Below are 57,671 nucleotides of genomic sequence, written 5' to 3' on the forward strand. Positions count from 1 at the left end.
TTTGTTTTTTCTAATAGATGCCATTGCAAAACAAACTTCAGGAAGATCTTGCACTCCAAAAGCATCTTTTAATCTCAGATTCTGCTCTTTTTCGCTTTGATCTGCAGACGAATCAGATAAGTCCAATTTTACTAGTACCACGTTGTCTCTAGACCAAACAGCAAAATCAGGAGTTTTAAATATCTCATTTTGCAGATTGTCAGACACACCTGCAGCGGTAAAGAAAATTAACATTGGTTTTTTTTGTTCATTACTTATAGCAATAGCATCGGTCATGTTGGTCCTCCAAGCTAGGCTTTGAGCCTGCGTAAAAAATGAACCTAAAAAAAACAGTAGGATAAGTAGTTTTTTAGTCATACTAAATTTGGTTTTGGTTAGATTAGCATGACGAAATTAACATAATATTTTAATTATCCAATTTTTTAAGTTACAAAAAATACATTATGTGTTTTTTTATTTATAAAAAAATATCAAAAAAATAAAATACAAAAAATAGCGAGTGATTTTTCTTACCAAACAAAAAAAACTCCTTACAAATTGTAAGGAGTTTTCCGTTATTCTAATAATGTATTTTTTATATTTTTTTCGGATGCACGATACTTTCTGCAACATTAAGCCATGCCATTGGGCCTCCAGCTACATATCCAGTTTTTCCAAGTCCTTTAAAATTTATCCTTCCATCTTTTGATTCTGCACTTGTAAAAAAAACTGTCGGAAATCCTTGAATTCCAAAAGCCTGCTGTAGTTCGTTATTTTGACTTTTTATTTCGGGTGTCTGAGCTACTGCTCTCGGATAATCCAATTCTACCAAAATTACATTTTCCTGTGCCCATTTTTTAAATTCAGGTGTTTTTAAAACTTCATTTTGTAGACGAATACACCAGCCACACCAATCACTTCCTGTAAAAAACATCAACATAGGTTTTTGAACTTTATTACTCACTGTAATTGCTTCTCTAACGTCTGTATACCATTTTAGATCTTGTGCCTGCATGGCAGAAATGCTAAAAAACAAAACGATAAGTAGTATTTTTTTCATGATAACTATTTTTTACAAATTTAAGTAAAAACCAAATACGCTGAAGTTATTTTACTTCCTGCATTAATTTTTTTAGAAAAGGCGAAATTAAAAGCAGAATCACACCAGCAACTAAAGAATAAATCGCCAACTGATAATAACCTTCTGTATAAGACTGCAATTTAGAAAGCAAGGTAGCTCCTTTATTAGATTTAGATATTTCGGCACCTAATTTACCGGCAAACAATTGCCCAAAAGCCGATGCTAAAAACCATAAGCCCATCATCATCCCGAACAATCTTTTCGGAGATAATTTTGTAATGATTGACATTCCAATCGGTCCTAAACATAGCTCTCCAATTGTGGTAACGAGATAAGCAATAGTAAAAACGTTTAATGATGCGATTCCTTTTGAATCGGCAAAAAAACGAGTCAAATAAAAAATGTAAAATGAAGCTGCTAAAAACAAAAATCCAATTCCGAATTTTATTAGTGTATTAGGCTCTATTTTTCGTTTTCCCATCCAAATCCACAACAAGCCAATTAACGGGCTTAAAACCACCACGAAAAAGGTATTCGAACTGTTATTGATGATATTAGGATCTATACTAAAAAACAATAACTTATCATCTAGATTATCTTTTGCAAAAAGAGACAACGAGCCACCACTCTGTTCGTAAATTGTATTGAACAGAAGATAGAAAAACACAAACAGAAAAGCCGCAAACAGTTTTTTCTGCAGTTTTAAATCTCCCAGTTTAATCAGCTCATAAACAAAGTACGCTATAGCAGTAACGCCAATTGTGTACATAAAATAATCGGTATAATCCGTATTTTTTACCATTATAAAAATAAACGGAATACTCAAAAGAGAGAGCGTATAAACTGCAATTTCACGAAGTTTTCTTTTCCCCGCTTCCATTGCTAGTAATGGCGAATCTCCAATTGGCCCTAATTGTTTTTTTGTAAAAATAAAGGTAATCAATCCCAAAAACATTACAATCGCAGCTGCTAAAAAGCACAATTGCCATGAGTAATATTTGCCTAAATAAACGCAAAGCGCACCTCCAAAAAGTCCTCCCACGTTGATTCCGGCATAAAACATTCCGTAACCAGCATCACGTCTGCCGTCATCTTCTTTGTAAAGTTCGCCCACCATAGAAGAAACATTCGGTTTAAAAAACCCTGTTCCGATTATAGAAAAAGCAATTCCGTAATAAAACAAATCTTGCGGAGCAACAGCAATCAAAAGATTACCCAGAATCATCACGATTGCACCAAAAAAAAGTGACTTCTTAAATCCCAGAATTTTATCGGCAAAAATTCCGCCAATAAAAGTAAATGCATACACAAAAGCCTGAATAGCTCCGTATTGCAGATTGGCATGATCTTCTTTCAAAAAAAGTTGATCTACCATAAAAATTGTGAGCACTCCACGCATTCCATAAAAACAGAAACGCTCCCACATTTCAACAAAAAACAAGTACCACAATTGTTTTGGATACTTACCTTCAAAATTTTGAATTTCTTCTAAAGTAACAATATGCTTCATTTTAAACTTTTCTTTTAAAGCAAGAACAAAAAAACATCAACTCTGTATAGCATAACAGAGCTGATGTTTTTTATATTTTTTTTTATTTCAATAATTTACCTAACACCGTGCATTAATTTCTTTAACAATGGTGTTAAAGCGAACAATAAAACTGCTGCAACGCCAGTTAGAACAACAAATACCATGAAAAATTCATATAAATTATGGATTTCAAATCCAGCGAAAATTGGATTTTGAGCACTAATTTGATGCTGATCTAATAAAGCTAATTGCTCTGCTGTTGGAGTTATTGTTTTATCTAAAACTGCTTGAAGATCGATGCCTAATTCTTTGGCTTTTGCAAATTTATCACCAGTTGCTGGCAAGATAGATCCTAAAGTACCTCCTAATGCATATCCAGATGCATTAGACAAAAAGAACACCCCATACAACAATGATGCAAAACGTTTTGGAGATAATTTACCTACCAGTGACAAACCAATTGGAGACAAACATAATTCGGCACAAGTGTTCAGAAAATACAATAAAATAAGCCATTTTACTAATAAAAGTCCAGAAGTTCCAATATAAGAAACCTGAGTCGCAATCATAAAGAAACTGATAGAAATCACAACTAGACCAACAGCAAGTTTTACTGGAGAAATCGGTTCTTTTCCTTTAGCTCGTAAAGTATCCCATAAAATACTAAAAGGGATAGCCAAAACGACAACGAATAATCCATTAAAAATTTGAACCATAGACGGTGGCATTGCCCATCCGAAGAAATGCCTATCTGTTTGGTTATCGGCAATGAAAGTCAAAGATGAACCTGCCTGCTCAAATGCTGCCCAGAAGAAAATAATAAAAAACGACACGATGTAGATTACAATAATTCTATCTCTTTCAATTTTAGTCAAAGAAGTATCAGAAATAATCAATCCTGCTAATGCCAAACCACTTGAATAGATTAATGTGTAAATCAAATTTTGTCCTACCACGTAGTGAAAAAAGAAACCTAAAGCAACAAAAGCAATTCCTGCCATTACTAAAGCTTTATTAGAGAAGTTTGCTTGTTGCGCTTCTCCTTCTTCAAAATCAGAAGCGTCATTTTTAGAAGGAAGTCCTCCTAATGCTTTTCCTTCTGGAGAAACTACATATTTATTTTTTAAGACATAAAAAAGAATTGTCCCTAACAACATTGCGACAGAAGCTGCCATGAACCCCCATCTGAAAGCATGAATGTCTCTAATTCCGCCAGCATCTTTAACATCTCCTAATAAAGGACAAATAGACTGACCTAAAAATGCTCCGATGTTAATTCCCATGTAGAAAATAGTAAACGCACTATCTAGTTTTGTTTTTTCTTGTTTTGGATACAAACTTCCCACCATACTCGAAATGTTTGGTTTAAAAAATCCGTTACCAAAAACAATTACGCCTAAAGCAGAATACATGATGATTTTGGCTAGATCAAGGTTAGACTCAAAAACACTTCCACTGGTAAACAAAAGCATTTGTCCAGTAGCCATCAATAATCCTCCTAATAAGATACAATTTCTGTTTCCTAAATAACGATCGGCTACAAAACCACCAAGCATTGGAGTTAAATAACAAAGTCCGAGGAAACCTCCATAAATTAGCGAAGCTTCTTCTTCCTTCATCAATAATGAATTCACAAGAAATAAAGTCAATAATGCCCGCATTCCATAAAAATTGAACCGCTCCCACATCTCCGTTCCAAACAATACCCAAAGCCCTTTTGGATGCGCCGTTTTTACTTTAGTTTCTACCATAGTTTCGTTGTTTAATTAAGATTAAATGTTTTTAGATTTATAAATTTTCTTTAATAAAATTAGTCATTTTATTATAAAGCTGAATTCGTGTTTTACCGCCATAAATTCCGTGGTTTTTATCAGGATAAATTTGAGAATCAAATTGTTTGTTAGCCTGAATCAAAGCTTCCATCATTTGCATCGAATTCTGAACGTGAACATTATCATCACCAGAACCATGAATCAATAAAAATTTTCCTTTTAATTTTTCAACGTGATTGATTGGAGAATTTTGATCGTATCCGCTTGCATTTTCCTGTGGCGTCTGCATGTATCTTTCGGTATAAACACTGTCGTAAAAACGCCAATTGGTCACAGGAGCAACCGCAATCGCCATTTTGAAAACATCATTTCCTTGAAAAATACAATTAGATGACATAAAACCACCGTAACTCCATCCAAAAATTCCAATTCTTGAAGCATCAACGTATGGATAAGTTCCAATAACTTTTGCAGTATCAATTTGGTCTTCTACCTCATATTTTCCTAATTCTTTTTGGGTAACTTTTTTGAAGTCTGCTCCTTTATACCCAGTTCCTCTTCCATCTACACAAGCAACAATATAACCTTGTTGTGTTAATGATAAAAACCAATAATCGTCATTATTATTCCAATCATTGTTTACTTGCTGTGAACCTGGTCCTGAATACTGATACATAAATACAGGATATTTTTTTGAAGGATCAAAATCTTTTGGTTTTAATATCCAAGCATTTAATTCGTTTCCTTTTGCTGTTTTTAAAACAAAAAACTCTTTAGCAGGAAGATTGTACGCTTTTAATTTTTCGGCAAGAGCCTGGTTGTTTTCAATAACCTGGATTTCTTTTCCGTTTTTAGCCTCATTCAGCGTGTAAGTTGTAGGCTGTAAATTACTAGAATAAGTTGTGATGAAATATTCGAAGTTCGGGCTGAAGGTTGCCGCGCTTGTACCTACTTTTGAAGAAAGACGAAGTTTGTTTTTTCCGTCTAAACCAATTTTGTAAAGATCTCTGTTTATAGAACCATTTTCTGTAGACTGATAGAAAATCGTTTTTGTTTTTTCGTCGAAACCGTAGTATGAAACAACTTCCCAGTTTCCTTTTGTAACCTGATTTTTAAGTTTTCCGTTTTTATCATATACATAAATATGATTAAAACCGTCTTTTTCGCTTGTCCAAATAAAACTGTTGTCTTTTAAGAAAGTAAGATTGTCCGTAATATCAACATAAGCTTTATCTTTTTCATTTAAAACCACTTTTGCAACAGCTGATGTTCCGTCTACAAATAGCAAGTCAAGATTATCCTGATGACGATTTAACACCTGAGCCGATAAAACATTATTATCATTTGTCCACTGCATTCTTGCAATGTAGAAATCATTGTAATTCCCTAAGTTAACTTTTTTAGTCGCGTTTCCTGCAACATCAAAAATATGTAATGAAACTTCTGAATTTTTTTCTCCAGCTTTAGGATATTTAAAAGTCTCAATTGTTGGATATAAATCCTGATGAAACATCGACATCGAAAATTCCGGAACCTGACTTTCGTCAAAGCGGATATATGCTAATTTTTTACTGTCTTTACTCCAATCAAAAGCGCGCACAAATGCAAATTCTTCTTCGTAAACCCAATCAGTAATACCATTTATTACAGCATTTTTCTTTCCGTCAGCTGTAACTGGTGTAGACTTTTTAGATGCTACATCATATATATATAAGTTATTTTCTCTAGCGTAAGCAATTTTTGTTCCGTCAGGAGAAAAAGTTGGCTCCTGAATTTGAAAATCAACCAGTTTTGTCAATGATTTTGAAGCGATCTCATACAAAAAGTAATCTGCAGTAAAAGAGTGGCGGAATATTTTGTTTGAATTACAAGCAATTAGTATCTTTTTTTCTGAAGCATCAAATGTGTAGCTGTCAATGCCGTCTGCAAGCTCCTTATAATCTTTCGTGTCAATTAAATTATTGATTTTTTTTAATGTCGCAAAATCATAAAGCCCAATCTGCATACTCCTCGCTGCTTGATCTACATTTAATACGGTGTACTGATTCGTATTTTTTAAAGATTGCAGCTCATCCATTCCTTTTGCACGAAATGCACCGCCGTAAATACTTTCAACAGTTATTTTCTGTTGTCCGAAAGCGATTGTAATCAAAAATAAAAGAACTAGAGTAATTTTACTTGTATTCATCCGAAATTATTTTAAATATAAAAAGAGTCCAATTTTAGTAAAAAAAACAAACATAATACACATTTTAAGTGTTAAATGTTAAAAAAAATAACGATTGCGTATTTTGAAGTTTCAAATTGATTTTAAACAAAACTCTTAAAATGGTATATTTGCCGCAACATTATTATTTAATATATTGAGAATGAACAATGCCGTTGCCGGATTTTCGAAATTATCCAAAAAAGAAAAAATAAACTGGATTGCTGAAACCTATTTTTCAAATCCTGAAGAAGCCCTTACGATTATAAGAAATTACTGGAATTCAGACGAAAAGCTTCAACAGCTTCACGATGAGTTCATCGAAAATACAATTACTAATTTGTATATTCCGCTGGGTATTTCTCCTAATTTTTTAATCAACGGAAAATACAAAACCATTCCGATGGCTATTGAAGAAAGTTCTGTGGTTGCGGCTGCTTCAAAAGCGGCAAAATATTGGTCAACTCGAGGCGGATTTAAAACTACGGTCATCGATACTGAAAAAATCGGACAGGTGCATTTTACTTTCAACGGTGATGCCGAAAAACTTCATGTCTTTTTTGATCAGATCAAACCAAAATTCTTTTCAGAAACGCAATCCATAACTAAAAATATGGAACAACGCGGCGGCGGAATTCTCGACATAAAACTAAAAGACAAAAGAAGTCTTCTTGAAAATTACTATCAGCTTCATGCTACTTTTGAAACTAAAGACAGCATGGGCGCTAACTTTATAAATTCTTGTCTCGAACAATTTGCAACAACTTTAAAAGATGAATTTCAAAAGTCGGATTTGTTTTCTGACGATAATGCACTGCAAGTCATTATGAGTATTTTATCTAATTATGTTCCAAACTGTTTGGTGAGAGCAGAAGTTTCCTGTCCTGTAGAAGAATTGGCAGAAAAGCACATCTCAGAACCTCAGTTATTTGCCGAGCGTTTTGTTCAGGCTGTACAAATTGCAGAAGCAGAACCTTTTAGGGCAGTAACACACAATAAAGGAATCATGAACGGAGTTGATGCCGTAATCCTCGCAACAGGCAATGACTTTAGAGCTGTTGAGGCTGGAGTGCATGCTTATGCATCAAAAAACGGACAATACGCAAGTTTATCCCACGCTAAAATTGAGAACGGAATTTTTACTTTCTGGCTCGAAATTCCACTTGCTTTAGGAACTGTAGGCGGACTTACTTCCTTACACCCATTGGTAAAACTGAGTCTTGAAATTCTTGAAAAACCATCAGCAAGCGAATTAATGGAAATTGTGGCCGCAGCAGGACTTGCGCAGAATTTTGCAGCACTTCGCTCATTAACTACTACCGGAATTCAGGAAGGACATATGAAAATGCATCTCAACAACATCATTAATCAGTTTGAAGCTACAGAAGAGGAACGCCATCTGATAAAAGCACACTTTAAGAAAACAACCGTTTCGCACAGCGCCGTAGTTGAATTTATAGAAAACTTAAGAAAATAAATCAATAAATTCTAATGCATAAAATTCCAAAGCCCAATGTTAGCTTTGGAATTTAAAACATTGGAATTTGTATAATAATACAGAGACAAGCATGTCAGCAACTTTTTACAGTAACGGAAAACTTTTTATCGCTGGAGAATACCTTGTTTTGGACGGAGCTGATGCTTTTGCATTACCCACAAAATTTGGCCAGGATCTGGTAATTGAAAATGGGAAGAACAAGGAAATTCAATGGACCAGCTTTGATTACGATAATCATATATGGTATGAAGACACCATTTTGTTCAGCGACATTATAAACAAAACAGAATCTAAAACCGAAACTGTAAAAACCACTCTTATAAGTATATTGCATGAAGCGTATCGTTTAAATTCTGATTTTTTAGATAAATCGGAAGGTTACAAAGCAAACACTCACCTTACTTTTCCGCGCAAATGGGGATTAGGAACTTCATCGACCTTAATCAACAATATTGCACAATGGACTGATGTTAATGCTTTTAAACTGTTAAACAATAGCTTTGGAGGAAGTGGTTACGATATTGCTTGCGCCCAAAACGACACTCCAATTATCTATAAGATTAAAGATAATATTGCAAAGCCTGTCGATTTTAAACCCGATTTTACAAACCATATTTATTTTGTTTATCTGAATAAAAAACAGAACAGCAAATCGGCTATTTACTCTTACAACAATCACAAAAACCACAATCTAGGCGAAAGCATTGCTGTTAACAATAAAATTACAGCTGCAATATTGAATGCAAAAACATTGAAAGAATTTGCCTCGGCAGTACAGAAACATGAAATTCACCTGAGCAATATTCTTGAAATGCAGACTATAAAAGAAGCAGTATTTCCTGATTTTACGGGCGTTATTAAAAGTCTTGGAGCCTGGGGAGGCGACTTTGTGATGGTTGTTTCAAAAGAAAATCCGAAAGAATATTTTGTTTCTAGAGGTTACGAAACTATCCTTACGTATGAGGAAATGATTTTATAAAAATCAGTTTAAATTTGTTTTTTTGTTTTCGATATCGGCGGTTTCCAATCTTCGAACAGCTTGACTTTCTTGTTCGTTTGATTCTATAAGCGTGTTATGAAGACGTTCTGCCATTTTTTCTATACTGTTGGTAATCGAATCATAAACGAGCTCCATTCGTCTGTGCTTTTCTTCTTTTACAGCTTTCAAAACATCTTCAACAAAAACTTTATCGTATTTTTCAGCAACAGAATCACGAGTATTGGTTAATCTGATAACATAATCGTTGCTTAAAATTGTTACCTTAAAATGTTGTTCTTCATTACTAAGATAATACTTACCTCCTAATTCATCAACATTGATGTCGGTGCTGCTAACCTTTAAAAGTTCCGTGATTATACCAAAAATATGATTCTCAATTTTGGTATAAACCTTGGGCTTTTTTCTAAAAAACTTAAACTTAGAAAACATCAACTGTCTGGTTATTAAAAGATTTTGTTTTGGATTGTTCTTTTGAAATTTAATCAACAGAGAAAATTACTACGACTAACTTTGTTAAAATAAAAATCGGACAAATTAACTGTAATAATTTGAATATCACAAATTTTTTAAATTAAATTTCTATTATCGCCATATATCAACCTTGTAACTGTTAAAAAAAAACACTAACTACAATACGAGAATTTTAAAAGCAAAAAGCCCGAAACACTCGCGTATTTCGGGCTCTCTTTATAAAATAACTTCTAAAAATTAGTAGTTGAATTGTAATCTATTGTCTTCAATTTTAGCATTGTTTTTCAAAGCAGGTAAAACTCTGCTTGCATCTGAAGAACTTTGAGATTTTATTTTCTCTACGTAAGCTGCATGGTTAGCAATTGCAGGAGCTTTTACTGTGCTGATGTTTTTTACTACATAAACACCAGTATTTCCTTCAATTGGAGCAGAAAGCTTGTTCGCTGTCAAAGCAAATGCATTACCTATAACTTTTGGCTCTTGTCCTACACCTCCAGGAAGTACAGGATTATCCATCGTTACATTTGTAGCCTGTTGTACCGCAACACCTGCACTTTTAGCAACCGCTTCAATTGTTGAACCTGTCATTTTAGCTTTTAAAATTTCAGCTTTCTTCTGATTCTTCAAGATTGGCTCAACATATGGTCTTGCCATAGTTACAGAAACTAATCCAGATTTGTTTTCTCCTTTGTATTGAGCAATAACGTGACCGATATTTGCCAATTCAAAACGCTTAACATCTCCCTTGCTTGTTTCTTTATCAAATGCCCATCTTACAATGTTACGCTGTTTTCCAAGAGGTCCAAATGCTTCATCCATAGCCTTAACAGAAACTTCTGGAGAAACTTTTAATCCTAATTCTTTTGCAGCTGCATTAAAATCTTTTTCTCCAGCGTTCATTTCAAATTTAGTAGCCAAAGTAAACACTTTATCAGAAGTAGCCTCAGAAGGCTCAATTTTTTGCGCAATAGTAGCTAAACGAATTCCGTCTTGCTTATCTGTAATTTTAATGATATGAAAACCGAATTGAGTTTCAACTAAACCTACTTTTCCAATTCCGTTACTGAATACAAAATCATTGAATGGTTTTACCATTGTATTTGGACCAAAATAGCCTAAATCTCCTCCTTGTTGTGCAGAAGAATCATCAGAGCTTGTAAAAGCCAACATCATAAAACTATCTGGATTTGCTTGAACCTGAGCTAAGATTTCTTCAGCTTTAGCTTTTGCTTCTTCTTTAGTTCTTTTTTCTTTTGGGTTTGGAGTCTGAGAACCTTCGAAACCGATTAAGATATGACTTGCTTTTGCATTTACTCCAGCTTTAAATCCTAAAGATTTAGAGATAGCGTAATATCTTCCTAACACATAAGGACCGTAAATTGCACCTGCAGGAAGACTGAACAATTTATCAGCATCAACAGCAGGAAGCGCGTTTTTAGGAACATACGTAGAATCGTAAGGGATATCAGAATTAGAGTTTACAAATTCAGCAACGTTTACTGCATTTTTGAATCCTGGCAATGTGTCTGTTTTCCCTGTTTTTTCGTTGTATTCAGGTCTTGCTGACAATAAAGCTGTTAATTTTGCCTTAATATCTGCCTCATCTTGTTTTGATGGTTTGTCCTCAACTAAAACGTATTGAATTTCACGAGTTGCGTCTGCTTTAAACTTTTTCTCGTTTTTCTTCATATAATCAATAATCTCTGAATCAGAAATTTTTACTTCACTGTCTTTAATAGAAGAATAAAGTGCCCCTGCATAAGCAAAGTTTACTTTGTTAGCTTCCATTTCATACTTTAATTTTCCTTCGCTTGCAGTTGTATAAAGTCCTGCTCTAATTAAAGTATTATAGATTTGAAATTTAGCATTCAATTCAGCATCTTTTTCTTTTTGCGCAATAAACTGAGCTGCCTCTGGATTTGCTTTAAAATAATCCTTGAATTTCACAATATCAAAAATTCCTGCAGCATTTAAAAACATTGGATTTTTACCAATATTTGGATCTGCTTTTAAAACTTCGATAAGGTGTTTTTCACCTACTCTCAATCCTAATTTGTCAAACTGTGCTGATAATAATGCAATTGAAACCTCTTCATCCCATACTCTGTTTGCAGCTTCAGTGGAAGTAATACCTTGCCCACTTTTTTCAACATTACTAACTTTAATTCTAAAGTCTTCAAATGAAATATCTTTTCCATCGATGCTTCCTACATCTTTTGAACTTTGACCAAATGTTCCTCTTGTGAATAGATCTTGTATTATAAATGCAAATAATGCAAGTGCAATAACTCCTATCAATAAAGCGGAACGCTGTCTAATTTTTGCTAAAACTGCCATTTTTATTATCGTTAATTTTATATTCAGTTTGCGAAAATACAATTATCTAGTTAATAACAATACAACTAGCGTTTTATTTTACACAATTTTTTTCATTAATTAAAAAATTCACTCTTTTATTGTCAATTTAACCAATTCAATTTTCTTATTAGTGGCTTCTTTTATGACAAAATGAAAGTTATCAATTACAATTTTCTCTCCTTTTTGAGGGATTTCTTTTGTAAAGTTGACTATAAATCCGCCTAAAGTCCCATATGAATCTTCTTCGGGAATCATCAATTTATAGGTTTCATTCAGATACTCTACATCTAATCTTGCTGAAAACAAGTATTTGCCGTCTCCCAGTTCCTGTTCTATCAATTCTTCGTCAAGATCATGTTCGTCTTCAATTTCACCAAATAGTTCTTCTACAATATCTTCTACTGTCACAATTCCTGAAGTACCTCCATATTCATCCAAAACAACGGCCGCATTTTTATGTTTTTTGAGTAGTAATGTCAAAACATCTTTTATAAGAATGGTTTCAGGAACAAATTCGACTGTCATCAAAACCGATTTTATGGTCGGCGGTTTTTTAAACAAATCAAACGAATGCACATAACCTACAATATCATCTAAATTGTTCTGATAGACCATTATTTTGGAATAACCGGTCTCTATAAACATCGCTTTTAAATCATTGACACTGTCAAACAAATCGACTGCCACTATTTCCGTTCTTGGCGACATTATATCTCTTGCCTTAACTCCTGAAAACTCGAGAGCATTCTGAAAAATCTGAATTTCTGAATCAACTTCTTCGTCATCTTCAACAGTACTCATTTGTTCTGTGATGAAATTTCCGAGTTCGCTTCTGCTGAATAAATGCACCTGATCGCCTTCCGTCTTAAAGAATCGGCTTAAGACAAAATCGGCAATCCAGATAAAAAAACTCGAGATATAATAAAAAAACCTGTAGAATAAGTACGCCGGAAGCGCGAAAATTTTAATGAGCGAATTGGCATAAATCTGGAAAAAAACTTTTGGAAAAAACTCCGAAGTCAGCAAAACAATAAAAGCCGCAATTATCGTCTGCACCAAAACGTTGAGCCAATCTGAAAACGAAAAACCGAAATAGGAAATCCAGCCGAGAATAATATCGCCCATAAAAAATCCGTAAATCACCAATGCTACATTGTTTCCAATAAGCATTGCGGCAATAAATTTTGAAGGATTTTTGGTAAGTCTGGTTAAAATACGGGATAAAAAATTATCCTGTTTTTTTTCAATTTCAAGGTAAATTTTATTGGCAGAAATAAAAGCTATTTCCATTCCCGAAAAAAAGGCTGCTAGTATTAAACATAGGATTATAATACTAATTTCCATTTTTTACTTTTTTTTATTGCGGTCTTCAAATTTCTTAACAAACCTTCTTCTAAAAAAGAACATAAAAATAGCCATTCCGGCAATAATAAAACTTAGAGCCGCAGTATCGTCTTGCTTGTTTAATTTTGTAAAACCATCGTAAGCAAAATAAAGCCCAAAAACGATGTAAACGTATTGTGTATATTTTAAATAACCCATAATATTTATTCTTCTGATGATTCAATGTCACCGCTTACACGCTGTGAATTGATTACTTTAAAATCTTTGCTGAAATCTATTCCCTGCCCAAACGAAACACCTTTTGCATCGGTCAGCTTAAATTTCCTTTCGGTGTAAAACCATTCATTTTTCTGATCAAAATACAATTGTTCTGTTTCCAGCACTTGTCCTGATTCTGATGTGATTTTTACTTTCCCGATTAAATCTATAATTCCGGTATTTTTATACGAAACAGCGTAATTACCTTTTATAAAGGTACGTTTTTGCTTTTTATCATACAAAGTAACATCTATTCCTTTTGGAAATTCTGTAAATGGAAATTCGAGATTGGAATAATCAAGCATTTTTGGACTTACCAAAACACCCGTAACGCGTCCTGAGTCTGTATATTTGATATTAACCGTATCGGCATCACTGGCAGGAACAAATTCAGAGAAATTAATTTTCTGAACTTCTTTAAAATTACTCTCACATCCAAAAAACAGTGTCACAGCAAAAACTGTGACAACTATAAGACTATATCTCTTTGGTAAATTCATCTGCCAAAAATAGTAAATTGTAATGAGCTTAAAAAAGTAAAAAAAATGTTTTAATTGAATTTACTTTTCACAAACCATCTGTCGTTAAACGAGAAGCTTACGCTAAAATTCACGTAGTTTTCCTGAACCAAATCTGAAGATACTGTACCTCTTTTACCAAATTCGACTCCAAGATTGACATTTGAAAAAGACCCTGTAATAGGAAAACCTGCTCCTAATGTCATTCCGACATCTTTAATAGATTCATTATTTACGATTAAACCAATTTTCTCATATTTCAATCCTGCCCTGTAGGTAATCCTGCTGAAATAATTTGTAAATGAAGCGTAATTAGGAATGAAATATCCTCCTATTGCATATTTAGAATATTTCTCATACTGTACATTTGGGCTTTGGTTGTAATAGTTTGTGTATTGTCCTTCTCCCTGAAAAACTGCGCTTGTACCTATTAACCATTTTCTCGACTCGCCAATTCCGGCACTTATACTTAATTTGCTAGGAAGCTTCAATTCCTGAGAATTTGGCGCATAAGTATAGGGATCTGGATCACCGCTGACCGTAATTGTTCTAGTGTTGTCAGAGTTTAAGGTACTTGAAAAAGCATAACTTAAACTGGTAAACAAATTAACTTTTTTATAAAGCTTCCTTTGATACATTGTTCCAATACTAAAGCTCGCTCCAGAAAGTTCCGAAGTATTCTCTTCTGTGGTAATATTTTGAACACCAGTAACAGCTTCGATACTTGTAGTAGTGATTTTTCCAAAATTATACTGTACATCAGCACCTACATTCCAGTTCTGCATAATTTTGTAGCTCAAACCTAGGTATACTTTATTAACACCGCCTTTTCCGTCAAGCTGTGCACTTGTAGCGCCTTCTGTCCCTGTATTATCGTTAAGAATTTTATATCCAACAGAAGATACGGGTATCAATCCAAAAGAAGCCCCTAGTTTTCCCATCGGGATTCCTATTGCCAAATAATCAAAAGTTGTTCTTTGCGCTTTTTCAGACTGAGAACTGGTTTTTAAATTTGAAGTAGCAAAAGTTCCTCCTACTGTAAAAGTGGTATATACAAGGTTAGAATAACTCGCCGGATTCTCGATATTAAGGTGAATACTGTCTTGTTCTACTGCAACTCCTGCCATAGACCTGTATTCCAAAGTTCCTTTGAATCTTGCTTCACCAATTCCGTAAAAAGAATAAGGCGAGGCAGTACCTTGCTGCGCGAATGAAACGAACGACATAAGCAGACAAGCGCTTATTATAACTTTTTTAATCATTGTCGATTTTATATTGATAAGTTTGGCTCAAACTCTCCAGCAGGAAATTTGAATTGGCAAATATGGTATTTTTTAATCGTTTAGCCAAAAATTCTGCATCACCTCCCGTTAAAATTATGATAAAATTTGAAAACTGTCTGCGATATTCATCGATAAATCCGTCAATCTCATAGACGAAACCGTTGACTACTCCCGAATGCATCGCTTGCGTGGTCGAATTTCCTATATAGGAAACAGGCGCTTCTAATGTCAATAACGGCAGTCTGGCTGTAAAATTATGCATTGATTCATATCGCAAACGGAGGCCCGGAGAGATGGCACCTCCAAGATAATTGTCGTTTTCGTCGATAAAATCGTAGGTAATACAAGTTCCGGCATCAATTACTAATCGGTTTTTTTGAGGAAACTGTAAAACTGCGCCTGCAGCCAAAACCATACGGTCAATTCCTAAAGTTTTCGGTGTTGCATATTTATTGGCAAACGGAAAAGCATCTTCATGTGTCAGAAAATGTATTTTTAAGACGTTTTCGAAAGTCAAAAAAGCTTCTTTTTCGATTTGTCCTACCGATGCCGCTACTAAATCAGTGCAATCTGGAAACTTTTTTAAGATTATTTCAATTTTTTTTTCGAGTTCTTTTTTCTCAAAAACAAAATTTTCTAAAGCAGTATCACCCTCAAATACAGCCGCTTTAATTCTTGTATTTCCAACATCAACCGTTAAAATCATAACTTATTTTTTGCTGTTGCGAAGATACGAATTGATTTTTTTAAAAAAATGTTTTGGATAAACGGAAAATGATTCTATCTTTGCACCCGCAATACGCACAAAACGGTACCTTAGCTCAGATGGTAGAGCAATGGACTGAAAATCCATGTGTCCCTGGTTCGATCCCTGGAGGTACCACAAAACCCGAATAGCAATATTCGGGTTTTTTGTTTTCTATAGATTTTCTGTTTTTTTTAAACCGCAAAGGTTCGCAAAGTTTTTAAAATTAAACTTTGCGAACCTTTGCGGTTTTTCTTTGTGGCTTTGCGGTTAAAAGCAAATGTCAACAAATAAATAGTTTTTGTTAAAAAAGTATTGACTAAATAAAAAAATATCTTTTATATTCGTAAAACTATAATTTTATCTTTCATTTACTAACAAGATTACAAAGCAGTTTTATGAGCGAAACTTCTACTAAAGGCATTTGGAAAGTAATTTCAGCCTCTTCTATGGGCACCATGATCGAATGGTACGATTTCTATATTTTCGGCAGTTTAGCCGTGGTTATTTCTACAAAATTTTTTCCTAGTGATAATCCAACCGCAGCATTTTTATCGACCTTAGCCACTTTTGCAGCCGGATTTGTAGTGCGTCCGTTTGGCGCTTTATTTTTTGGTAGATTGGGAGATATCATTGGCCGAAAATATACTTTTATGGCAACCTTATTATTAATGGGAGGATCCACTTTCTTAATTGGTTGTATTCCGAGTTATGAAACTATTGGCTTTCTTGCTCCTTTTTTAGTTTTGATTCTACGTTTGCTTCAAGGACTTGCTCTTGGAGGCGAATATGGTGGCGCAGCAACTTACGTCGCCGAACATGCTCCATCAGGGCAAAAAGGATATTGGACTTCCTGGATTCAAACAACAGCTACGGTAGGATTATTTATTTCTCTAATGGTGATTCTTGCTACCAAAAGTGTACTTTCTGCAGAAGATTTTGATTTATGGGGATGGCGCGTTCCTTTCTGGGTGTCGATTGCCATGGTTGGGGTTTCTTATCTTATTAGAAAAAATATGGATGAATCTCCTGTTTTTGCAAAAGCCAAAAAAGAAGGAACAACAAGTACAAATCCGCTAAAAGAAAGTTTTGGAAACCGCTACAATTTAAAATTTGTTTTATTGGCTCTCTTTGGAGCCACTATGGGACAAGGTGTTGTTTGGTACACCGGACAATTTTATGCGATGAGTTTTATGAAAACGGTTATGAATATCGACTCTTCTCAAGTTGACAGTCTTCTCGGAATTGCATTGCTAATCGGAACACCTTTTTTTATAGTTTTTGGATGGCTCAGCGACAAAGTCGGCCGAAAATATATTATGATGCTTGGAATGCTGTTGGCGATTTTTTTATACAGACCTATTTATAGTGCTATGTATAAAACAACAGAAATTAAAAATAAAACAGAAATCGCAGCAAAGACTACTCAAAATACCGAAATTATTAATAATGCAACAGTAACCACAATTTCTAAAACCTATACCGACGGAACTTCGTATATTGAAAACAAAACCGTTTTTAAGGACAAAGAACCTCAAAGCCAGATTATAATCAATATAAATGCTGCTGATGAATGGAAATTAATATTTCTGGTTTTTATTCAGGTATTATTTGTAACGATGGTTTATGGTCCAATAGCTGCATTTTTGGTTGAAATGTTTCCGACGAAAATCAGATATACATCGATGTCACTTCCTTATCATGTAGGAAATGGAATCTTTGGAGGTCTGCTTCCGGCGATATCGACTTATTTTGTGACACATGCAAAAGCGGCTGGAAAAAGTGATTTTTACCTTGACGGACTTTGGTATCCTATTATTATTGCTTCGGTTTGTTTTGTAATAGGAATGATATACATTGACAATAAAAATAAATTTAATCATCTTTAATAGTTAAAACATGGATTCAGTCAAACAAGCTTTAGGCGTTTTATGGGTTATTTTGGCAGTTGCGGCCGCTTATTTCTGCGTGTTTGAGTTTGGCCTTCCTAAATTATTATCGGACCAGCAAGAAGATCTGGTCTTTGGCATAATCATCCTTTTTATCCTGACTCCATTGATTGTTTTAGGATTAGGAACTTTTGGATATTTTGCCGTGATTGGAGAATACAATCACAAAAAAAAGTGAAGATTTAAATCAGAAAAGGGCTGTCTATATTAATAGAACAGCCCTTTTCATCACTAACCTAACTTAACCCAACCTAATTTTTTATTTTTTAATGAATTTTATTGTCTGCGAATTACCATTTTCATCAAATGCCTTCACAACATATAAACCAGCCTGCAGGTCGCTAACATTGTATTGATGATCTAAATTGCTATTTGAAGTGAAATTCTTTACCAAGCTTCCTGAAACCGAATAAACCTCAACTTTTGATGCCACAAAATTTAAAGTAAAATAGCTAGATGTAGGATTTGGATACAAACTAACCGTTTTTTCTTTTTCAAAATTCTCTATCGCCAGATTTGCAATTTTATTACCATAAATCCTGTATTCTCCTGGAGGTAGATTTATTGGCGCATTTACATCAGCAACATTTATGGTCGTGTTATCCATCAAATTATACCATGTTCCCGCATACGGAAATCCTGTTGAAATATTTTGCGCCGTAACATCAAAATTGGCTAAAATCAAAACATCTTTTAATTGAGTGACAGCTAAATTGCTATTGGTAATTTTAATATTTACAACCTTAGAATTAGCATTTTTAATAGTAGAGGTTCCTAAAAAAACCGGTTCAGCTGTTTTAAGAGCAATCATTTTGGACCAATCGTTGTAAATTTTATTTCGATTAGAATCGTTGAGCCAATTTTCTGTCCATTGTGGCTGCGGTTTCGTATCTAACTTGCAGTCGCCTTGAAGCGTTGCCGATTCGTCATTTACAGTACCATTATTACAGGTAAAAATAGAATCGTCCATACCTAATTCTCCAAAATGCCAAATCATTTTCGGACCTGGAACCAATAAAGAAACAGCTCCAATCGCAGACATTCTAGAAATCGCCGTATTTAAATCTCTCACATTATATGTTCCGTTTGACGCTCCGTATTGTATATTTTTATACATCAAACGTTCTTCATCGTGACTTTCTGCATATCCAATTAAACGATTTGCCGTAAATCCTCTGCTTGAACTTGACATTCTAGTAATGTCACTAGTATATCCCATAGACAATTCATTATATTGATTTGTCATTTTCCCCCACATCATAATTCCTTTACTCGGAGATTCAGAAATCTTATAATTTGCCCATTCTTTTTCTTCGGCATCCGTTCCTAAATGTTCAAAAATAGTATAATGCGTTGGGTCTAAACTCCATGAATAATCAGCATATTTTTTCAAAACATCTACACGATCTTGTTGGTAAGCATCAGTACAAGAATTATCAGAAGCCGTGCAAGCTTGTGTAAATCCTTTCGTCAAATCCCATCTAAAACCATCTATTTTGTATTCCTGAATCCATTGCTTAATTACTCTTTCTACATAATATTGTGTTTTGACAGACTGATGATTAAAATCTTCCCCAACATTGTAACTGTGTTTTGCTACCGTATTAAAATAAGGATTCTCGCTTGTTGATGATCCAAAACCATCTCCGTCAGGATCATTCATCCACATCCTTACCATTGGATTTCTTCCAAAAGCATGATTTAACGCAACATCAAGAATAACAGCTATTCCGTTCTGATGACACAAATCGATAAACTCTTTTAATTTATTTGAATTTCCGTAGAATTTATCCAAAGCCATATGGAATGAAGTATTATACCCCCAGCTTTCATTGCCTTCAAATTCCATTACTGGCATTAATTGAATTGCATTAATCTTAAGATTTTTAAAATAATCAATCTTGTCAATCAAACTTTGAAAATTACGAGTCGCATCAAAATCGCGAACCAAAACTTCATAGACAACCAGTTTTTCCTTTTCTGGCTTTACGAAATTGGTTACCTGCCAATTATATGAAGTTTGTCCTGTTTTAAGAACGGTAACTTCAAATTGCTGTCCTGCCGGATAAACTGGCATGTTTGGATATGAGGATACTGGAATCCATGGGTCATCATAAGGAGACAAAACCAAAGTTGAATATGGGTCTGCCGTTTTTACCATCGAAGGCGAATTTGCCAAAGGCGTTGCATCGACTACCCAATATTGATACGTATTATTTTCGCCCGAAACCAATCCTGTTAATTCCAACCAGAATTTTCCCGAAACAGGATCTTTTTTCATCGCATAAGCCAATGTTGGCTGCCAATTATTAAAGCTTCCGGCAACGTAAACAAAATCTTTTGACGGTGCGTCTAAAACCAAAGTTGCTTTTGTCGCATCAGCGGAATTATAATTAATTCCGTCTTCTAAACCTGAAGGCATAGCCTGAGAAACCGTATTTGGATTTACGACTACTGAAAACTTCTTAGAAATTGTGGTTGCACCTTGAACAGCCGTCAACTCATAGATCTGATTAGCTGTAATATTGGTATGCGAATACGAATAATTAGCTGTGCTGGCTGTATTTATGGTTGTTCCGTTTGCTTTTAAAGTATAGTTCGCTGTTCCGTTTGTATTAGTTGCAGCTATATTAAAATTTGCTCCTGAAGCAATAATCGTGGTGCTGTTTTCTATTGGTGAAGTCAAATTAACCTGAAAAGAACCAACTTCAACCAAAATATCCTGAGATTTTTTATCGCCGTTTCCGTTTTTAGCTTTTATTAAAAAACCTATTCTTCCTATTCCTGTTGTATTAAAATAAGTCGTTGGCGTAATAATTTTGGTATATGTATCTGTACCCGCATTGTAGGTAAATCTACTAGCTTCTGTTGAAGCATCCCAAGAACCATTGTCCGGAGTTCCTTTTTGCGTAGTGTCATTGGTATCAAAAGCCCAAGCCCACATGTATAATGCATTGCCTGTAACTCCCCAGGTCGCTTCGTTGACACTGCTTCCATTAACAGTAATAGTAATAGAAGCTGTTTCCTCAAATGTTGATGGATTTATTGAATAAGCAACTGTTTGCTGCTGGGCAAAAGCAGTTACTGCCATCAATAAAAAAATTGATAGTAAAATTCTTTTCATAATAATAGTGGTTAGCTAATTAGTTAGTTTGATTAAAAAAGGGCTATCTGGAGATAGCCCTTTTTCAGTTATTAACTGAAGTCTTATTGATTAGGAATCATTACATAACTTCCGTCTAAATCATTAAAATAAATAAGATATTTAGATTTTGCTACTGGAATATTTTCACCATTTCCTCCACCTGAAAAAGCAGTAGATCCTCCCCATGAAACATCCCAAGCATCATTTGCTCTAAACTTCATTCCTCCATCATTTAAAGATGTTACTCCTAGTGTCCAGATATGAGCATTAAAAGCAGATTTCACCATTGGTGTCGAAGCATCCCATCCTTTAGCAGTTGCATCTCCAATAATACCTACAGTATTATAAACTGTCGCTGTTGCGCCTGCTGCATATGGAGTTAATTTATAGGTTAATTTCTGAACATCCATAACAAAAGTATAATATCCATCTGCTGCGATTTCAAAACTAGCAGGATCCGCATCACCTTCTGTTGCTCTATAAATCAAAGATCCATCTTTACCTCCATACATTGGAGCCCAGCTTCCTAAGTTTTTAATAGCCTTAAATACACCTTTTTTGAAGAATCCTGTAAATTTATATTCATTTGCATTTGTTGCACTTCTAAATAAAATTTGGTTTCCTTTATTGTTATCCCAACCAGAAGCTGACGCATCTCCAACTAAATACCAATCGTCGAATTTATAATCAACTTTTCCAACATAAGGAGTTACGGTAATCGAAATCAATCCTTTTGATACCTGAACAAATCCGCTTGAAACATTTGATGTAATTTTTACATCATATTGCGCCGCTACTTCTGGCACACCTCCAAGATCAATTGCTGCCTGATTTAAATCTTTAGCTAGTACCGATACTTCAGTGACATTATTGGTAGTAGCCTCAAGAACTTTTGCTCCTGTAAAATCTCCTCCTTTTTTATCTATCAACAAGCTGTATCTTATCGATACTGTATTAGAATATTCAGCCGCTGACCATTTAAATTTAGCAACTTCCTCAGATGCTTTTTCAACATCAAGAACATAATTTTGTCCTGTTGTCGGCGCAGTAATTTCTGGTGCCAAAACTGTGTCAAGAATTGGTCTTTCGTCTACAGCATCAGCATTACATGATACCGCTAATACACCAATAAATGCGATTAAAACTTTATATATATTTTTCATTTTTCAGTTCTATTAGGTGTTAGTATCCTGGATTTTGTTTCAAAGTTGGATTTGCCTGAATTGTTTTAGAAGGAATTGGCATTAAATCTCTGTACGACTCTGTAGCTGTACCGTTCATAACGCCGCCTTTCCACTGCCAGATTTTAGATCCCCCCGTAAATTTGCCAAAACGAATCAAATCAGTTCTTCTGTGGCATTCCCAGAATAATTCTCTTCCTCTTTCATCCAAAATAAAATCAAGTGTCAATTGTGCAGTAGAGATATTCTGCGCACCAGCTCTTGTTCTAATTTGGTTTACATAACCTAATGCTGTCGCTAAGTTTCCTGTTGAAGCTCCTCTTAAAGTTGCTTCAGCATACATTAAATAAGCATCAGAAACTCTAAACATTGGAAAATCTGTATCTGGAATATCAGCTCTTTGAGCTGCCGAACCGTCTGCTTTTTTATTAATGTATTTTGTTACAGCATAACCGTTTGTAAATGTCGATATATTAGCAATATCTAAAGTTTGCCCATCTGTATAGAATGTACCTCTTTTATCTCCCGTAGCGGTTGCATCAGGAAAAAGTCCAACAAACTCTTTACGAGTTCTGGTTCCTTGCCATCCACCATCCATACCTCTTGAAGCAGCATCCATGCTTCCTCCAATAGAGGCGTGAAGAATAAAACTCATTCCTCCACCAGTTGCTCTAATAGCGATTCCGTCACTGATGATTGGGAAAATAAACTCATTTTGAGCTCCGTTTTTGTCATTATCCGCTGAGAACAAATAAGCATAAGGAACGTTTGCAAATGTATATCCTGAATTAATGATTTCACTACATAAAGTAGCCGCTTCATTGTTTCTTTCTGTGCCAGTATAGACTTTAGAATTTAAATAAATCTGTGCCAATAAAAATTTAGCCGCAACTTTATCAACTCTCCCATACTCATTTGTTTTTGCGTTGGCAAGACTGTTGTCTAGATCTTTCAATTCAGACTCTACAAAAGCAAAAACTTCCGCTCTTGATTTTTGTACCGGATAAAAGAATCCAACAGGGTCAGCTTCTGTCGTAATTGGCACATTCCCGAACAAGTCCATTAAATTCACATAAGAAAAAGCTCTTAAGAAACGTGCTTCTGCTCTAAAAGTTGCGATTTCAGCTTTTAGGCTAGCATCAACACCTCTTGCATTTAATTTATCGTCTGAAGTTTGTCTTAAAAACTCATTTGCCAAACTAATGTGGTAAGATGCTCTAGAATAAGTTCCGTATAAAAACTCATTAACAGGCGACCACGTTTGTGTATTTAATGTTGGCAAAGTACCATCTGCCCAAGCAATCACTGCCTCGTCTGTAGGCAATTCCTGAGTTACAAAAAGCAATCTTAGATAACTACTAAAATCCCCTCCAAGTCCTGCAATATCAGGGTTTCTTCCTGGAGTATTAGCATCTCCATCTCCATCATTACCTCCAACATATAAACCTGCGTATAATTTTGCTAAAACTTGCTTATAAGATGCTGGATCCTGAAAGAAAGTTTCAGATAAGAATTCATCATCATCCTTTGGCGTCACATTTAAATCGTCAGTACACGAAGTAAACGTCATACTTATTCCTAAAACAAATAGGAAGAAATAAGATATATATTTAAATGATATTTTCATTTTGTATGTTTTAAAATTTGTTTTTCAATGTACTATTTAGAAACTTGCATTTACTCCAAACAAGTAAGTTCTTGCTCTTGGGTAAACATTACCATCAATTCCGTTGAATTTCTCCGGATCTAACCCATCATATTTTGTAAGTACAAAAACGTTCTGAACACCAGCTGAGAATCTTAAAGAAACGTCTTTTAATAAAGATCTATCTAAAGTATATCCAAGAGTTACGTTGTCTAATTTGATAAAAGAAGCATCTTTTATGTAATAATTAGATAAATAACGCTGTGTACCATTGTCTTCAAATTTGAAACCTGTATTTAAATAATCTGCACTAAGATTAGACAAATCATTATCTCTTCTTAAAGCTGCATCTGAGTAACCCATGTTAGAATTTACGTTATCAAACATGTAATTTCCTAAACTTGCTCTCCAGTTCATTGTAAAATCAAACTTTTTGTAGTTTAAAGTTGAGAACAGACCAAATGTATAATCTGCTGTTGGTTTCTTGTATCTGTAACGGTCATTAGCATCAATTTTTCCATCTCCGTTTCTGTCTACATAAGCACCCGCGATTGGTTTTTTATTAGCATCATATAACTGCTCATAAACGAAGAATGAATTTGGAGCAAATCCAACTGTATTGATCAACACTTTATTTCCGTTTCCTCCTTTAATATTATCACCAACTTCATAACCTTGAAAACCTTCAACAGTTTGTCCTAAACTTTCAATCTTCTGATCTAGGTAAGTAGCATTAACGGCAACATTCCAATTAAAATCACCTTTTTTAATAATGTCAGACTGAAGACTAAACTCAAGTCCTTTTGTTCTCAAGTTACCAATATTATTGAATCCTTGGTTTCTTAAGTTAGCACCATCCGGAACTAATACGTCAGCTAATAAATCTGTTGATTTTTTATCAAAGTAATTGATCGAACCTGTAATTCTATCTTTTAAGAATCCAAAATCAGCTCCAATATTCATCTCAGCCAATTCTTCCCATTTGATGTTTTGGTTGTATCCTTCAGGTCTAGCTGTTTTGTAAACAACACCATTAAATACATATTGTGTATTAATTGTACCCAATGTTACCCTTCTTAAATAGTCGTACTGAGCAGAAATATCTTGTTGTCCTGTTGTACCATAACCTACTCTTAACTTCAAACTAGAAAGTGTTTCTTTCCCTTTTAAGAAAGATTCTTCAGCAACATTCCACGCAAAAGCACCTCCCATAAAGTTACCCCATCTGTTTTCTTCAGAAAAACGAGAAGTTCCGTCTCTTCTGTAGTTTAAAGTCAATAAATATTTACTGTCCCAACCTAAGTTCAAACGACCAAAAAATGATTGTAAGTTAATATCTGGATCAGTGATAACATCTTCATTTCTTGTTTCAACTGGCTGTGTAAGCGCTCCAGATTGGTATTTTTCTTTTTGGAACAACTGATAGTTGTAACCAGCTGTAGCATCTAATTTAAGTTTCCCTAAATTTTTTGTATAAACGAAATACGTGTTTAAGTTTTTGTTTTGTAAATCGTCTGTATAAGTATCGTAGTTTCCTAAATTCACATATCCTGCTGAAGTAAAAGGAACTGGCTGGAACCCTAAAATACTTTCTGTACTTTGTCTGTTGTATCCGCTGCTGTCAAACCTGTCGATACCAGCTTCTGCTACAACTCTTAAATCTTCAAAAAAGTGGAATTTATAGTCTACGCTAATATTACCCCATTTTCTAGTAGATTTAGATCTTTTATCTTCTTGGTTTAATCTTGCAACTGGGTTTTTAGCAGGCAATAATGCTATGTTTCCATTTGGCTCTAACCATTCAAAATATCCTCCATAACGAGAACCCGCTTGGTAAGGAGACTGTGTTGGATCAAAACTGATTGCCGATCCAATAACAGCATCTTCGTCTTGAAATTGATTTTTGCTGAAAGATAAATTTCCACTAATATCAATTTTTAAGTGATTGTCAAATAAAACAGGATTTAACGATATCGATGTCGTAGTTCTTTCAAAAGAAGTGTTTCTTAAGATTCCAGGATTATCAACATTTCCAACAGATAAACGTACTGGTAATTTATTAAATAAAGCACCACTTACAGAGATGTTATTGTTTGTTGTTAAGGCTGTATGGAAAATTTCTTTTTGCCAATTTGTACTTGCAGTGCCCATTGTTGCTTTTTGAGCATCGTTTCCTAATGTATTTACTAAATTACGGAATTGGTCTGCGCTTAAAACATCAACTGTATTCGCAACAGTATTGACACCTACTTGAGAGCTGAAATTAACCTTCACACCACCTTTCGTTCCTTTTTTAGTTGTAATTACGATTACACCATTTGCAGCACGTGAACCATAAATAGCGGCAGCAGACGCATCTTTTAATACTGTAAAAGACTCAATATCATTTGGATCAATTGTAGATAAAATACTTGTAGCACCACTCGGAACAGCATTACTTAATGGAAGTCCGTCTAAGATAATTAATGGGTCATTTGAAGCACTTAAAGAAGATCCTCCACGAATTCTAATATCTGCTTTTGCACCTGGAGCTCCTCCTCCAACAACATTAACACCAGCAATACGCCCGCCGATTAAACTTTCCGGAGTTACGTTTATACCTTTGTTAAACTCTTTTGCTGAAATTTGAGATACAGATCCTGTTGCGTCTTTTTTCTTAACAGTTCCGTAACCTACTTGTACCACAACTTCTTGCAGCTGATTTGTATCTTCTTGTAAAGAAACGCTTAAAGTTGACTGACCGGCATAATTTACGGTTTCAGTCTTGTATCCAATAAATGAAACCAAAATTTTGTCTCCACTTTTTAGATTTGTTAACTTAAATTTACCGTCAAAATCTGTTGATGTTCCTCCAGGAGCACCTTGTACATTTACATTTACTCCCGGTATTGGCTGACCTGTTGCAGCATCTACAACAGTCCCGTTTAGAGTGCTTTGAGCTAACACACTAAAAGGCAACAATAGGAATAAAAATAACAACTTTTTGTAAATTGTTTTCATACTTTTTGTTTAAATTAGTTTGAGTTTGTGATTGTTAGTTAAGTTTTTAATTTTACTTCGAATTTCAAAATTATGAATTTATTAACGTGTCCGACCAGAGGCAATTTTTATTACTTTACGAAAACGTGGTAGTGTTGAAAACTTTCTATTTTTTGTAATCTTTTAGCGTTAAAATTGTCAATTATAAAAATATCAGATACCTTTATTATTAATTAGATTTTTTTCAACTAATCACATGAAACGTAAAATAACCTTAAAACAGATTGCAAAAGAACTTGATGTTTCTATTTCAACCGTCTCAAAATCACTTAGAAACAGTCTAGAAATCGGAGAAGAAACAAGACTGAAAGTTCAGGCTTTTGCGAAGTTTTATAACTACAAACCAAACAACATTGCACTTAGTTTAAAAAATCGAAAAACAAAGAGTATTGGCATCATTATTCCTGAAATTGTACACTACTTTTTCTCTACTGTTATCAACGGAATCGAGCAGGTTGCAAACGAACACGGATACAGTGTAGTAATCTGTGTTTCAGACGATTCTTTTGACAAAGAAGTCCTAAATATGGAAATGTTAGCCAACGGAAGCATCGACGGATTTATCATGTCTCTTTCTAAGGAAACTCAGTTTAAAGGCGATTTTCATCATATTACCGAAGTTATCAATCAAGGAATGCCTGTAGTCATGTTTGACCGAGTTACAAACGACATTTTGTGCGATAAAGTCATTATTGATGATAAAGCGGCAGCCTATGAAGCCGTTCAGAGTTTAATTGATAATGGACGAAAAAAAATCGCTTTGGTAACTACAGTCGATTATGTAAGCGTTGGAAAACTCCGCACCGATGGCTACGAAAAAGCACTTTTAGACAATGAAATTCCGTTTAACGAAGATTTAATTATCAAAATTGAAGATGTCAATACCTGCGAAATTACGATTTCGCAGCTTTTGCATGACCGAGCTTTTGATGCTGTTTTTGCTGTAAATGAGCTTTTTGCTGTAACAATTATCAAAACAGCTGCCAAAATGGGATTAAAAGTTCCTGAAGATTTAGCGGTAATCGCATTCACAGACGGAATTATTTCAAAATACTCTACTCCTACGATTACGACAGTAAGTCAAAGTGGCGAAAAAATGGGAAATAAAGCCGCTAAAATGCTTATTGAACGTATAGAAGCTGAAGAAGATGATGATGAAGAGCACAATGAAAATTACATTACAGAAGTTATAGAAACACATCTCATAAAAAGAGAATCTACTGACTAAATTTCTTAAAATCAATACATTCTAAAGCCATAATTTATTTTTATGGCTTTTTTATTAGCATATATAAAAAAATAATTTATAATTTTACGCCCGTCAAGGCTTTTAGTTTTACTTCGAAAAAAACAGCAAGTTTTGATAAGCAAAGCGCTTATCGTATAATTTTTACAAATTACGATAATGGAAAAGCGTAAATTAAGTTTCTGGGAAATTTGGAACATGAGTTTCGGTTTCTTAGGAATCCAAATGGGGTTTGCACTTCAAAATGCAAATGCCAGCAGAATTCTTCAAATTTTTGGTGCCGACGTACACGAACTTTCGTGGTTCTGGATTATTGCTCCCCTTATGGGATTAATAGTGCAACCCATTATTGGTCATTACAGTGATAAAACTTGGGGAAGATTCGGCAGACGAAAACCTTTCTTTTTAGTGGGAGCCGTTTTAGCTTCGGTGGGATTAATTTTAATGCCACAGGCTAATATTTTCATTTCTGTACTTCCTGCTTTATGGGTTGGAGCCGGAATGCTAATGATTATGGATGCTTCGTTCAACATTGCCATGGAACCTTTTCGTGCACTTGTTGGCGATAATTTAAGAACCGATCAGCATACTGCTGGATTCAGTATCCAAACTTCATTAATTGGTTTTGGAGCTGTAATTGGTTCGGCATTGCCTTATATTTTAACGAAATATTTCGGTGTTCCCAACAGTACAGTTCCAGGAAGTGTTCCGTTAAATCTAACGTTGTCATTTATCATTGGCGCAGCGGTTTTAATTGGTTCAATCTTAGTAACCGTATTCACAACCAAAGAATATTCGCCTGAAGAATTGGCAAAATTTGAAAATCCACAAAATGCGGTGGTTTCTGATTCTGAAGAAAAATCAAAAATCACAGACATCTTTAGCGATTTTGCAAAAATGCCAGCCACGATGCGTCAGCTTAGCTGGGTGCAGTTTTTTTCTTGGTTTGGATTATTCGGAATGTGGGTTTTTACAACACCAGCCATAGCGCATCATATTTACGGATTACCTCTCAGCGATACTTCTAGCCAGCAGTATCAAGATGCTGGAGACTGGGTCGGAATTCTGTTTGGTGTCTACAACTTAGTTTCTGCAATTGTCGCTTTGTTTTTCTTGCCTTATATCGCTAAAAAAATCGGAAGAAAAGCAACACATTCCATTTCATTAGTTATTGGGGGAATTGGTTTGATATCCATTTACTTCATGCCAAATGAAAACTGGATTGTATTGCCTATGATTTTAATCGGAATCGCGTGGGCAAGTATTTTGGCAATGCCTTATGCAATACTTGCAGGATCCATTACACCTAAAAAAATGGGTGTTTACATCGGAATCTTCAACTTCTTTGTTGTTATTCCTCAGATTGTAAATGCATTAATCGGAGGCCCAATCGTAAAATATCTTTACAATGGAGATGCCATTTATGCTTTAGTCACAAGCGGTGTAAGCTTTCTAATCGCCGCAGCTTTAGTTTCTAAAGTAAAAGACGTTGACGACGTTTCTCAAAAAATATAATTAAGAATAATTTTTTCCCCTAAGATGAACAAAAAGGCATTTATATTCGACCTTGACGGAGTTATTGTAGACACCGCTAAATACCACTTTTTGGCATGGCAGAAAATCGCCCAGTCATTAAATATAAATTTTACACTTGAAGACAACGAACTTTTAAAAGGCGTGAGCCGCGTTCGTTCTCTAGATATTATACTTGGATTAGGCAGTGTTCAGGCTTCTCAAGAAGACAAAGACAAATGGCTTATTCAAAAAAACGAAGATTATCTATCTTATTTAGTTGACATGGATGAAAGTGAGATTCTTCCAGGAGTTTTGAAAATTCTAAAACTACTAAAAGATAAAAATCAGGGAATTGCATTGGGTTCTGCAAGCAAAAATGCAAGACCAATTCTAGAAAAAACAGGAATCATATCTTATTTCGACGTTATTGTTGACGGAAACGATGTTAGCAATGCAAAACCAGATCCTGAAGTATTCTTAAAAGCGGCTCAATTATTAAACATTGATCCCAAAAATTCAATTGTATTTGAAGATTCTGTTGCCGGAATTCAGGCAGCAAATATTGCAGAAATGGTAAGTGTGGGAATTGGTGAGGAAACAATTTTACATGAAGCTGACTATATTTTTAAAGATTTTACACAGATCACAGCAGACTTTGTAGAAAAATTAATCAATTAGAAAATGTGTCAATTAGATAATTTGCAAAGCGCAATTATCGCATTTTCTAATAAAAATGAAACGTAGAACAACCAAGCAATTAATAAGGATAAAAGTCAAAAAATAATTATCAAATTATCTAATTGACACATTTTCTAATTATCAAATTGCCCAATTATCTAATTAAAAAGAGATGAACCAAGATTATATAAAGCCAGATAACTGGTCAATTATAGAAGAAGGATTTGATGCTGAAAGGGTCAAATCGTCTGAAAGTCTTTTTAGTATCGGAAACGGTGCTATGGGACAGCGCGCCAATTTTGAAGAAACTTATTCCGCTGAAACTTTTCAAGGAAGTTATATCGCCGGAATTTATTATCCAGACAAAACAAAAGTAGGCTGGTGGAAAAACGGTTATCCGAAGTATTTCGCCAAAGTACTTAACGCTCCAAACTGGATTGGAATTGATATTGAAATCAACGAAGAAAATCTTGATTTACATACGTGTACCGAAGTTAGAAACTTCCGCAGAGAATTGAATATGAAAGAAGGATGGTACAACCGTTCTTTTGAAGCTATTCTTAAAAACGGAACCGAAATTTCAGTAAACATTCGTCGTTTTCTTTCCTTAGATTTAGACGAAGCCGGAATCATTAAATACGATATTACGCCTTTAAATAAAGATGCAAAAATCGTTTACAAACCTTACGTTGACGCTGGTGTAACCAATGAAGATGCGAACTGGGAAGAAAAATTCTGGGAACCTCTTGAAGTCAAAAAAGGAACAAACGAAGCTTTTGTAACAGCTCAAACTTTTAAAACGCATTTCAAGGTTACGACTTTCATGCACAATACGATTTTGGCAAATGGCGAAGATGCTCATATTTCGCCATCTACAATCGATTCAACAGTAGATAAAGTTCAATATACTTACGGAACTATTATTGCAAAAGGACAAACCTCATCCATTCAAAAAATTGGTGGTTACACGGTTTCTTTAAACCACGAAAATACTTTGGCTGGAGCCGAAAAAGTAATTAAATCTGCTGTTGCTTTAGGTTATGAAACCTTGCTTCAAAACCAAATTGATGCTTGGGCAAAAATCTGGGAAATGTCAGACATTACGATTGAAGGCGATGTAAAAGCACAACAAGGAATTCGCTTCAACATTTTCCAATTAAATCAAACCTATTCAGGAAAAGATTCTCGTTTAAACATTGGTCCAAAAGGATTTACTGGCGAAAAATACGGTGGATCAACGTATTGGGACACTGAGGCGTATTGTATTCCGTTTTACATGGCGACAAAAGATCAGCAGGTTGCGAGAAACTTGTTGACTTACCGTTACAATCAATTGGACAAAGCGATTGAAAACGCCAAAGACAATTTAGGTTTCAAAAATGGCGCTGCATTGTACCCGATGGTTACCATGAATGGTGAAGAATGTCATAACGAATGGGAAATCACACACGAAGAAATCCACAGAAATGGTGCGATTGCTTTTGCGATTTACAACTATTACCGTTACACGGGGGATTACTCATATATTCCAGAAAAAGGTTTAGAAGTTTTAATCGGGATTGCGCGTTTCTGGCACCAGAGAGCTTCTTTCTCAAAAGATAAAAATCAATATGTGATTTTGGGAGTTACTGGTCCAAACGAATACGAAAACAACATCAACAATAATTTCTACACCAATTATATCGCAAAATGGTGTATTGATTTTGCTGCAGAACAAATCGAAAAAGTCGCTTTAGAATATCCTGAAGATCACAAAAGAGTTTTTGAAAAAGTTAGCCTTTCGGCGAATGAAATTCAGGAATGGAAAAAAGTAGCTGAAAATATGTATTTCCCAATTTCCGAAGAACTTGGAATCTACTTACAACAAGATGGTTTCTTAGATAAAGATTTAGTTCCGGTTAAAGATTTAGATAAATCACAACGTCCAATTAACCAAAAATGGTCTTGGGATCGCGTGTTGCGTTCGCCATACATCAAACAAGCTGACGTTTTACAAGGTTTCTATTTCTTCGAAGATCATTTTTCGAAAGAAGAATTAAAACGCAACTTCGAATTTTATGAATCATTTACGGTTCACGAAAGTTCGCTTTCGCCTTGCGTGCACTCGATTCAGGCTGCAGCTCTAGATAAAATGGACATGGCATATACCTTTTATTTAAGAACTTCTCGTTTGGATTTGGACGATTATAATAAAGAAGTGGAAGAAGGTTGTCATATCACGTCAATGGCCGGTACATGGATGAGTATCGTGGAAGGCTTTGGAGGAATGCGTGTTAAAAACAATCAATTGCATTTCTCACCAAAAATTCCAAAAGAATGGAAAGGATATTCGTTTAAAATCAATTTCAGAAACCAGATTTTAAAAGTTTCTGTAAATCATAATGAAACCACTTTTACTGTAGATGGTGATCAGGATTTAGAAATTATAGTAAATGGCAAAGCTATAACGGCTGATAAACTCGTACAAATTAATTAAATTACAATTCTCTAAAATCTAAAAAACATGAAAAACTTATTTTTCGCAAGTTTAATTTTGTTTGCGTTTAGCACCGTTGCAAAAGCGCAGCAATTAAAATCACCCGAAGGAAAGTTCGTAATGGAATTTTCTCTTCAAAACGATGGAACTCCAACGTACAATTTAAAATACAAAAACAAAGAAGTTGTAAAAACCAGTAAACTAGGTCTTGAACTAAAAGATGACAAAAAATCTTTATTGAACGACTTTACAATTGCTGATACAAAAACTTCAACTTTTGATGAAACTTGGAAACCAGTTTGGGGAGAAGTAGATCACATCAGAAATCATTATAATGAATTGGCTGTTACTTTAAACCAAAAAAGTACCGACAGACAAATCGTAATCCGTTTCCGTTTGTTCGATGACGGTTTAGGATTCCGTTATGAATTTCCAGCGCAAAAGAACCTTACTTACTTTATAATCAAAGAAGAAAGATCTCAATTTGCAATGACTGGAGATCATACTGCTTTCTGGATTCCTGGAGATTACGATACTCAGGAATACGATTATACAAAATCTAAATTATCAGAAATTAGAGGTTTAGCTCAAAAAGCATACACAGCAAACGTTTCTCAAAAATCGTTTTCTCCAACAGGAGTTCAGACTTCTTTGATGTTAAAAACGGCTGACGGAATCTACATCAACTTACACGAAGCTGCTTTGATTGACTATTCTTGTATGCATTTGAATTTAGATGACAAAAACTTAGTTTTCGAATCTTGGTTAACGCCAGATGCAAAAGGAGATAAAGGTCATATGCAGGCACCAAATCATTCGCCTTGGAGAACAATTATCGTAAGCGACGATGCTAGAGAAATCTTAGCTTCAAAAATGACTTATAACTTAAATGATCCATCAAAAATTGAGAATACTTCTTGGATCAAACCAGTAAAATACGTAGGCGTTTGGTGGGAAATGATCACAGGAAAAAGCTCTTGGTCATACACAAATGATTATCCAACGGTTCAATTAGGTGTTACCGATTTCGCAAAAGCAAAACCAAACGGAACGCACGGAGCAAACAATGCTAACGTAAAAAAATACATTGACTTTGCTGCCGCAAATGGTTTCGACGCTGTTTTGGTTGAAGGATGGAACGAAGGTTGGGAAGACTGGTTTGGACATTCAAAAGATTATGTTTTTGATTTCTTGACTCCTTACCCAGATTTCGATGTAAAAGGGCTGCATGAATATGCTAAATCTAAAGGTGTAAAAATCATTATGCACCACGAAACTTCTGGATCTGTTCGTAACTACGAGCGTCATATGGATGCTGCTTACAAATTCATGAACGATAATGGATACGATGCTGTAAAAAGCGGTTACGTAGGTGATATTTTGCCAAGAGGTGAAAACCACTACAGCCAATGGATTGTAAACCACTATCAATATGCTATCGAAAAAGCAGCTGATTATAAAATTATGGTAAACGCTCACGAAGCCGTTCGCCCAACAGGAATTGCAAGAACGTATCCTAACTTAATTGGAAACGAAGCGGCAAGAGGAACTGAATACCAAGCGTTTGGAGGTTCTAAACCAAATCACGTTACTGTATTGCCTTTTACACGTTTAATTGGTGGACCAATGGATTACACTCCGGGAATCTTCGAAATGGATATCAGCAAAATGAATCCTGAGAACAAATCGCATGTAAACAGTACATTGGCAAATCAATTAGCATTATATGTAACTATGTACAGTCCGTTGCAAATGGCTGCTGATACTCCGGAAAACTACAACCGTTTTCCAGATGCTTTCCAATTCATTAAAGATGTGGCGGTAGATTGGTCTGAAAGTAAATATATCGAGGCTGAACCAGGAGATTTTATCACAGTTGCACGTAAAGCAAAAGGTACAAACAACTGGTTCGTAGGAAACGTAAACGGAGAAACCCCTCGTACCTCAAACATCGATTTCAGTTTCCTTGAAAAAGGCAAAAAATACACAGCAACAATTTATGCTGATGCAAAAGATGCGCATTACAAAACAAATCCGCAAGCTTATACAATCAAGAAAATTGCTGTAACAAATAAATCAAAATTATCTCAGTTTTCTGCTCCTGGAGGAGGGTATGCGATAAGCATTATCGAAACTAAATAGTTTTTCAAAGACAAGTAATTTCCCCCCTAGATTACTTGTCTTTTTTTTAAATTGCAAAAAGCTTATCCTAACAGGTTTTAAAAACCTGTTAGGTATATTATATGAAGGCAACAGTCCTGCAAGGTTTCCAAAACCTTGTCGGTTTTCTAAAGTTTTACTCAATTTATACCTACAAGGTTTTGGAAACCTTGCAGGAAATCAGAACCCAAAAAAGAGAATGAATTACAGACTAACATTTTGGACAATTTTACTAATATTTTTTGGCATAAACATTTATTCTCAACAGAAAGTAGTCGCTAAATATGATTACCTATTATATCTGCCAAAAGAGTATTCAAAAGAAACTAAGAAATATCCGCTTGTAATTTATCTTCATGGAGGAGGACAAAAAGGCAATGATTTGAATAAACTCAAAACATACGGCTTGCCTTATCTGGTTGAAAAAGGACAAAATTTCGATTTTATAATTGCTTCGCCTCAATGTCCAGACAATAAATATTGGTCGACTGAAAATTGGTTCGAAACATTATGTGCTGATTTAGAAGCAAAATATAGAATCGACAAAAGCAGAATTTATATTACTGGTATTAGTATGGGAGGTTACGGCGCTTACATTACGGCCTTAGATTTTCCAAGTAAATTTGCTGCTGTTGTTGCCTTTTGCGGTGGTATTAACGACAGCGATTTAACAAGAGTATGTAATCTCAGTAAAATTCCGATTTGGGCTTTTCACGGAACTGCCGATGATAAAATTCCATTTAGTGAAACGGAGAGAATTGCAAAAAGCCTTGAATCTTGTGAAACTAAAAATAATTTCAAGTTTACCCGTTTAGAAAATGAAGGTCATGAGATTCAATATCTCTACGAAACAAAACCTGAAATTTATAAATGGATGCTTGAACAGAAGAAATAAAACATACAAATTATGAAAAACCAAAAAACATCACTTATCTATAAACTAATCCTGTTGGTTTTGTTGTTTTCCGCTTCCGCGAAAGCGCAAATCCAAAAAGTAGAACCGCCATTTTGGTATGCCGGAATGAAAAATTCGGAATTGCAAATTATGTTCTACGGGAAAAACATTTCACAATATGAAGCTTCCGTTTCTAATAATGTTGTGATTAAAAACGTTGAGAAAACAGAAAACCCGAATTACCTTTTCGTAACCATCGATACAAAAGATGTCAAAGCTTCTGAATTGATTTTCTCTTTCAAGAACAATAATAAAGTTGCCTTTAAACAAAAATATCTTCTGAAAGAAAGAAGAGCCAATTCTGCAGACAGAAAAAGTTATGATGCATCGGATTTGATTTACCTAATTATGCCAGATCGTTTTGCTAACGGAAATCCGAAAAACGATAGCGATGCTTCTTTAACTGAAAAAGGAAACCGTCAAGATCCAAGCGGACGCCACGGAGGAGATATCGAAGGAATTATTAAAAACTTAGATTATATTTCATCTCTTGGTGCAACCACAATTTGGAGCACGCCTTTATGCGAAGACAACGACAAACAGCACTCCTATCACACTTACGGACAATCTGATGTTTACAAAATCGATCCGCGTTACGGAACAAATGACGATTACGCTCGTTTGTCATCAGAAATGCATAAAAAGAATATGAAACTGGTTATGGATTATGTTACGAATCACTGGGGAATTACCCATTGGATGATGAGCGATATTCCAACTAAAACATGGTTCAATCAGTTTGAAACTTTCACACAAACGCATCACAGACGTGAAGTCATTACAGATATTCATGCTTCAAAAATCGATCAGGAAGTTTGTATCGATGGTTGGTTTGTACCTTCTATGCCAGACTTGAATCTTAGAAATCCATTAGTTGCAAAATATTTAACTCAAAATGCTATTTGGTGGATTGAATTTGCCAATCTTGACGGATTCAGAGTAGATACTTATAATTACTCTGATAAAACAGCCATGGCAAAATGGGCAAAATCGATTACAAATGAATATCCAAATTTCAATATTGTGGGCGAAATCTGGATGCACAATCAGGCGAATTTGGCTTTTTGGCAAAAAGACAGCAAAATTGGTGCGATTGAAAACTACAATTCGAATCTTCCAAGTGTAATGGATTTTACGCTTCAAAGCCAGATTACTTCTGCTTTCAACGAAAACGAACCAAGCTGGGATAACGGATTGATTAAATTCTACAACAATTTTGCAATGGATTTTTTATATCCAAACACGAATAACATTTTGGTTTTTGCCGAAAATCATGATACGGATCGTATGAACGATAAGTTTAAATATGATTTGCCAAAATATAAACTGGCGATGACTTTGTTGGCAACAGTTCGCGGAATTCCACAGATCTATTATGGTTCAGAAATTGGAATGGGCGGAGATAAAGGTAAAGGTGGTGATGCCGATATTCGTCAGGATTTCCCAGGCGGATGGGCAGGCGATAAAAACAACGCTTTTACCAAAGAAGGAAGAACGGCTGAACAAGCTGCTTTCTTTGATTTCAGTTCAAAATTATTCAACTGGAGAAAATCAAACGAAGCGATTCACTTCGGAAAAATGACGCATTACATTCCGGAAAACAACACGTATGTATATTTCAGATATACAGATGCTAAAACCGTAATGGTCGTTTTCAATAACAATGCAAAAGAGCAAGTTGTAAAAACAAACCGTTTTAAAGAAAGCATCAAAAACTTTAAATCAGGAAAAGATGTTATTTCAGGAAAAACATTCGATTTAGCTTCTGAAATTACATTGGAACCAAAATCAGCTTTGGTTTTAGAACTAGAATAACAATATTTTTTCTCTCGCAGATTTTGCAGATAATTAAAAAGAAATCTGCCAAATTTGCGAGAGATTTTTTTTAGCCACAGATTATTAGGATTAAAAGGATTTTTAAAAATCTGTGCTAATCTTGATAATCTGTGGCTAACTTTTTTTTATAATCCTTGTGACCTTTGCGTAAAACTTTGCGACCTTTGCGGTCAAACTCACAACAAATGCTAAAAATTGGACATCGAGGCGCAAAAGCCTACGACCCCGAAAATACGCTTCAAGCCTTTCAAAAAGCCTTAGACTTAAATTCAGACGGAATCGAACTTGATGTTCATTTGAGCGCCGACGGGCATATAATCGTAATTCACGATGAAACCATTGACAGAACCACTAACGGAAAAGGTCTTGTAAACACTTTTACTTTAGCAGAATTAAAATCATTTTTAATTGATGGAGAAAACCAAATTCCAACTTTAAATGAGGTTTTTGATTTAGTTGATAAAAAATGTCTGATCAATATCGAATTAAAAGGTTCGGGAACTGCCAGTAAAGTTGTTGTATTGATTGAGGAATATATTGCAACAAAAAACTGGAATTACAATCATTTCATCATTTCGAGTTTCGATTGGAATATGTTAGAAGAAACGTCAAAACTAAACTCAAATATCCCAATTGGTGTTTTAACAGAAGAAAGTATCGATACTGCTTTGGCTTTCGCCGAAAACATAAAAGCAAAAGCCATTCATCCTGATTTTCAATTATTGAATGCGGATAATGTAAGCGAAATGCAGAAAAAAGGTTTTCTAGTTTTACCTTGGACAGTAAATTCTGAAGAAGATATTCAAAAAGTAAAAAGTTATCAAGTAAACGGAATTATCTCAGATAATCCAGATAAAATATAAAGTTTAAAAATAGCCACAGATTAAAAGTTTTTTTGCCACAAATTGCACAAATTTTCACAAATTTAAATGCAATAATTAATTTGCGAAAATTTGTGCAATTTGTGGTTAAAGAAAAAATCTAGCTAAAAAAATTAGTGCCAATTCTTGAAATTCGTGGCAAAAAACAAAATATGATTAAAAATTTCGACATCATTATCGTTGGCGGAGGCGCTGCCGGTTTTTTTACCGCAATTAATATTGCAGAGAAAAATCCGAAACTGAAAATCGCCATTTTAGAAAGAGGAAAAGAAGTGCTTTCTAAAGTCCGCGTTTCTGGAGGCGGACGATGCAACGTTACGCACGCTTGTTTTGAACCCAATGAATTAGTGAAATTTTACCCACGAGGCGAAAAAGAACTTCGCGGACCTTTTCATCAATTTTGTTCAGGAGATACAATTGAATGGTTTGAAAAACATGGCGTTGAATTAAAAATCGAAGAAGACGGCAGAATGTTTCCTGTTTCTAATTCATCACAAACGATTATCGATTGTTTCTTAAAAGCAACCGAAAAATTAGGCATAAAAGTTTTGACAGGACAAAGCGTACAATCCATTTTCAAGAAAGAAAATCATTGGAAAATCGATACACAAACGGATAATTATGCTACCGAAAAATTAATTATGGCAACGGGAAGCAATCCTAAAATATGGGAAATGCTTCAAGAACAAGGACACGCTATTGTAAGCCCCGTTCCTTCCCTATTTACTTTCAACATCAAAGATTCCAGAATCAAAGAATTGCCTGGTGTTGCTGCACAAGTTTCAGTAAAAGTCAAAGACACTAAACTGAAATCAATTGGGCCTTTGTTGATTACACATTGGGGAATGAGCGGTCCGGCAATTTTAAAGCTTTCGGCTTGGGGCGCTCGTATTTTGCATGACAAAAATTATCAGTTTACGATTTTTGTCAATTGGTTGAATGATGTCGATTACGAAGATGCCGAAAAAATTCTAAAAGACTTAAAACAGGAACACGCTAAAAAAGCAGTTTCTAAAAAATCTCCTTTTGATTTTCCAAATCGTTTATGGGAAAGTTTGGTTTTGGCTTCGGGAATAGATTCAGAAACGAAGTGGGCAGATTTATCTAAAAACCAATTGCAGAATCTAACTTCACAACTCACAAAAGCCGAATTTAAAGTTAACGGAAAAAGCACTTTTAAAGAAGAATTTGTAACCGCTGGCGGAATCGATTTAAAAGAAATCAACTTTAAAACCATGGAAAGCAAAATTCACGAAAATCTTTATTTTGCTGGCGAAATTGTAAACATAGATGCCATTACAGGCGGATTTAATTTTCAGAATGCCTGGACGAGCGGGTTTATTCTGGCTCAAAATATTTAATACAAAATGAAATTTAAAGGAATCATTTTTGATTTAGACGGAACCTTAGTCAATTCATTAGAAGACATCTCAGATGCGATGAATAAAGTACTTCAAGGTCTAAATTTCCCAACGCATACTTACGAAACTTATCAATATTTTATAGGAAGCGGATTGCGAAATCTCGTTAGTAAAGCTTTGCCAGCAACTAATAATTCAGACGAACAAATTGAAATTTGTTTTGAATGCATGATTAACGAATATCGTGAAATGTGCACACTGAAAACAAAACCGTATGACGGAATTGTAGAATTGCTTGAAAAACTGACTTCACAAAATATCAAAATGGCGGTTTTCTCGAACAAAGCTGATGAATTAACGAAGAAAATAGCATCCGAAATTTTTCCAAATAATTTCGATACAGCAATTGGTTTGAGCACAGAAGAGCTTAAAAAACCAAATCCGTTTGAAGCGGTTGAAATCAGCAAAAAATGGAATTTAAAACCAGAAGAAATCCTATTTGTGGGCGATTCTGATATCGATATGCAAACGGCTGTAAATGCCAATATGTTTCCAGTTGGAGTTACTTGGGGTTACAGAACCGAAGAAGAATTGAAAAACAGCGGTGCAAAAGTGGTTGTCAATACAGCTTCAGAATTAATTGAAATTCTTTAAAATGCATCTTTCATTACAAAAACAAATCACAGCAATTGCCCCTTTTTCTGAAAATGAAATCGAGACAATCGCTTCTTGTTTTGAATATAAAGAATTTAAAGCGAAAGAATATCTTTCAGAAATGGGAAAAATCAGCAATAAGATTTTCTTTATTGTTGAAGGATTAGCACGAGTTTATTATCTGAAAGAAGGAAAAGAAATTACGACCTATTTAAGCTCTGATGACGGTTTTATTGCTTCGTATTCTAGTTTTATCAATCAGACACCATCTTTTGAGAATATGCAATGTATCGAAGATTGCGAAGTGCTTTCGATTACTTTCGAAAAAATGCAGTTTCTGTATCATGAAATCCCAAATTGGGAACGAGTTGGAAGAATTCTGGCTGAACAGAATTACCTTTGCATGGCAGACAGAGTTTTAAAACTTCAAATGATTCCAGCAAAAGAAAAATACCAGACATTTTTAGCTTCGGCTCCAGCCAAAATAATGCAGCGAACGCCTTTAATTTATATCGCTTCTTTTCTCGGAATTACGCCGGAATCGCTGAGTAGAATCCGTCAAGACATTTCTTAACATTTATCAAGTGGATTGAAAGACCGAATTCGAATCTTTGTCAAAATAAAATTTGAAAAAGATGAAGAGTATTGCCAAAGATGTTTACCAAATTTCATTATTTCCTAGAAATGCCATTAATTGTTACATGATTGAAGATGTTTTAATTGATGCGGGAATCCGAAGTTCAGCAAATACAATTTTAAAAGCTTTAAAAGACAAAACGGTAAATAAACATGTCTTAACCCACGCTCACGCCGATCATCAGGGAAGCAGTAAAATAATCTGCAAAACGTTGAATATTCCACTTTTATGCAGTGAACCTGAAAAAGAATTTGCCGAAAACGGAAATGTAATTACAGAATACCCAAATCCGAATCATATTATTTCAAAATTTCAGAAGAATTTCTGGGCAGGAAAAGGACATCTGGTTTCTCAAACTTTAAAAGAAGGTGATCAAATTGGCGGATTTACAGTTATTGAAACTCCTGGACATTCCAGCGGTCATATCTCTTTTTTCAGAGAAAAAGATGGTGTTTTGATTGTGGGTGATGTTATGACTAATATGAATCTTCTCACTACAAAAGTTGGCTTACATGAACCTCCTCATTTATTCACTTCAGATCAAGAAACAAATAGGAAATCCATTCTAAAACTGGCTTCGTTAAAAGCTAAAATATTATGTTTTGGTCACGGTCCTGTTTTATTTAATAATGGGGAATTAGACAAATTTGTTCAAAAACTCAACCGCACTTATTAACAAGAATTTACAGATTCTGTAAGTTTTCGTTAAGACAATTCTAATAATTTTACTCTCAACTAATTAATCCTATATGAGAGTAAAATTACTTACTACAATTTCATTTTTCACTTATCAGATCAGCTTTTCTCAAACCGAAAAAACACTTCATGGGAAAGTGATTTCTCAAAATCTACTTCTAAAAAACGTCGAAGTCATCAATAAAACAGCCAAAACAAGTACTACGACAGATGCTTTGGGGGACTTTTCGATTTTAGTAAAAGCAAAAGACAGCTTGCTATTTTTCTCCAAAGATTACTTGTTTAAAAGGATAACAATTACCTCAGAAACTATTGAGAACAACAATCTTGTGGTCAATATGATTCCAAAAGCACAAGAACTAAATGAAGTAATTGTTAATCAAGTATTTAAACCGATTTCTCTCAGCAAAAATGAAATAGACAAAATCAAACTTAATGCTCATAAATCCAAAGAAGGATTAAAAATTGAAAGTTTTTACGAAGTAAAAGCCGATCCGTTAAGTCTGGATTTTATTCTTTTGGGTAAACTAATTTACAACTCATTAAAAAAAAAGGAAGAATATCCAAAAAAGGAAAATCCAAAAATTGATTTTAGACAATTAATTACCAAAACTTGTTCCGAAGATTTTTTTATTCAAGATCTAAAATTAAATCCCGAAGAAAAAGAGCTTTTTCTTCAATTCTGCGATGCCGATCCAAAATCCAAAACACTTCTGGTAAATTTAAATGTTCTTGAAACTATGGACTTTTTACATACTAAAAATCAAGAATTTAAAAAACTGAATTCTGGAATTAAAAACTAAAATTCTTTTTTATGAGAGTAAAATTACTTGCCACAATTTCTTTTTTCACTTATCAACTTAGTATTTCTCAAACCGAAAAAGTACTGAACGGAAAAGTCTTTTCGCAGAATATTCCACTTAACAAAGTCGAAGTCATCAATAAAACGGCTAAAACGAGTACACGTACAAACGAACTGGGAGAATTCTCTATTTTGGTAAAAATGCAGGACAGTTTAATTTTCTATTCGAAAGATTATTTCTTTACTAGATTAAAAATCACTGCCAAAGATATTGAGAACAACAATCTCCTTGTTAACATGATTCTGAAACCTGAAGAATTGAATGAAGTTGTAATAAATAAGGTCGAATTTGATAAAATTAAAATTAGTGCTGATGATGTTGCGGATGTATTAATCAGTAAAAATGCCAAAGATTTATTCTGGAATACAGGAGTTAGTGATAATTCCATTAGAGAAGCTCTTAGAGTTTCATTCCCTTTAAAAGGTAAGCCGAAGAAAAAAATTGAACCTGCCGATGATCGCTTTAAAAAACTTATAATGGCTTATTGTCCGCCCGATTTTTTCATCAAAAACCTAAAACTAAAACCCGAAGAAAAGGAACTTTTTATTGATTTTTGCGACTCAGATTCGAAATCGAAAACGCTTCTGGAAAATCCAAATGTTTTGGCCATTATGGATTTTCTTTATGCTAAAAATGAAGAGTTTAAGAAATTGAAGTAAGTTGAATCATTGTATAAACCTGAAACAAAGAAAACCTGAAACCTGAAACTATTTATTTATTCAGCCACCAAATACTGGCATTCAAAACCGTTGCAAATCCAACCCAAGCCAAATACGGAATCAATAAATAACCTGAAATTTTATTGATTTTAATGAATTTTAAATACGTTTCGTAAATCATCAACCATAAAAGAATGATTTCAATTAAAGCCAGCATCGGATTTTTCAATCCGAAGAATAAGTAAGACCAAATTGAATTTAAAATCAATTGAATAATGAAGAAAAGCAATGCTTTTTTTACTTCTTCTGTATGCTCCTTTATTTTGTCCCAAACCAAAGCTGCCGCAACGGCCATAAAAATATAAAGCAAAGTCCAAACCGGCATAAAAATCCAATTCGGCGGATTAAAAACTGGCTTTTCTAATGTTACATACCACGTCTCAATACTTGGTCTGGTAACCAAACTTGCAGAATATCCTACTGCTAAACAAATTATTACAGCTATAGCGATTTTTACGAACTTATTCATTTTATCAAATTTTGTAGTCAAAAATAGTCAAAAGAAAAGTTTAAACCATATAAGTAATGTAAGTTCATTTTTAGCAAAGCCAACTTATAATTTCTTATATGACTTATATCGTGAAAAAAATATCAAACCATATAAGTAATGTAAGTTCATTTTAGCAAAGCCAACTTATAATTTCTTATATGACTTATATCGTGAAAAAAATATCAAACCATATAAGTAATGTAGGTTCATTTTAGCAAAGCCAACTTATAATTTCTTAAATGACTTATATCGTTAAAAAAATATCAAACCATATAAGTAATGTAGGTTCATTTTAGCAAAGCCAACTTATAATTTCTTAAATGACTTATATCGTTAAAAAAATATCAAACCATATAAGTAATGTAAGTTCATTTAAACGCAACGCTCATATTTTCTTATATAACTTATATGGTGGAAAAATGAAAAACCTATCTTTGCCAAAATTTTATAATTCATGTTTACAGCAGCCGATTTTATTCCAAATCCATATACTTCAACAATCGAAAACGGAAACTTTGAGTGGAGCGCTCCGAGTAACATTGCCTTAGTAAAATACTGGGGGAAAAAAGACAATCAGATTCCGGCAAATCCTTCGGTAAGTTTTACTTTAAATAATTGCAAAACAATTACAAAATTGGGATTTGAAAAAAGAGCAAACCAAAATTCTTTTTCTTTTGATTTGCTTTTTGAAGGAAAACCAAAAGAAGATTTCAAACCAAAGATTCAGAAGTTTTTAGAAAGAGTTGAAGTTTATCTGCCGTTTTTAAAGGAATATCATTTTACGATTGATACGCATAATACTTTTCCACATAGCTCAGGAATTGCTTCTTCGGCATCTGGAATGGCGGCTTTGGCAATGAATTTCATGAATTTGGAAAAACTTTTAAATCCCGAAATGACTGATGAATATTTCTACCAAAAAGCATCATTTTTAGCTCGTTTAGGTTCAGGAAGTGCCTGCCGAAGCGTAAAAGGAAATGTTGTTGTTTGGGGAAACCAAGCGAACATTGAAGGAAGCACCGATTTATTTGGAGTGGAATATCCATACAGTATTCATGAAAATTTCAAGAATTATCAAGACACGATTTTATTAGTTGATAAAGGCGAAAAACAAGTTTCAAGCACAGTTGGACACGATTTAATGCACAATCATCCGTATGCAGAAAGACGATTTGCGCAGGCACACGAAAATCTAGATAAATTAATTTCCATTTTTGAAAGTGGCAACATAGAAGAATTTATCAAAATTGTAGAAAGTGAAGCACTGACTTTACATGCCATGATGATGACCTCGATGCCGTATTTTATTTTAATGAAACCAAACACACTGCAAATTATAAATGCAATTTGGAAATTTAGAAATGAAACCCAGATTCCGGTTTGTTTTACACTTGACGCAGGAGCTAACGTGCATGTGCTTTATCCCGAAAACGTTACCGAAAAAGTATTACAATTTATTCAGGACGAATTAGTTGTATTTTGTCAGAATCGTCAGTACATTTGCGACAAAATTGGAAGCGGTGCAATTGCATTATAATTTTGCGTATCTTTAGTTAAAATTTTTGATTATGGACATTCAATTAGAAAAACTCGAATTAATAAAGCTACTAGCTGATACTGAAAATCCTGCTATTCTGAAATCTATTCGAAAAATTTTTAAAAAAGAAGAGAAAGATTGGTGGGATGATTTGACAGAAGAACAAAAGGCCGAAATTGAAGCATCTGAAAGAGAAATAGAAAATGGTGAATTTTATCTTTTTGAAGATGTAATGGCAAAATACAAGAAATGAGAAGAATTGTATTTTCTGGTCGTTCTAAATTTCAACTTGAACAGTTACTAGAATATTTAGAGATTAGATTTTCACTTTCAACTAGAGATAAGTTTATATCAAATTTTTATAAAATTATTGAAACAATTAGGCTTAATCCTGACACTTTTCCTCTTTCAAGCAGGAATAAAACTAGGAGATGTGTAATTTCAAAACAAACAACGCTTTATTACAAATATAACACTCAAGAAGTTCGTCTTTTGTCACTTTTCGACACCAGACAAAACCCAAATAAAATTAAGAAAGACATAAAATAAATCATGAAAGGACCATTATTTTATTCAAAAATATTACTTTTTGGAGAGTACGGAATCATCCGCGATTCAAAAGGGCTAGCTATTCCTTATAACTTTTACAATGGCGCTTTGAAAAAGTCGGAAGAACCTTCTGACGAAGCGATTGCATCAAATAAAAGTTTAAGAAGTTTTGCCTCTTATCTTGAGGTTTTACAAACACAGCAGCCGGATTTGGTTACTTTCGATTTAGAAAATCTAAAAAATGATGTCGAAACCGGAATGTATTTTGATTCTAGTATTCCGCAAGGATACGGAGTTGGAAGCAGCGGTGCGCTTGTGGCGGCTATTTATGATAAATATGCAGCGAACAAAATCACGGTTTTAGAAAATCTAACCCGCGAAAAACTATTACACTTAAAAAATATATTTTCTCAAATGGAAAGCTTTTTCCACGGAAAAAGTTCTGGTTTAGATCCGCTGAACAGCTATTTGAGTATTCCGATTTTAATTAATTCTAAGGATAACATTCAAACAACTGGTATTCCGACTCAAAGTGTTGACGGAAAAGGCGCTGTATTTTTATTAGACTCTGGAATTGTAGGCGAAACGGCTCCAATGATCAGTATTTTTATGGAAAGCTTAAAAGACAAAGGTTTCCGTGCGATGCTTAAAAACCAATTCGTAAAATACACCGACATCTGCATCGACAACTTCCTGCATGGCGACATGAAGTCTTTGATTGGCAATACTAAAAAACTTTCTAAAGTTGTTTTAAATAACTTCAAACCAATGATTCCAGAACAATTTCATGCTATCTGGCAGCAAGGAATCGATACCAACGATTATTACCTAAAACTTTGCGGTTCTGGTGGAGGCGGTTATATTCTTGGTTTTACGGAAGATTTAGAACGTGCAAAAGCCTCTCTGAAAGACTACAAACTAGAAGTTGTTTATCAGTTTTAATTCCTTTAAAAGCCGAAGTTATACAAACATATATTGTCCTAAATAACATTTGCATGTAGTATTTTTTGAATAGATTTTTATAAGTTTTCATCCTAAAGAGTCATTTATTATGAAACGTATTTTTAAAATAATCAAAGCAACTTTTTTAGGAGGAATTTTATTTTTAGCGCCCTTAGTTGTATTGCTTGTTATTATCCAAAAAGGATACGGCATTATTCAAAAAGTTACGCTGCCGTTGGTAAATAATCTGCCGAGAGTACATGTTTTAGGAATCGCGCTTCAGGAACTTATTGGTATAGTTATTATCATTCTGATTTGTTTTATCGCTGGTTTATTGGCTAGAACTGCTAAAGCTAAAAATCTAATCCAAAAACTAGAAAACGGCATTTTAAGTTTTGTTCCTGGATATTCGTTTATGAAAAGCATGAATGAAAATATTATGGGAATTGAATCGAAAGAAGATTTAAAAGTCATTTTAGTTCCAACCGATGCTGGCTTGCAATTTGCTTTTTTGATAGAACAAATAGACGACAACAACTTTACGGTTTTTGTTCCAGATGCGCCGAATCCGTGGAGCGGTTCTGTAGTTTTTGTAGAGAAAAAAGACATTAAAGAAATCGAAATGACTCAAAAACAAGCTTTGGCCTGCATTAGGAAGTTAGGTTTTGGGTCTAAAGAATTGTTAAAAAACAAACTCTAAATTTTTAAAACCAAAAATAACTTTTAACTTCCCTTATCTAAATCATCACAAATTTTATCTATGCTGAGCAGACAACATAAACTTTTAATAATGAAAATTGTTAGTCTGTTTTCTGTTGTTAGAGGTTACAATATTCCGATTATCATTTTAGCGCAATATCTGTCGGCTATTTTTATTCTAGCACCAGAAATTAGAGCGCTGGATATTCTACTTGATTTTCATTTGTTTTTAATTGTTTTTGCATCTGCAATTACAATTACTTCGGGTTATATCATCAATAATTTTTACGACAGTCAAAAGGATTTGATTAATCGTCCGAATAAGTCTATGCTGGATCGATTGGTGAGTCAGAAAACAAAACTTACGGTTTACTTTTCGTTGAATTTCTTAGCCACTTTAATGGCTTTTATCGTTTCGTGGAGGGCTTTTTTGTTTTTTTCGGGTTATATTTTCCTGATTTGGTTTTATTCTCATAAGATAAAAAAGTATCCAATTATTGGAAATCTGATGTCGGCAGTACTGGCTGTTATTCCGTTTTTTGCCATTTTACTTTATTTCTACAATAAGATTTTGTTTGAAGAAATTGAAAATCATATGAGTCATTTTGTAGTGATTTCGGCGCATGCAGTTTTCTTGTTTCTGCTTTTATTGATTCGTGAAATGATAAAGGATTTGGAAAATCTAAAAGGTGATTTGGTAAGCGATTATAGAACAATTCCAGTTTTGTATGGCGAAAAAATCTCAAAGCAAATTATAACTGTTTTAACACTGTTGACTATTTTGCCTGTTTATATTTTGGTAAACATTTACGATGTGGGTTATATGGACATCTATTTTTATATCTGTCACGGAGTCTTGCTTTTCTTTTTAATTTATTTATGGAAATCTGATTCTAAAGAGCAATACTTGAGGCTTCATAATGTTCTTAAATTCCTGATTGTATCTGGAGTTTGTTGCATTGTTTTGATTAATCCGAGCGTTTTGTGGCATGGACGGGAATTGATTTCTAATTATTAAGTTTTTTATATTATCTCACGCAGATAAGGCAGATTAAGCGGATTTATTTTACTTCAAATATAGATTTCAAAAAAGATTACTTCTCACTGCAAAACTGCTAATTTTTAAAAGAAGCAAATTGTTTGATTTAGCCCCGATTACTTCACTTAACATTTATTTACATAGGAGTTCAGTGAACTTCGTTTGTAGTAGAAATCTTTTTATTTTTTTCTTTAAAAAATAAAAAATTGGAACGAAAAGCGGGAAATCATGTTTAAAAAACACTTTTTGTGATGCTTCTTATTCCTCTAAAAATCAAAGCTATTAATCTAAGAACATTGAACTTAGGATTTATTAGCAGGAAAAAACTATCTTTGCACAAATTAATGATTTTATGAACAACAAGGAAGGCAATAATAAAAGAGGCGGCTCTAGGCCAAACAGCTCTAGACCAAACTCTAACAAGCCAAAACCTGCTTTACCAAAACGTGCTCAAGGACCGAAAAAAGTGAAGCCTGAAGTTAAAGCAGCGCAGGAAGCAGCAGCTGAAAAATTTAGAAAACAAAATCAGCCGGCAAAAAGACAAAAGGCTTCAGATGAAATTCGTCTGAACAAATACATCTCAAATTCTGGGGTGTGCTCGCGTCGTGATGCTGATATATATATTCAGTCTGGAAATGTTAAAGTAAATGGCATTCCGGTAACTGAAATGGGATATTTGGTAAAACTGAATGATGTGGTAAACTTTGATGGTGTTGTGTTGACTCCTGAAAAGAAAGAATATCTTTTGCTTAATAAACCTAAAAACTTTACTACTGCTCTAGACGAAGGTCAAGAATATCGCAATGTTTTGGAATTGGTGCGTGGCGCTACAAATGCAAAAATTTCTCCTATTGGAAGAATGGATAAAAATACAACGGGTTTATTGGTGTTTACAAACGACAACGATATGATTCGTAAGTTTACACTTCCAAACCAAAAATCTTCTAAAATTTATCAGGTTTCTTTAGATAAGAATTTAAAATATGAAGATTTAGAAAAAATCGCTAAGGGTCTTGTTTTAGACGGTCACCGAGTTTTTGTGGAAGAAGTAAGTTATATTGATAACGAACCTAAAAGCGAGATTGGTTTAAAATTACGTACTGCAAATGTAAAAGTAGTACGTTCTATTTTTGAACACTTTGATTATAATGTGTTGCGTATTGACCGTGTGTCATTTGCTGGTTTGACCAAAAAGAATCTTCCGAGAGGAAACTGGCGCTTTTTGACCGAACAAGAAATCATCAATTTGAAAAACGTTTAGTTCTTCAAAATAAATTATATTTCGAATCCTGTTTTACAATTGTAAAATGGGATTTTTTATTTTTTAGAAACTAAAGAAATTGTGTCCGAAAAGGGTAAAGATTGATCTTCCGATTGATTGGTTTTTGTCTTCTACGGTTTCGTAGTTGGAGAATCCGAGGATAATTTTGATTCCAGGAGGAATACTGTTGAGAACTTCTCTTTTTTGTTCTTCTAGAAGAAGTTTTAAGCTTTCTAATAACTGAAGATTGTTTTTTAGATAAGATACAACCAAAAGGGCTGAAAAGTTAAGGATTTCTCTGGCTGTTTCGCTTTTGATTCCGACTTCGTTGGAAACCATTTCAGAAATACGTCCTTTTTTATTGGAGAATAGTTCTTTTAATAATGTGTTTCCTTCTAACTTGTAACAGTCGTCTACTGATAAAATTCTGCCGGCTGTAAAATCTATTTCCTGATAAAAGGCTGAATCGTCTGGCAACTGCTGTACAATTTCTGTGTAAAACTCAGGCTCTTCAGCTTTATTGTACAAACCCATCAAAATTGTACCAATCGAAACATCGATTCCTTTGATAAGCAGTGCATCATTTTCAAAATAAAACTTGTTTAATTTGGAGACAACATTAGAAGAAATAAAACGTCTAAGTTCAATTTGTAGGTTTGGGGTCATACGCTTAACTTATTTAAATCATTATTTAAACTTATTCAAAATAACCGATAAAGTGAGGCTTTTCATCGTTTATCAGGATAAAAATATAAAATAAAACAACATTTCCAAAAAATAAGTTAAAAATTTATAGCTGAGATTTTCAGCGCTTTAGCTATAAAAATTAACAGAGTCAACAAATACAGCGCTTACATTAATATAATCAATTGAAATGAAATAAAAAAAAATTATGATATTTTTTTAAAAATTACAAAAAATAAGAAAATGCTTAATCAAAAATTAACAATTTAAAATAATAAAATGCGATTCTGCCATACAATCGTGAGAAAAATTCCAAAATAAATAATACAGAAAAGAAAATTGACAAAACTAGATGCCAAAAATCCGAGAAGCGAACCGGTAGCTGCTTTTAGTGCCCGTTGATGGTTTTTGGAATCGTACATTAATTCGCCTATTAAAGCTCCCACAAAAGGACCAATTATGATACCGAACGGAATTGGTGCCAGTATACCAACAATCAATCCGATATTGGTTCCCCAAATTCCATACGAACTACCTCCGAATTTCTTGGTGCCTTTTGCCGGAATTACATAATCGAGAACGGTTATTACAATCATTAACACAAATGTAATTCCCAAGACCCAATAATTGTTTTCGACAGCTTTGGTTAAATACAGCAGTAAAAGTCCGACCCAACTTGCAGACAAAGCAGGCAAAACGGGAATAAAACTGCCTAGAATTCCAATAACCATGCAGACAAAACCAAGAATCAGTAAAAGTGTATCCATAAAATTTGTAAATTTGTACTTACATTTTTTTTCAAAAAAGCTCTTATGCGTTTCTCTTTCTTTATATTATTTTCTGTCTTTTTCTCGCTGGTTAGTTCTGCTCAAGAAACCAAAAAAATTTCGCTTCACGACCAGCTTATCCAAGACAGCATTTATAAAAGTACTAAGAAAAAAGTACTTAACTATTCTATGAAAGAATTTGATGCCTTGTTTTTTGAATATTTTAATCGCAAAAATGATCCAAATATTGTTTTAAGCAAAACTGAATTTTATAATTATACCGTTCAGATTGCTACTTTTTCTGACCGTCTGGCAAAACTATATCCGGATCAAAAAGAAACTGCTGCAAAAAACAAGGAAAAATGGCTCTCTGAAAATTACGAAGATTATCGCCAATACAAGGTTTCTCAAAAAAAATAATCGTATTTTTATATTCTAAATCCGGTTATCCAATTCCAAAACTTAAATTTTGAAGCAGTTTTTTTTCCTTTTCACTTGCATCGTCTTAAATTCTTGTCAATATTTTGAGAAGCAGGTTCCGTCTGAAAAAGAATTATTGCAAAAAGAACTTAAATCGATTAACTGGAAAGAGGTAGATGAATATCCGTCTGTTCCCAACTGCGAAAAAATAACAGACAAAAAACTGCGCCAGCAATGTTTTTTTGAAGTCATGTCAACGCTTATTCAAGAAAAACTTGATATTGACACACTTTCGATTTTATATCCAGAATTGGATACCATTGAAGTAAAAGTTACCGTTTTTCCGAATGCATCGATGAAGTTTGAACCGCAGTTTCCTAAAGATTCCGCAACTTATGATACCATAAAAATTGACAGCATACTCCATGCACGACTCGTTGATTTCCCTAAGGTAAATCCTGCCATAAAACGAGGCGTTCCAGTTAAAACACAGTTTATTCTGCCTGTAATTATAAAGGCAAAAGACCAGAAATAGTTTGATTAAGGAGCTATTTCCTGCTGTCCGCTATATCTTTTGCTTTTTAAAGAAAAAAGCAAAAGGATGCCGCTTCCATCAGGGCTAGGGTATTCGTTTTCAAAAGAACTTACTTTTTAAATTTGCGGTCCTTCCATTCATAAGAACCGAATAAACTGTACAAGGCGACAGCCGAACTAAAAAACGGATACAATAAACTACTCAACAACAAACTTTTAATTCTCGTTTTTGTTAAAAATCGATTGGTTATTGAGAGCAAAATAAAATCTATAGAAAACTTAGAGAAAGCAAAAATCACGAAAATTGGATACGGCCAAATCCTGAATACCAGCAAAAAAAACCCAATTACAAAACTCAGATTTCCGAAGAAAACAATGAATCCTAAAAATTTTCCGAAAGTACTTTTATAAGAGCTTGTTTTTGCAGCCCAGCGTACTCTTTGGTGAAACAATGCTTTCCAGTTTTCGGTTGGTTTAGTTGTAACAATTGCTTCGTCAGCTTTTAAATACTGTACTTTATTGGGAAATTTTTCAATTGCTTTTTGAAGTAAAAAAACATCATCTCCGCTGGCAATTTTATCGTTTCCTTCAAAACCGTTTACGCTTTCAAATAATGCTTTCGTATAAGCAAGATTAGCTCCATTGCACATAAACCCTTTATTCAAACCAAAACTTCCAATTGTTGCGCCTTGCAAACTCGTTAAATCTAGTTGCTGAAAATGGTCTAAAAATAAACTCTCGCATTTGTACGTGACAGCACCTGCAAGCATCGAAACTTGGTTTTCCTGAATGTAGTTATCAAATGTCGCTAACCAATTTTCGGGGACAACACAATCAGCATCGGTTGTAATAACCCAATCCGTTTTTACCTGTCGCATTGCTGTTGTAATGGCATCTTTTTTAGGAGATTTTGAAACACGAATATTGTCAATTACAGAAACTTGGAATTTGGAATTTAAAACTTGGAATTTCTCGTTAGAGCTATCGTCAACCAAAATAACCTTGAATAAATTCTCTGGATAATTCAACTTTGAAAAGCTCTCTAAAAGGATTGGCAGATTTTCTTCTTCATTCCGAAACGGCACTATAATCGTAAAGCTAGTTTTGGGCTCAAAATTCTTTTTTCGATATGTTCTTATTCTGGAAAAACCATAAATCAGCAACAAAATGCTACTAATATAAATGGCTAATATGAAGAATAATCCGAAAATCATGTTGTTGTTTTAGTTTTAAAATTCAACACAAAATAACTTCCTAAAACTACTGGTAACACTACATTTAAAAACCACATCAAAGTGCTGATGAAAATAACAATCCATTCGTTTACACCTAAAATTTTGAAGAAATAAATCGCTACGCTTCCTTTTACTGCAAAATCCAAAAACTGAAATGTCGGTAAAGAAGAAGCCAGAAAATAAACCGAAGTAATTGCTGCCATTAATGTTAAATAAGGCAAATCGACATCAAAACCTAAAAACAAAAAGTAATACTGATGCGAAAAAACCAAATATCTCAAAAGACCTAAAAAGATATTTTTCTGATGAACCGATTTTGGAATTTCATTGATTTTATGAATTAGTTTTTCGATCGAATACCCTTTTACTTTTATCTTTTTAATGGAAAATAAAACAATTAAAATAAGTGAAAATCCTCCAGATAAAATCAAAACTTTTTTAGTTGTAATTACATTAAACTGAGCGTTGAAATACAACAATCCGAAAATCCCGAAAATAATAGTTAAAACCATCTGGATTCCGTTGCAGATCAAGTTTAGAAAAACTACTTTCTTGGCTTCTGCTTTTGGATAATATAACGCTTTTCCAGCATACTCGCCTACTCCATTTGGCGTGAAAATTCCGGCTGTTAAAGCTGCTAAAACTTGTTTTGTGGCTTCGTAAACGGATATTTTATGAATAACCTGAGCGAGATTCTGCCATTTTAAAATCTCGAAATAACGATTCAAAACACTCAAAAGCAAGATAAATCCGACTCCTAAAACCGACTGGTTTTTTTGGAACAAAACAATAAATTTCTGCCAATCTAATTTATCGTTGTTTGCCAACTGATTGTAAATAAAATAAAATGCGCCGCCAACAATCAAAAGTTTGGCCAGAAGAACTAGGAATTGCTTAGCTTTGTGAGGAATTGAAATCATGCCGCAAAAGTAATTGAATTTGAGAATGTGGCAATGAAAATGTGCCAATTAGAAAATGAGTCAATTTTCTAACTTGAAACTCCAAACTTGAAACAAAAATCCCTTGACAAAAGAACGCATCATATTAGGTATTGACCCTGGAACCACAATCATGGGTTTTGGATTGATTAAGGTAATCAATAAAAAAATGGAATTTCTGCAATTAAACGAATTGCAATTGTCCAAATACGATAATCATTATCAAAAACTAAAAATCATTTTCGAACGAACCATTGAATTAATCGAAACGCATTGTCCAGATGAAATCGCGATTGAAGCGCCTTTCTTTGGCAAAAACGTTCAGTCGATGTTAAAACTTGGACGTGCACAAGGCGTTGCCATGGCTGCGGGACTTTCAAGAGGTATTCCGATTACGGAATACGAACCTAAAAAGATAAAAATGGCGATTACTGGAAACGGAAATGCCAGCAAAGAACAAGTTGCCAAAATGCTGCAACAGCTTTTAGGTTTAAAAGAATTACCAAAAAATCTCGATTCAACAGACGGTTTGGCGGCTGCAGTTTGTCATCACTTTAACTCAGGAAAAGTCATTGCCGGAAAAAGTTATTCAGGCTGGGATGCTTTTGTGAAACAAAACGAAGACAAAATTAGAAAATGAGATAATTAGTCAATTAGATAATTTCTTCCAAGTCTAATAAGCATTATCTAATTATCAAATTGACACATTACCTAAATTAAAAAATGAGCGGTATCTACATTCATATTCCTTTTTGCAAACAGGCTTGCCACTATTGCGACTTTCATTTTTCTACTTCTATGAAAAAGAAAGACGATATGGTTTTGGCATTGGCCAAAGAAATCGCTGTTCGTAAAAGTGAATTTGATAATGAAACTGTAGAAACCATTTATTTTGGAGGCGGAACTCCTTCTGTTTTATCAAATGACGAAATCAACTTTTTAATTTCGGAAGTTTATAAAAACTATAAAGTTGTCGAAAATCCAGAGATTACGCTCGAGGCTAATCCTGATGATTTGTCTTCTGAAAGGATTTTAGAATTATCCAAAAGTCCGATAAATCGTCTGAGTATTGGAATTCAGTCTTTTTATGAAGATGATTTACAGCTGATGAATCGCGCTCATAATTCGGCGGAAGCCAAAAAATGTTTGGAAGAAGCAACGAAATACTTCGACAATATTTCATTGGATTTGATTTATGGAATTCCTGGATTGAGCGACGAAATGTGGAAACAGAACATTCAAACAGCTTTGGATTTTGGTATACCGCATATTTCGAGTTATGCTTTGACGGTTGAACCAAAAACAGCTTTGAGCAAATTAATTCAAACAGGAAAAGTTGCCGAACCTCAGGATGAAGTGGCTTCCAATCATTTTATGATTTTGGTTGAAATGCTTCAGAAAAACGGCTTTATTCATTATGAATTATCCAATTTTGGAAAAGAAAATTATTTCTCCCAAAACAATTCGGCTTACTGGCGGGGAAAAAAATATATCGGAATCGGGCCTTCGGCACATAGTTATGACGGCGTAAAAAGAGGCTGGAATATTGCGAATAATTCGCTTTATATAAAAGCAATCCAAAATAACGAATTACCAATTGAAACTGAAACCCTAACAATTTCTGACCGTTATAACGAATACATTATGACAGGATTACGAACGATTTGGGGCGTTTCTCTCGAAAGAATCGAAAACGAATTTGGTTCAGAATACCTGAATTATTTATTAGAACAATCTCAGAAATTTTTGACTGATGATTTGCTTTCAATTGAAAGCAACATTCTAAAACCAACTCCAAAAGGAAAATTTTTAACGGATGGAATTGCGAGTGATTTGTTTTATTTAAATTTGGAAGAATAAAATTAGCCACGAAGGCACAAAGGCACAAAATTGAAAAACTTTGTGACTTAGCGTCTTTGCGGCACAAAACCTAAATTTGTGTTAGCAAAAATCAACAACTTCGAAATCGACTTATCAAAACCAATCGATATCTCTATTCCGTTAACCAATACAGATGAAAATCCGATTGCCTGGTACATCGAAAAACCAGTAATCGAACCCGTAGTTTTTGGCGATTGGATTGGTAAAGTTTCGGAAGGAAAATCATCTACGAATTTCAATAATATCTTTTTCAATCCGCATGGGCATGGAACGCATACAGAATGTCTCGGACATATTACCAATGATTTTTACAGCATCAATCAATCATTGAAGCAGTTTTTCTTTATTGCTAAATTGATTACTGTTGAACCTGAAAAAATTGGAGATGATTTTGTTATCACAAAAGAACAGATTTCGTCTTTCATACATACAAAAACAGAGGCTTTAATAATTCGAACTCTTCCAAATCAAAAGGAAAAAAAGTCGAGAAAATATTCCAATACCAATCCGCCGTATTTATCTGAAGAGGCTGCGATTTTCATCCGCGAAAGCGAAATTCAACATTTGTTAATCGATTTACCAAGTGTCGACAAAGAACATGATGAAGGAAAATTATTGGCTCATAAAGCATTTTGGAATGTAAAAGACACGGTAAATCTAAATACTGATGCAAGATTGAATGCGACAATTACGGAAATGATTTATGTTCCAGACCAAATTGAAGATGGCGACTATATCCTTAATCTTCTAATTGCTTCGTTTGAAAATGATGCTAGTCCATCAAAACCTATATTATATAAGATTTAAAGTTAACCACAAATTTCACAAATTTTCACAAATTTCTTTTTCATTTTGCCACAGATTAAATTGATTATCAAAGATTTAGTCATTTGTAAACTTTAATCTCTAAAAAATAATTTGCGAAAATTTGTGAAATTTGTGGCAAAAAACAACTCAAATGATAACCGTTTCAACAGATAAAACTAAACTTGATGTTCCGTTTATCCAAAACTTC

52 protein-coding genes and 1 tRNA gene (2 of these 53 only partly in view) are annotated in these 57,671 nt (G+C 34.1%); 32 read left to right on the plus strand and 21 right to left on the minus strand.

The genetic code is table 11. The features are described from left to right. From ACFFLS_RS15725 to ACFFLS_RS15745, 5 genes are all read right to left on the minus strand, one after another. Positions 1-357, minus strand: partial view of a thioredoxin family protein gene (locus ACFFLS_RS15725; protein ID WP_379684544.1) — the 5' portion only. It extends 96 nt beyond the left edge of the window; 357 of the gene's 453 nt are visible here — the first part of the coding sequence; it begins with the start codon at positions 355-357; its stop codon lies off the left edge, out of view. A 217-nt stretch (positions 358-574) separates the two neighbouring features. After that, positions 575-1,039: a thioredoxin family protein gene (locus tag ACFFLS_RS15730; RefSeq protein WP_379684543.1), complete on the minus strand. Its 465-nt coding sequence runs from the start codon at positions 1,037-1,039 to the stop codon at positions 575-577. A 46-nt stretch (positions 1,040-1,085) separates the two neighbouring features. Next, a complete protein-coding gene (locus ACFFLS_RS15735; protein WP_379684542.1) occupies positions 1,086-2,570 on the minus strand; it encodes a peptide MFS transporter in 1,485 nt (494 codons plus the stop codon). Positions 2,571-2,665: 95 nt separating this feature from the next. Further along, positions 2,666-4,342 carry a peptide MFS transporter gene (locus tag ACFFLS_RS15740; protein WP_379684541.1) on the minus strand — a complete coding sequence of 559 codons (1,677 nt, stop codon included), beginning with the start codon at positions 4,340-4,342 and terminating at the stop codon, positions 2,666-2,668. Between the two features lie 37 nt (positions 4,343-4,379). Then, a complete protein-coding gene (locus tag ACFFLS_RS15745; RefSeq protein ID WP_379684540.1) occupies positions 4,380-6,551 on the minus strand; it encodes a S9 family peptidase in 2,172 nt (723 codons plus the stop codon). A 181-nt stretch (positions 6,552-6,732) separates the two neighbouring features. Between ACFFLS_RS15745 and ACFFLS_RS15750 the strand changes: the two genes are divergently transcribed. Beyond that, entirely contained in the window at positions 6,733-8,046 is a 1,314-nt protein-coding gene (locus ACFFLS_RS15750) for a hydroxymethylglutaryl-CoA reductase, degradative (protein ID WP_379684539.1), read from the plus strand. Positions 8,047-8,137: 91 nt separating this feature from the next. Then, a complete protein-coding gene (locus ACFFLS_RS15755; RefSeq protein WP_379686352.1) occupies positions 8,138-9,046 on the plus strand; it encodes a GYDIA family GHMP kinase in 909 nt (302 codons plus the stop codon). A 3-nt stretch (positions 9,047-9,049) separates the two neighbouring features. Here ACFFLS_RS15755 and ACFFLS_RS15760 read toward each other — a convergent pair whose 3' ends face one another. From ACFFLS_RS15760 to ACFFLS_RS15790, 7 genes are all read right to left on the minus strand, one after another. Next, entirely contained in the window at positions 9,050-9,496 is a 447-nt protein-coding gene (locus ACFFLS_RS15760; protein ID WP_379684538.1) for a hypothetical protein, read from the minus strand. 279 nt (positions 9,497-9,775) lie between these two features. Then, entirely contained in the window at positions 9,776-11,875 is a 2,100-nt protein-coding gene (locus tag ACFFLS_RS15765) for a peptidylprolyl isomerase (protein WP_379684537.1), read from the minus strand. Between the two features lie 108 nt (positions 11,876-11,983). Next, a complete protein-coding gene (locus tag ACFFLS_RS15770) occupies positions 11,984-13,240 on the minus strand; it encodes a hemolysin family protein (RefSeq protein ID WP_379684536.1) in 1,257 nt (418 codons plus the stop codon). A 3-nt stretch (positions 13,241-13,243) separates the two neighbouring features. Further along, positions 13,244-13,438: a hypothetical protein gene (locus tag ACFFLS_RS15775; RefSeq protein ID WP_379684535.1), complete on the minus strand. Its 195-nt coding sequence runs from the start codon at positions 13,436-13,438 to the stop codon at positions 13,244-13,246. A gap of 5 nt (positions 13,439-13,443) precedes the next feature. Continuing rightward, positions 13,444-13,998: an LPS export ABC transporter periplasmic protein LptC gene (gene lptC / locus ACFFLS_RS15780; protein WP_379684534.1), complete on the minus strand. Its 555-nt coding sequence runs from the start codon at positions 13,996-13,998 to the stop codon at positions 13,444-13,446. 50 nt (positions 13,999-14,048) lie between these two features. Then, positions 14,049-15,278: a BamG family beta-barrel-assembly machinery protein gene (bamG, locus tag ACFFLS_RS15785; protein WP_379684533.1), complete on the minus strand. Its 1,230-nt coding sequence runs from the start codon at positions 15,276-15,278 to the stop codon at positions 14,049-14,051. Continuing rightward, positions 15,271-16,005, minus strand: coding sequence for a type III pantothenate kinase (locus tag ACFFLS_RS15790; protein WP_379684532.1), 735 nt, complete (start codon positions 16,003-16,005; stop codon positions 15,271-15,273). The genes bamG and ACFFLS_RS15790 overlap by 8 nt, the downstream gene beginning before the upstream one ends. A 104-nt stretch (positions 16,006-16,109) precedes the next feature. Here ACFFLS_RS15790 and ACFFLS_RS15795 point away from each other — a divergent pair. From ACFFLS_RS15795 to ACFFLS_RS15805, 3 genes are all read left to right on the plus strand, one after another. Continuing rightward, positions 16,110-16,182 (plus strand) — tRNA-Phe (locus tag ACFFLS_RS15795). A 260-nt stretch (positions 16,183-16,442) separates the two neighbouring features. Then, complete coding sequence (locus ACFFLS_RS15800) at positions 16,443-17,933, plus strand: MFS transporter (RefSeq protein ID WP_379684531.1); 1,491 nt, start codon at positions 16,443-16,445, stop codon at positions 17,931-17,933. Between the two features lie 10 nt (positions 17,934-17,943). Continuing rightward, positions 17,944-18,171: a DUF6814 family protein gene (locus ACFFLS_RS15805; protein ID WP_379684530.1), complete on the plus strand. Its 228-nt coding sequence runs from the start codon at positions 17,944-17,946 to the stop codon at positions 18,169-18,171. An 81-nt stretch (positions 18,172-18,252) separates the two neighbouring features. Here the strand turns inward: ACFFLS_RS15805 and ACFFLS_RS15810 are convergent, their stop codons facing one another. From ACFFLS_RS15810 to ACFFLS_RS15825, 4 genes are all read right to left on the minus strand, one after another. Next, positions 18,253-21,117 carry an alpha-amylase family glycosyl hydrolase gene (locus tag ACFFLS_RS15810; RefSeq protein ID WP_379684529.1) on the minus strand — a complete coding sequence of 955 codons (2,865 nt, stop codon included), beginning with the start codon at positions 21,115-21,117 and terminating at the stop codon, positions 18,253-18,255. An 83-nt stretch (positions 21,118-21,200) separates the two neighbouring features. Continuing rightward, positions 21,201-22,301: a SusE domain-containing protein gene (locus ACFFLS_RS15815; RefSeq protein WP_379684528.1), complete on the minus strand. Its 1,101-nt coding sequence runs from the start codon at positions 22,299-22,301 to the stop codon at positions 21,201-21,203. Between the two features lie 19 nt (positions 22,302-22,320). Beyond that, positions 22,321-23,946, minus strand: coding sequence for a RagB/SusD family nutrient uptake outer membrane protein (locus tag ACFFLS_RS15820; protein ID WP_379684527.1), 1,626 nt, complete (start codon positions 23,944-23,946; stop codon positions 22,321-22,323). A gap of 36 nt (positions 23,947-23,982) precedes the next feature. Then, positions 23,983-26,964: a SusC/RagA family TonB-linked outer membrane protein gene (locus ACFFLS_RS15825; RefSeq protein WP_379689517.1), complete on the minus strand. Its 2,982-nt coding sequence runs from the start codon at positions 26,962-26,964 to the stop codon at positions 23,983-23,985. A 235-nt stretch (positions 26,965-27,199) separates the two neighbouring features. Between ACFFLS_RS15825 and ACFFLS_RS15830 the strand changes: the two genes are divergently transcribed. The 14 genes from ACFFLS_RS15830 to ACFFLS_RS15895 all read left to right on the plus strand — a co-directional run bounded on the left by ACFFLS_RS15830 (position 27,200) and on the right by ACFFLS_RS15895 (position 43,620). Next, positions 27,200-28,231 (plus strand): LacI family DNA-binding transcriptional regulator, encoded by a 1,032-nt coding sequence (locus ACFFLS_RS15830; protein WP_379684524.1) that lies wholly within the window; start codon positions 27,200-27,202, stop codon positions 28,229-28,231. A 177-nt stretch (positions 28,232-28,408) separates the two neighbouring features. Continuing rightward, positions 28,409-29,764, plus strand: a complete 1,356-nt coding sequence (locus tag ACFFLS_RS15835; RefSeq protein WP_379684523.1) for an MFS transporter — start codon at positions 28,409-28,411, stop codon at positions 29,762-29,764. A 24-nt stretch (positions 29,765-29,788) separates the two neighbouring features. Then, positions 29,789-30,442 (plus strand): beta-phosphoglucomutase, encoded by a 654-nt coding sequence (pgmB, locus tag ACFFLS_RS15840; protein WP_379684522.1) that lies wholly within the window; start codon positions 29,789-29,791, stop codon positions 30,440-30,442. Between the two features lie 172 nt (positions 30,443-30,614). After that, positions 30,615-32,918 carry a maltose phosphorylase MdxK gene (gene mdxK, locus ACFFLS_RS15845; RefSeq protein WP_379684521.1) on the plus strand — a complete coding sequence of 768 codons (2,304 nt, stop codon included), beginning with the start codon at positions 30,615-30,617 and terminating at the stop codon, positions 32,916-32,918. A 27-nt stretch (positions 32,919-32,945) separates the two neighbouring features. Beyond that, positions 32,946-35,060, plus strand: a complete 2,115-nt coding sequence (locus ACFFLS_RS15850) for a glycoside hydrolase family 97 protein (RefSeq protein WP_379684520.1) — start codon at positions 32,946-32,948, stop codon at positions 35,058-35,060. 217 nt (positions 35,061-35,277) lie between these two features. Continuing rightward, positions 35,278-35,973: a carboxylesterase family protein gene (locus ACFFLS_RS15855; protein ID WP_379684519.1), complete on the plus strand. Its 696-nt coding sequence runs from the start codon at positions 35,278-35,280 to the stop codon at positions 35,971-35,973. A 12-nt stretch (positions 35,974-35,985) separates the two neighbouring features. After that, positions 35,986-37,848: a glycoside hydrolase family 13 protein gene (locus ACFFLS_RS15860; RefSeq protein WP_379684518.1), complete on the plus strand. Its 1,863-nt coding sequence runs from the start codon at positions 35,986-35,988 to the stop codon at positions 37,846-37,848. Between the two features lie 206 nt (positions 37,849-38,054). Beyond that, positions 38,055-38,732, plus strand: coding sequence for a glycerophosphodiester phosphodiesterase (locus ACFFLS_RS15865; protein ID WP_379684517.1), 678 nt, complete (start codon positions 38,055-38,057; stop codon positions 38,730-38,732). Between the two features lie 170 nt (positions 38,733-38,902). Continuing rightward, a complete protein-coding gene (locus ACFFLS_RS15870) occupies positions 38,903-40,111 on the plus strand; it encodes a BaiN/RdsA family NAD(P)/FAD-dependent oxidoreductase (RefSeq protein WP_379684516.1) in 1,209 nt (402 codons plus the stop codon). 6 nt (positions 40,112-40,117) lie between these two features. After that, positions 40,118-40,765: an HAD family hydrolase gene (locus tag ACFFLS_RS15875; protein WP_379684515.1), complete on the plus strand. Its 648-nt coding sequence runs from the start codon at positions 40,118-40,120 to the stop codon at positions 40,763-40,765. A 1-nt stretch (position 40,766) separates the two neighbouring features. After that, positions 40,767-41,339, plus strand: a complete 573-nt coding sequence (locus tag ACFFLS_RS15880) for a Crp/Fnr family transcriptional regulator (protein ID WP_379684514.1) — start codon at positions 40,767-40,769, stop codon at positions 41,337-41,339. A gap of 61 nt (positions 41,340-41,400) precedes the next feature. Beyond that, positions 41,401-42,078, plus strand: a complete 678-nt coding sequence (locus tag ACFFLS_RS15885; RefSeq protein WP_379684513.1) for an MBL fold metallo-hydrolase — start codon at positions 41,401-41,403, stop codon at positions 42,076-42,078. A gap of 73 nt (positions 42,079-42,151) precedes the next feature. Continuing rightward, the gene (locus ACFFLS_RS15890; RefSeq protein WP_379689519.1) at positions 42,152-42,901 is read left to right on the plus strand and encodes a BamP family beta-assembly machinery protein; all 750 of its coding nucleotides are present in this window, start codon (positions 42,152-42,154) and stop codon (positions 42,899-42,901) included. Positions 42,902-42,912: 11 nt separating this feature from the next. After that, complete coding sequence (locus ACFFLS_RS15895; RefSeq protein ID WP_379689521.1) at positions 42,913-43,620, plus strand: BamP family beta-assembly machinery protein; 708 nt, start codon at positions 42,913-42,915, stop codon at positions 43,618-43,620. Between the two features lie 52 nt (positions 43,621-43,672). On the opposite strand, the gene ACFFLS_RS15900 is transcribed toward ACFFLS_RS15895, so the two are convergent. Beyond that, positions 43,673-44,149, minus strand: a complete 477-nt coding sequence (locus ACFFLS_RS15900; protein ID WP_379689523.1) for a TspO/MBR family protein — start codon at positions 44,147-44,149, stop codon at positions 43,673-43,675. Between the two features lie 475 nt (positions 44,150-44,624). Between ACFFLS_RS15900 and ACFFLS_RS15905 the strand changes: the two genes are divergently transcribed. The 7 genes from ACFFLS_RS15905 (at position 44,625) to ACFFLS_RS15935 (ending at position 50,197) form a co-directional block, all read left to right on the plus strand. Beyond that, positions 44,625-45,707 (plus strand): diphosphomevalonate decarboxylase, encoded by a 1,083-nt coding sequence (locus ACFFLS_RS15905; protein ID WP_379689526.1) that lies wholly within the window; start codon positions 44,625-44,627, stop codon positions 45,705-45,707. Between the two features lie 31 nt (positions 45,708-45,738). Then, positions 45,739-45,960, plus strand: coding sequence for a hypothetical protein (locus ACFFLS_RS15910; RefSeq protein ID WP_109191553.1), 222 nt, complete (start codon positions 45,739-45,741; stop codon positions 45,958-45,960). Continuing rightward, complete coding sequence (locus ACFFLS_RS15915; protein WP_379684508.1) at positions 45,957-46,256, plus strand: type II toxin-antitoxin system RelE/ParE family toxin; 300 nt, start codon at positions 45,957-45,959, stop codon at positions 46,254-46,256. Before ACFFLS_RS15910 ends, ACFFLS_RS15915 begins: the two co-directional genes overlap by 4 nt. Before the next feature lie 3 nt (positions 46,257-46,259). After that, positions 46,260-47,198 (plus strand): mevalonate kinase family protein, encoded by a 939-nt coding sequence (locus ACFFLS_RS15920; RefSeq protein WP_379684507.1) that lies wholly within the window; start codon positions 46,260-46,262, stop codon positions 47,196-47,198. Between the two features lie 109 nt (positions 47,199-47,307). Beyond that, entirely contained in the window at positions 47,308-47,898 is a 591-nt protein-coding gene (locus ACFFLS_RS15925; protein ID WP_379684506.1) for a DUF502 domain-containing protein, read from the plus strand. 60 nt (positions 47,899-47,958) lie between these two features. Continuing rightward, positions 47,959-48,915, plus strand: coding sequence for a geranylgeranylglycerol-phosphate geranylgeranyltransferase (locus ACFFLS_RS15930; protein WP_379689528.1), 957 nt, complete (start codon positions 47,959-47,961; stop codon positions 48,913-48,915). A gap of 373 nt (positions 48,916-49,288) precedes the next feature. Continuing rightward, entirely contained in the window at positions 49,289-50,197 is a 909-nt protein-coding gene (locus tag ACFFLS_RS15935) for a pseudouridine synthase (protein WP_379689529.1), read from the plus strand. A gap of 63 nt (positions 50,198-50,260) precedes the next feature. Here ACFFLS_RS15935 and ACFFLS_RS15940 read toward each other — a convergent pair whose 3' ends face one another. Both ACFFLS_RS15940 and ACFFLS_RS15945 read right to left on the minus strand, forming a co-directional pair. After that, entirely contained in the window at positions 50,261-50,863 is a 603-nt protein-coding gene (locus ACFFLS_RS15940) for a DUF937 domain-containing protein (protein ID WP_379684505.1), read from the minus strand. Positions 50,864-51,147: 284 nt separating this feature from the next. Then, on the minus strand, positions 51,148-51,648 hold the full coding sequence (locus ACFFLS_RS15945) for a DUF456 domain-containing protein (RefSeq protein ID WP_379684504.1): 501 nt from the start codon (positions 51,646-51,648) through the stop codon (positions 51,148-51,150). A 45-nt stretch (positions 51,649-51,693) separates the two neighbouring features. On the opposite strand from ACFFLS_RS15945, the gene ACFFLS_RS15950 reads away from it, so the two are divergent. Both ACFFLS_RS15950 and ACFFLS_RS15955 read left to right on the plus strand, forming a co-directional pair. After that, a complete protein-coding gene (locus tag ACFFLS_RS15950) occupies positions 51,694-52,068 on the plus strand; it encodes a hypothetical protein (protein WP_379684503.1) in 375 nt (124 codons plus the stop codon). 49 nt (positions 52,069-52,117) lie between these two features. Then, positions 52,118-52,603 carry a hypothetical protein gene (locus ACFFLS_RS15955; protein WP_379684502.1) on the plus strand — a complete coding sequence of 162 codons (486 nt, stop codon included), beginning with the start codon at positions 52,118-52,120 and terminating at the stop codon, positions 52,601-52,603. Between the two features lie 109 nt (positions 52,604-52,712). Here ACFFLS_RS15955 and ACFFLS_RS15960 read toward each other — a convergent pair whose 3' ends face one another. Both ACFFLS_RS15960 and ACFFLS_RS15965 read right to left on the minus strand, forming a co-directional pair. After that, a complete protein-coding gene (locus ACFFLS_RS15960) occupies positions 52,713-53,816 on the minus strand; it encodes a glycosyltransferase family 2 protein (protein WP_379689531.1) in 1,104 nt (367 codons plus the stop codon). Beyond that, entirely contained in the window at positions 53,813-54,757 is a 945-nt protein-coding gene (locus tag ACFFLS_RS15965) for a hypothetical protein (RefSeq protein ID WP_379689534.1), read from the minus strand. Before ACFFLS_RS15965 ends, ACFFLS_RS15960 begins: the two co-directional genes overlap by 4 nt. Before the next feature lie 103 nt (positions 54,758-54,860). Here ACFFLS_RS15965 and ruvC point away from each other — a divergent pair, with 103 nt between their 5' ends. The 4 genes from ruvC to ACFFLS_RS15985 form a co-directional block, all read left to right on the plus strand. Continuing rightward, a complete protein-coding gene (ruvC, locus tag ACFFLS_RS15970; RefSeq protein WP_379684499.1) occupies positions 54,861-55,415 on the plus strand; it encodes a crossover junction endodeoxyribonuclease RuvC in 555 nt (184 codons plus the stop codon). A gap of 83 nt (positions 55,416-55,498) precedes the next feature. Next, the gene (gene hemW / locus ACFFLS_RS15975; RefSeq protein WP_379684498.1) at positions 55,499-56,635 is read left to right on the plus strand and encodes a radical SAM family heme chaperone HemW; all 1,137 of its coding nucleotides are present in this window, start codon (positions 55,499-55,501) and stop codon (positions 56,633-56,635) included. A gap of 78 nt (positions 56,636-56,713) precedes the next feature. After that, entirely contained in the window at positions 56,714-57,463 is a 750-nt protein-coding gene (locus ACFFLS_RS15980; protein WP_379684497.1) for a cyclase family protein, read from the plus strand. Positions 57,464-57,614: 151 nt separating this feature from the next. Continuing rightward, positions 57,615-57,671 carry the beginning of a GNAT family N-acetyltransferase gene (locus ACFFLS_RS15985; protein WP_379684496.1) on the plus strand. It continues 345 nt past the right edge of the window, so 57 of the gene's 402 nt are visible here — the first part of the coding sequence; the start codon lies at positions 57,615-57,617; its stop codon lies off the right edge, out of view.

This window comes from Flavobacterium procerum, from assembly GCF_042431625.1.
Classification (GTDB): Bacteria; Bacteroidota; Bacteroidia; order Flavobacteriales; family Flavobacteriaceae; genus Flavobacterium; species Flavobacterium procerum.

What these genes read in the sequence shown, in the direction of transcription:
- ACFFLS_RS15730 (WP_379684543.1), bottom strand. Translation starts at nt 1,039, where the DNA reads ATGAAAAAAATACTACTTATCGTTTTGTTTTTTAGCATTTCTGCCATG.
- ACFFLS_RS15735 (WP_379684542.1), bottom strand. Translation starts at nt 2,570, where the DNA reads ATGAAGCATATTGTTACTTTAGAAGAAATTCAAAATTTTGAAGGTAAG.
- ACFFLS_RS15740 (WP_379684541.1), bottom strand. Translation starts at nt 4,342, where the DNA reads ATGGTAGAAACTAAAGTAAAAACGGCGCATCCAAAAGGGCTTTGGGTA.
- ACFFLS_RS15745 (WP_379684540.1), bottom strand. Translation starts at nt 6,551, where the DNA reads ATGAATACAAGTAAAATTACTCTAGTTCTTTTATTTTTGATTACAATC.
- ACFFLS_RS15750 (WP_379684539.1), top strand. Translation starts at nt 6,733, where the DNA reads ATGAACAATGCCGTTGCCGGATTTTCGAAATTATCCAAAAAAGAAAAA.
- ACFFLS_RS15755 (WP_379686352.1), top strand. Translation starts at nt 8,138, where the DNA reads ATGTCAGCAACTTTTTACAGTAACGGAAAACTTTTTATCGCTGGAGAA.
- ACFFLS_RS15760 (WP_379684538.1), bottom strand. Translation starts at nt 9,496, where the DNA reads ATGTTTTCTAAGTTTAAGTTTTTTAGAAAAAAGCCCAAGGTTTATACC.
- ACFFLS_RS15765 (WP_379684537.1), bottom strand. Translation starts at nt 11,875, where the DNA reads ATGGCAGTTTTAGCAAAAATTAGACAGCGTTCCGCTTTATTGATAGGA.
- ACFFLS_RS15770 (WP_379684536.1), bottom strand. Translation starts at nt 13,240, where the DNA reads ATGGAAATTAGTATTATAATCCTATGTTTAATACTAGCAGCCTTTTTT.
- ACFFLS_RS15775 (WP_379684535.1), bottom strand. Translation starts at nt 13,438, where the DNA reads ATGGGTTATTTAAAATATACACAATACGTTTACATCGTTTTTGGGCTT.
- lptC (WP_379684534.1), bottom strand. Translation starts at nt 13,998, where the DNA reads ATGAATTTACCAAAGAGATATAGTCTTATAGTTGTCACAGTTTTTGCT.
- bamG (WP_379684533.1), bottom strand. Translation starts at nt 15,278, where the DNA reads ATGATTAAAAAAGTTATAATAAGCGCTTGTCTGCTTATGTCGTTCGTT.
- ACFFLS_RS15790 (WP_379684532.1), bottom strand. Translation starts at nt 16,005, where the DNA reads ATGATTTTAACGGTTGATGTTGGAAATACAAGAATTAAAGCGGCTGTA.
- ACFFLS_RS15800 (WP_379684531.1), top strand. Translation starts at nt 16,443, where the DNA reads ATGAGCGAAACTTCTACTAAAGGCATTTGGAAAGTAATTTCAGCCTCT.
- ACFFLS_RS15805 (WP_379684530.1), top strand. Translation starts at nt 17,944, where the DNA reads ATGGATTCAGTCAAACAAGCTTTAGGCGTTTTATGGGTTATTTTGGCA.
- ACFFLS_RS15810 (WP_379684529.1), bottom strand. Translation starts at nt 21,117, where the DNA reads ATGAAAAGAATTTTACTATCAATTTTTTTATTGATGGCAGTAACTGCT.
- ACFFLS_RS15815 (WP_379684528.1), bottom strand. Translation starts at nt 22,301, where the DNA reads ATGAAAAATATATATAAAGTTTTAATCGCATTTATTGGTGTATTAGCG.
- ACFFLS_RS15820 (WP_379684527.1), bottom strand. Translation starts at nt 23,946, where the DNA reads ATGAAAATATCATTTAAATATATATCTTATTTCTTCCTATTTGTTTTA.
- ACFFLS_RS15825 (WP_379689517.1), bottom strand. Translation starts at nt 26,964, where the DNA reads ATGAAAACAATTTACAAAAAGTTGTTATTTTTATTCCTATTGTTGCCT.
- ACFFLS_RS15830 (WP_379684524.1), top strand. Translation starts at nt 27,200, where the DNA reads ATGAAACGTAAAATAACCTTAAAACAGATTGCAAAAGAACTTGATGTT.
- ACFFLS_RS15835 (WP_379684523.1), top strand. Translation starts at nt 28,409, where the DNA reads ATGGAAAAGCGTAAATTAAGTTTCTGGGAAATTTGGAACATGAGTTTC.
- pgmB (WP_379684522.1), top strand. Translation starts at nt 29,789, where the DNA reads ATGAACAAAAAGGCATTTATATTCGACCTTGACGGAGTTATTGTAGAC.
- mdxK (WP_379684521.1), top strand. Translation starts at nt 30,615, where the DNA reads ATGAACCAAGATTATATAAAGCCAGATAACTGGTCAATTATAGAAGAA.
- ACFFLS_RS15850 (WP_379684520.1), top strand. Translation starts at nt 32,946, where the DNA reads ATGAAAAACTTATTTTTCGCAAGTTTAATTTTGTTTGCGTTTAGCACC.
- ACFFLS_RS15855 (WP_379684519.1), top strand. Translation starts at nt 35,278, where the DNA reads ATGAATTACAGACTAACATTTTGGACAATTTTACTAATATTTTTTGGC.
- ACFFLS_RS15860 (WP_379684518.1), top strand. Translation starts at nt 35,986, where the DNA reads ATGAAAAACCAAAAAACATCACTTATCTATAAACTAATCCTGTTGGTT.
- ACFFLS_RS15865 (WP_379684517.1), top strand. Translation starts at nt 38,055, where the DNA reads ATGCTAAAAATTGGACATCGAGGCGCAAAAGCCTACGACCCCGAAAAT.
- ACFFLS_RS15870 (WP_379684516.1), top strand. Translation starts at nt 38,903, where the DNA reads ATGATTAAAAATTTCGACATCATTATCGTTGGCGGAGGCGCTGCCGGT.
- ACFFLS_RS15875 (WP_379684515.1), top strand. Translation starts at nt 40,118, where the DNA reads ATGAAATTTAAAGGAATCATTTTTGATTTAGACGGAACCTTAGTCAAT.
- ACFFLS_RS15880 (WP_379684514.1), top strand. Translation starts at nt 40,767, where the DNA reads ATGCATCTTTCATTACAAAAACAAATCACAGCAATTGCCCCTTTTTCT.
- ACFFLS_RS15885 (WP_379684513.1), top strand. Translation starts at nt 41,401, where the DNA reads ATGAAGAGTATTGCCAAAGATGTTTACCAAATTTCATTATTTCCTAGA.
- ACFFLS_RS15890 (WP_379689519.1), top strand. Translation starts at nt 42,152, where the DNA reads ATGAGAGTAAAATTACTTACTACAATTTCATTTTTCACTTATCAGATC.
- ACFFLS_RS15895 (WP_379689521.1), top strand. Translation starts at nt 42,913, where the DNA reads ATGAGAGTAAAATTACTTGCCACAATTTCTTTTTTCACTTATCAACTT.
- ACFFLS_RS15900 (WP_379689523.1), bottom strand. Translation starts at nt 44,149, where the DNA reads ATGAATAAGTTCGTAAAAATCGCTATAGCTGTAATAATTTGTTTAGCA.
- ACFFLS_RS15905 (WP_379689526.1), top strand. Translation starts at nt 44,625, where the DNA reads ATGTTTACAGCAGCCGATTTTATTCCAAATCCATATACTTCAACAATC.
- ACFFLS_RS15910 (WP_109191553.1), top strand. Translation starts at nt 45,739, where the DNA reads ATGGACATTCAATTAGAAAAACTCGAATTAATAAAGCTACTAGCTGAT.
- ACFFLS_RS15915 (WP_379684508.1), top strand. Translation starts at nt 45,957, where the DNA reads ATGAGAAGAATTGTATTTTCTGGTCGTTCTAAATTTCAACTTGAACAG.
- ACFFLS_RS15920 (WP_379684507.1), top strand. Translation starts at nt 46,260, where the DNA reads ATGAAAGGACCATTATTTTATTCAAAAATATTACTTTTTGGAGAGTAC.
- ACFFLS_RS15925 (WP_379684506.1), top strand. Translation starts at nt 47,308, where the DNA reads ATGAAACGTATTTTTAAAATAATCAAAGCAACTTTTTTAGGAGGAATT.
- ACFFLS_RS15930 (WP_379689528.1), top strand. Translation starts at nt 47,959, where the DNA reads ATGCTGAGCAGACAACATAAACTTTTAATAATGAAAATTGTTAGTCTG.
- ACFFLS_RS15935 (WP_379689529.1), top strand. Translation starts at nt 49,289, where the DNA reads ATGAACAACAAGGAAGGCAATAATAAAAGAGGCGGCTCTAGGCCAAAC.
- ACFFLS_RS15940 (WP_379684505.1), bottom strand. Translation starts at nt 50,863, where the DNA reads ATGACCCCAAACCTACAAATTGAACTTAGACGTTTTATTTCTTCTAAT.
- ACFFLS_RS15945 (WP_379684504.1), bottom strand. Translation starts at nt 51,648, where the DNA reads ATGGATACACTTTTACTGATTCTTGGTTTTGTCTGCATGGTTATTGGA.
- ACFFLS_RS15950 (WP_379684503.1), top strand. Translation starts at nt 51,694, where the DNA reads ATGCGTTTCTCTTTCTTTATATTATTTTCTGTCTTTTTCTCGCTGGTT.
- ACFFLS_RS15960 (WP_379689531.1), bottom strand. Translation starts at nt 53,816, where the DNA reads ATGATTTTCGGATTATTCTTCATATTAGCCATTTATATTAGTAGCATT.
- ACFFLS_RS15965 (WP_379689534.1), bottom strand. Translation starts at nt 54,757, where the DNA reads ATGATTTCAATTCCTCACAAAGCTAAGCAATTCCTAGTTCTTCTGGCC.
- hemW (WP_379684498.1), top strand. Translation starts at nt 55,499, where the DNA reads ATGAGCGGTATCTACATTCATATTCCTTTTTGCAAACAGGCTTGCCAC.